The 55,587-nt window shown below is 70.6% G+C and carries 54 protein-coding genes and 2 tRNA genes (2 of these 56 cut by a window edge); 20 read left to right on the top strand and 36 right to left on the bottom strand.

The window, feature by feature from the left end:
• Positions 1 to 394, top strand: the 3' portion of a protein-coding gene (locus tag E4F25_RS02890; RefSeq protein ID WP_140908744.1) for a nuclear transport factor 2 family protein. Its footprint begins 50 nt before the window's first position; 394 of the gene's 444 nt are visible here — the last part of the coding sequence; its start codon lies off the left edge, out of view; it ends in the stop codon at positions 392 to 394.
• 43 nt (positions 395 to 437) lie between these two features.
• On the opposite strand, the gene acnA is transcribed toward E4F25_RS02890, so the two are convergent.
• The 4 genes from acnA to E4F25_RS02870 form a co-directional block, all read right to left on the bottom strand.
• Positions 438 to 3,194, bottom strand: a complete 2,757-nt coding sequence (gene acnA, locus E4F25_RS02885; protein ID WP_140908743.1) for an aconitate hydratase AcnA — start codon at positions 3,192 to 3,194, stop codon at positions 438 to 440.
• Between the two features lie 76 nt (positions 3,195 to 3,270).
• The gene (gene hflD / locus E4F25_RS02880; RefSeq protein ID WP_140908742.1) at positions 3,271 to 3,873 is read right to left on the bottom strand and encodes a high frequency lysogenization protein HflD; all 603 of its coding nucleotides are present in this window, start codon (positions 3,871 to 3,873) and stop codon (positions 3,271 to 3,273) included.
• A complete protein-coding gene (gene mnmA, locus E4F25_RS02875; protein WP_407062822.1) occupies positions 3,870 to 4,961 on the bottom strand; it encodes a tRNA 2-thiouridine(34) synthase MnmA in 1,092 nt (363 codons plus the stop codon). The genes hflD and mnmA overlap by 4 nt, the downstream gene beginning before the upstream one ends.
• Before the next feature lie 23 nt (positions 4,962 to 4,984).
• Complete coding sequence (locus tag E4F25_RS02870; protein WP_140908740.1) at positions 4,985 to 5,464, bottom strand: NUDIX hydrolase; 480 nt, start codon at positions 5,462 to 5,464, stop codon at positions 4,985 to 4,987.
• Between the two features lie 25 nt (positions 5,465 to 5,489).
• Here E4F25_RS02870 and clpS point away from each other — a divergent pair, with 25 nt between their 5' ends.
• Together clpS and clpA are read left to right on the top strand one after the other, a co-directional pair.
• The gene (gene clpS / locus E4F25_RS02865) at positions 5,490 to 5,825 is read left to right on the top strand and encodes an ATP-dependent Clp protease adapter ClpS (RefSeq protein ID WP_140908739.1); all 336 of its coding nucleotides are present in this window, start codon (positions 5,490 to 5,492) and stop codon (positions 5,823 to 5,825) included.
• 57 nt (positions 5,826 to 5,882) lie between these two features.
• A complete protein-coding gene (gene clpA, locus E4F25_RS02860) occupies positions 5,883 to 8,156 on the top strand; it encodes an ATP-dependent Clp protease ATP-binding subunit ClpA (protein WP_140908738.1) in 2,274 nt (757 codons plus the stop codon).
• A gap of 77 nt (positions 8,157 to 8,233) precedes the next feature.
• On the opposite strand, the gene infA is transcribed toward clpA, so the two are convergent.
• The 4 genes from infA to trxB are packed head-to-tail and all read right to left on the bottom strand — an operon-like array spanning position 8,234 to position 11,375.
• On the bottom strand, positions 8,234 to 8,452 hold the full coding sequence (gene infA, locus E4F25_RS02855; RefSeq protein ID WP_027083105.1) for a translation initiation factor IF-1: 219 nt from the start codon (positions 8,450 to 8,452) through the stop codon (positions 8,234 to 8,236).
• Between the two features lie 45 nt (positions 8,453 to 8,497).
• Entirely contained in the window at positions 8,498 to 9,280 is a 783-nt protein-coding gene (gene aat / locus E4F25_RS02850; RefSeq protein WP_140908737.1) for a leucyl/phenylalanyl-tRNA--protein transferase, read from the bottom strand.
• A 14-nt stretch (positions 9,281 to 9,294) separates the two neighbouring features.
• Positions 9,295 to 10,422 carry a GNAT family N-acetyltransferase gene (locus E4F25_RS02845; protein WP_140908736.1) on the bottom strand — a complete coding sequence of 376 codons (1,128 nt, stop codon included), beginning with the start codon at positions 10,420 to 10,422 and terminating at the stop codon, positions 9,295 to 9,297.
• Complete coding sequence (gene trxB / locus E4F25_RS02840) at positions 10,422 to 11,375, bottom strand: thioredoxin-disulfide reductase (protein ID WP_140908735.1); 954 nt, start codon at positions 11,373 to 11,375, stop codon at positions 10,422 to 10,424. The genes E4F25_RS02845 and trxB overlap by 1 nt, the downstream gene beginning before the upstream one ends.
• Positions 11,376 to 11,455: 80 nt before the next feature.
• Between trxB and ald the strand changes: the two genes are divergently transcribed.
• The 10 genes from ald to E4F25_RS02790 all read left to right on the top strand — a co-directional run bounded on the left by ald (position 11,456) and on the right by E4F25_RS02790 (position 23,452).
• A complete protein-coding gene (gene ald / locus E4F25_RS02835; RefSeq protein ID WP_140908734.1) occupies positions 11,456 to 12,526 on the top strand; it encodes an alanine dehydrogenase in 1,071 nt (356 codons plus the stop codon).
• A 72-nt stretch (positions 12,527 to 12,598) separates the two neighbouring features.
• On the top strand, positions 12,599 to 14,956 hold the full coding sequence (locus E4F25_RS02830; RefSeq protein ID WP_246069718.1) for a DNA translocase FtsK: 2,358 nt from the start codon (positions 12,599 to 12,601) through the stop codon (positions 14,954 to 14,956).
• A gap of 76 nt (positions 14,957 to 15,032) precedes the next feature.
• Entirely contained in the window at positions 15,033 to 15,653 is a 621-nt protein-coding gene (lolA, locus tag E4F25_RS02825; protein ID WP_140908732.1) for an outer membrane lipoprotein periplasmic chaperone LolA, read from the top strand.
• A 97-nt stretch (positions 15,654 to 15,750) separates the two neighbouring features.
• A complete protein-coding gene (locus E4F25_RS02820) occupies positions 15,751 to 16,404 on the top strand; it encodes a hypothetical protein (RefSeq protein ID WP_140908731.1) in 654 nt (217 codons plus the stop codon).
• A gap of 47 nt (positions 16,405 to 16,451) precedes the next feature.
• The gene (locus tag E4F25_RS02815) at positions 16,452 to 17,834 is read left to right on the top strand and encodes a replication-associated recombination protein A (RefSeq protein WP_140908730.1); all 1,383 of its coding nucleotides are present in this window, start codon (positions 16,452 to 16,454) and stop codon (positions 17,832 to 17,834) included.
• A 72-nt stretch (positions 17,835 to 17,906) separates the two neighbouring features.
• Positions 17,907 to 18,842, top strand: a complete 936-nt coding sequence (coxB, locus tag E4F25_RS02810) for a cytochrome c oxidase subunit II (RefSeq protein WP_220433179.1) — start codon at positions 17,907 to 17,909, stop codon at positions 18,840 to 18,842.
• On the top strand, positions 18,839 to 21,346 hold the full coding sequence (gene ctaD / locus E4F25_RS02805; RefSeq protein WP_220433178.1) for a cytochrome c oxidase subunit I: 2,508 nt from the start codon (positions 18,839 to 18,841) through the stop codon (positions 21,344 to 21,346). Before coxB ends, ctaD begins: the two co-directional genes overlap by 4 nt.
• Entirely contained in the window at positions 21,343 to 21,780 is a 438-nt protein-coding gene (locus tag E4F25_RS02800; RefSeq protein ID WP_220433177.1) for a hypothetical protein, read from the top strand. Before ctaD ends, E4F25_RS02800 begins: the two co-directional genes overlap by 4 nt.
• Complete coding sequence (locus E4F25_RS02795; protein ID WP_140908729.1) at positions 21,777 to 22,403, top strand: cytochrome c oxidase assembly protein; 627 nt, start codon at positions 21,777 to 21,779, stop codon at positions 22,401 to 22,403. Before E4F25_RS02800 ends, E4F25_RS02795 begins: the two co-directional genes overlap by 4 nt.
• Positions 22,400 to 23,452, top strand: coding sequence for a c-type cytochrome (locus E4F25_RS02790; protein WP_140908728.1), 1,053 nt, complete (start codon positions 22,400 to 22,402; stop codon positions 23,450 to 23,452). Before E4F25_RS02795 ends, E4F25_RS02790 begins: the two co-directional genes overlap by 4 nt.
• A gap of 16 nt (positions 23,453 to 23,468) precedes the next feature.
• On the opposite strand, the gene E4F25_RS11425 is transcribed toward E4F25_RS02790, so the two are convergent.
• The 5 genes from E4F25_RS11425 to E4F25_RS02770 form a co-directional block, all read right to left on the bottom strand.
• On the bottom strand, positions 23,469 to 23,612 hold the full coding sequence (locus E4F25_RS11425; RefSeq protein ID WP_181168184.1) for a hypothetical protein: 144 nt from the start codon (positions 23,610 to 23,612) through the stop codon (positions 23,469 to 23,471).
• 92 nt (positions 23,613 to 23,704) lie between these two features.
• On the bottom strand, positions 23,705 to 24,613 hold the full coding sequence (locus E4F25_RS02785) for a L,D-transpeptidase family protein (protein WP_181168183.1): 909 nt from the start codon (positions 24,611 to 24,613) through the stop codon (positions 23,705 to 23,707).
• 44 nt (positions 24,614 to 24,657) lie between these two features.
• Entirely contained in the window at positions 24,658 to 25,080 is a 423-nt protein-coding gene (locus E4F25_RS02780; protein ID WP_181168182.1) for a universal stress protein, read from the bottom strand.
• A gap of 121 nt (positions 25,081 to 25,201) precedes the next feature.
• Positions 25,202 to 25,534, bottom strand: a complete 333-nt coding sequence (locus E4F25_RS02775) for a DUF3653 domain-containing protein (protein ID WP_140908725.1) — start codon at positions 25,532 to 25,534, stop codon at positions 25,202 to 25,204.
• Between the two features lie 79 nt (positions 25,535 to 25,613).
• Positions 25,614 to 26,090 carry a cupin domain-containing protein gene (locus tag E4F25_RS02770; protein ID WP_140908724.1) on the bottom strand — a complete coding sequence of 159 codons (477 nt, stop codon included), beginning with the start codon at positions 26,088 to 26,090 and terminating at the stop codon, positions 25,614 to 25,616.
• A gap of 72 nt (positions 26,091 to 26,162) precedes the next feature.
• Between E4F25_RS02770 and E4F25_RS02765 the strand changes: the two genes are divergently transcribed.
• Positions 26,163 to 26,238: transfer RNA gene (locus tag E4F25_RS02765), tRNA-Ala, on the top strand.
• A gap of 26 nt (positions 26,239 to 26,264) precedes the next feature.
• A tRNA-Glu gene (locus tag E4F25_RS02760) sits at positions 26,265 to 26,340 on the top strand.
• A gap of 10 nt (positions 26,341 to 26,350) precedes the next feature.
• Here the strand turns inward: E4F25_RS02760 and E4F25_RS02755 are convergent.
• Complete coding sequence (locus E4F25_RS02755) at positions 26,351 to 26,833, bottom strand: DUF1249 domain-containing protein (protein ID WP_140908723.1); 483 nt, start codon at positions 26,831 to 26,833, stop codon at positions 26,351 to 26,353.
• A 17-nt stretch (positions 26,834 to 26,850) separates the two neighbouring features.
• A complete protein-coding gene (gene ppsR / locus E4F25_RS02750) occupies positions 26,851 to 27,672 on the bottom strand; it encodes a posphoenolpyruvate synthetase regulatory kinase/phosphorylase PpsR (RefSeq protein ID WP_140908722.1) in 822 nt (273 codons plus the stop codon).
• An 86-nt stretch (positions 27,673 to 27,758) separates the two neighbouring features.
• Between ppsR and ppsA the strand changes: the two genes are divergently transcribed.
• The gene (gene ppsA / locus E4F25_RS02745; protein ID WP_140910285.1) at positions 27,759 to 30,125 is read left to right on the top strand and encodes a phosphoenolpyruvate synthase; all 2,367 of its coding nucleotides are present in this window, start codon (positions 27,759 to 27,761) and stop codon (positions 30,123 to 30,125) included.
• A gap of 139 nt (positions 30,126 to 30,264) precedes the next feature.
• Here ppsA and orn read toward each other — a convergent pair whose 3' ends face one another.
• From orn to folD, 5 genes are all read right to left on the bottom strand, one after another.
• Positions 30,265 to 30,822 (bottom strand): oligoribonuclease, encoded by a 558-nt coding sequence (orn, locus tag E4F25_RS02740; protein ID WP_140908721.1) that lies wholly within the window; start codon positions 30,820 to 30,822, stop codon positions 30,265 to 30,267.
• Positions 30,823 to 30,886: 64 nt separating this feature from the next.
• Entirely contained in the window at positions 30,887 to 31,366 is a 480-nt protein-coding gene (gene tadA, locus E4F25_RS02735) for a tRNA adenosine(34) deaminase TadA (RefSeq protein WP_140908720.1), read from the bottom strand.
• A complete protein-coding gene (gene guaA / locus E4F25_RS02730) occupies positions 31,357 to 32,925 on the bottom strand; it encodes a glutamine-hydrolyzing GMP synthase (protein ID WP_140908719.1) in 1,569 nt (522 codons plus the stop codon). Before guaA ends, tadA begins: the two co-directional genes overlap by 10 nt.
• 8 nt (positions 32,926 to 32,933) lie before the next feature.
• The gene (guaB, locus tag E4F25_RS02725) at positions 32,934 to 34,394 is read right to left on the bottom strand and encodes an IMP dehydrogenase (RefSeq protein ID WP_140908718.1); all 1,461 of its coding nucleotides are present in this window, start codon (positions 34,392 to 34,394) and stop codon (positions 32,934 to 32,936) included.
• A gap of 56 nt (positions 34,395 to 34,450) precedes the next feature.
• Positions 34,451 to 35,326 (bottom strand): bifunctional methylenetetrahydrofolate dehydrogenase/methenyltetrahydrofolate cyclohydrolase FolD, encoded by an 876-nt coding sequence (folD, locus tag E4F25_RS02720; RefSeq protein ID WP_140908717.1) that lies wholly within the window; start codon positions 35,324 to 35,326, stop codon positions 34,451 to 34,453.
• Between the two features lie 59 nt (positions 35,327 to 35,385).
• Here folD and E4F25_RS02715 point away from each other — a divergent pair, with 59 nt between their 5' ends.
• Positions 35,386 to 35,586, top strand: coding sequence for a hypothetical protein (locus E4F25_RS02715; RefSeq protein ID WP_140908716.1), 201 nt, complete (start codon positions 35,386 to 35,388; stop codon positions 35,584 to 35,586).
• A gap of 2 nt (positions 35,587 to 35,588) precedes the next feature.
• On the opposite strand, the gene moeB is transcribed toward E4F25_RS02715, so the two are convergent.
• From moeB to ndk, 8 genes are all read right to left on the bottom strand, one after another.
• Positions 35,589 to 36,710, bottom strand: a complete 1,122-nt coding sequence (gene moeB, locus E4F25_RS02710) for a molybdopterin-synthase adenylyltransferase MoeB (RefSeq protein ID WP_140908715.1) — start codon at positions 36,708 to 36,710, stop codon at positions 35,589 to 35,591.
• Between the two features lie 2 nt (positions 36,711 to 36,712).
• Entirely contained in the window at positions 36,713 to 38,110 is a 1,398-nt protein-coding gene (gene der, locus E4F25_RS02705; RefSeq protein ID WP_140908714.1) for a ribosome biogenesis GTPase Der, read from the bottom strand.
• A gap of 30 nt (positions 38,111 to 38,140) precedes the next feature.
• The gene (gene bamB, locus E4F25_RS02700; RefSeq protein WP_140910284.1) at positions 38,141 to 39,331 is read right to left on the bottom strand and encodes an outer membrane protein assembly factor BamB; all 1,191 of its coding nucleotides are present in this window, start codon (positions 39,329 to 39,331) and stop codon (positions 38,141 to 38,143) included.
• A gap of 2 nt (positions 39,332 to 39,333) precedes the next feature.
• Positions 39,334 to 39,963, bottom strand: a complete 630-nt coding sequence (locus E4F25_RS02695) for a YfgM family protein (protein WP_140908713.1) — start codon at positions 39,961 to 39,963, stop codon at positions 39,334 to 39,336.
• Positions 39,964 to 40,041: 78 nt separating this feature from the next.
• Positions 40,042 to 40,848, bottom strand: coding sequence for a RodZ domain-containing protein (locus E4F25_RS02690; RefSeq protein ID WP_140908712.1), 807 nt, complete (start codon positions 40,846 to 40,848; stop codon positions 40,042 to 40,044).
• Entirely contained in the window at positions 40,845 to 41,660 is an 816-nt protein-coding gene (gene pilW, locus E4F25_RS02685) for a type IV pilus biogenesis/stability protein PilW (protein ID WP_140910283.1), read from the bottom strand. The genes E4F25_RS02690 and pilW overlap by 4 nt, the downstream gene beginning before the upstream one ends.
• Entirely contained in the window at positions 41,647 to 42,858 is a 1,212-nt protein-coding gene (gene rlmN / locus E4F25_RS02680) for a dual-specificity RNA methyltransferase RlmN (RefSeq protein WP_140908711.1), read from the bottom strand. Before rlmN ends, pilW begins: the two co-directional genes overlap by 14 nt.
• Before the next feature lie 8 nt (positions 42,859 to 42,866).
• Positions 42,867 to 43,292: a nucleoside-diphosphate kinase gene (ndk, locus tag E4F25_RS02675; protein ID WP_140908710.1), complete on the bottom strand. Its 426-nt coding sequence runs from the start codon at positions 43,290 to 43,292 to the stop codon at positions 42,867 to 42,869.
• A 176-nt stretch (positions 43,293 to 43,468) separates the two neighbouring features.
• Between ndk and E4F25_RS02670 the strand changes: the two genes are divergently transcribed.
• The 3 genes from E4F25_RS02670 to E4F25_RS02660 are packed head-to-tail and all read left to right on the top strand — an operon-like array spanning position 43,469 to position 47,693.
• On the top strand, positions 43,469 to 44,086 hold the full coding sequence (locus tag E4F25_RS02670; RefSeq protein WP_140908709.1) for a TetR/AcrR family transcriptional regulator: 618 nt from the start codon (positions 43,469 to 43,471) through the stop codon (positions 44,084 to 44,086).
• Positions 44,087 to 44,104: 18 nt separating this feature from the next.
• On the top strand, positions 44,105 to 46,477 hold the full coding sequence (locus E4F25_RS02665; protein WP_140910282.1) for a 3-hydroxyacyl-CoA dehydrogenase/enoyl-CoA hydratase family protein: 2,373 nt from the start codon (positions 44,105 to 44,107) through the stop codon (positions 46,475 to 46,477).
• 4 nt (positions 46,478 to 46,481) lie between these two features.
• Positions 46,482 to 47,693 carry an acetyl-CoA C-acyltransferase gene (locus E4F25_RS02660; protein WP_140908708.1) on the top strand — a complete coding sequence of 404 codons (1,212 nt, stop codon included), beginning with the start codon at positions 46,482 to 46,484 and terminating at the stop codon, positions 47,691 to 47,693.
• A 3-nt stretch (positions 47,694 to 47,696) separates the two neighbouring features.
• Here the strand turns inward: E4F25_RS02660 and galU are convergent, their stop codons facing one another.
• From galU to cmk, 8 genes are all read right to left on the bottom strand, one after another.
• The gene (gene galU, locus E4F25_RS02655) at positions 47,697 to 48,602 is read right to left on the bottom strand and encodes a UTP--glucose-1-phosphate uridylyltransferase GalU (RefSeq protein WP_246069716.1); all 906 of its coding nucleotides are present in this window, start codon (positions 48,600 to 48,602) and stop codon (positions 47,697 to 47,699) included.
• Between the two features lie 13 nt (positions 48,603 to 48,615).
• Positions 48,616 to 50,532: a polysaccharide biosynthesis protein gene (locus E4F25_RS02650; protein ID WP_246069714.1), complete on the bottom strand. Its 1,917-nt coding sequence runs from the start codon at positions 50,530 to 50,532 to the stop codon at positions 48,616 to 48,618.
• Positions 50,529 to 51,539, bottom strand: coding sequence for an MraY family glycosyltransferase (locus E4F25_RS02645; RefSeq protein WP_140910279.1), 1,011 nt, complete (start codon positions 51,537 to 51,539; stop codon positions 50,529 to 50,531). Before E4F25_RS02645 ends, E4F25_RS02650 begins: the two co-directional genes overlap by 4 nt.
• Positions 51,540 to 51,546: 7 nt before the next feature.
• Positions 51,547 to 52,725, bottom strand: coding sequence for a lipopolysaccharide assembly protein LapB (lapB, locus tag E4F25_RS02640; RefSeq protein WP_140910278.1), 1,179 nt, complete (start codon positions 52,723 to 52,725; stop codon positions 51,547 to 51,549).
• Positions 52,725 to 52,952 (bottom strand): LapA family protein, encoded by a 228-nt coding sequence (locus tag E4F25_RS02635; RefSeq protein ID WP_140908706.1) that lies wholly within the window; start codon positions 52,950 to 52,952, stop codon positions 52,725 to 52,727. Before E4F25_RS02635 ends, lapB begins: the two co-directional genes overlap by 1 nt.
• 55 nt (positions 52,953 to 53,007) lie before the next feature.
• Positions 53,008 to 53,304: an integration host factor subunit beta gene (locus E4F25_RS02630; RefSeq protein ID WP_140908705.1), complete on the bottom strand. Its 297-nt coding sequence runs from the start codon at positions 53,302 to 53,304 to the stop codon at positions 53,008 to 53,010.
• 75 nt (positions 53,305 to 53,379) lie between these two features.
• On the bottom strand, positions 53,380 to 55,080 hold the full coding sequence (gene rpsA, locus E4F25_RS02625) for a 30S ribosomal protein S1 (protein ID WP_140908704.1): 1,701 nt from the start codon (positions 55,078 to 55,080) through the stop codon (positions 53,380 to 53,382).
• Between the two features lie 112 nt (positions 55,081 to 55,192).
• On the bottom strand, positions 55,193 to 55,587 hold the 3' portion of the coding sequence (cmk, locus tag E4F25_RS02620; RefSeq protein ID WP_140908703.1) for a (d)CMP kinase. The gene runs 289 nt beyond the window's last position; only the last 395 of its 684 coding nucleotides appear in the window; the start codon falls outside the window, past its right edge; it ends in the stop codon at positions 55,193 to 55,195.

The raw sequence follows: 55,587 nt of genomic DNA, 5'->3' as shown, positions 1-55,587 counted from the left end.
GCTGCTGGCGGCATGCTCGCGGACGCCGCCGGAAACGGCCTTGCGCGGGCAGGTGGCGGCGTTGCAGGAGGCGGTCGAGGCGCGCGAGCCGGGGGCGATCCGGCGGCTCCTGTCCGAGGACTTCATCGGGCCCGGCGGCATGGATCGCGAGCGCGCCGTGCGCACCGCCCGGCTCGCCTTCCTGCGCCATCGCCAGGTCGGCGCCACCGTGGCCGGCCCGCTGCAGGTCGCGCTGCGCGAACGCGACGCCACGGTGTCGTTCGAGGTTGCGCTCACCGGCGGCTCCGGGGGCCTGCTGCCGGAGGTTGCGCGCCTGTACTCGGTGGAGACCGGCTGGCGCCTGGAGGACGGCGACTGGCGCCTGCTCAGCGCCAGCTGGGAGCCGCGCCTGTAGGAGGCGCCTGCAGGGGCCGGGCAGGCCCCGGCCCCGCAGGTAGTCAGGCCTTCTTCGCGGCGAGCTGCCGCAGCACGTAGTGCAGGATGCCGCCGTTGCGGAAGTACTCGACTTCCTTGGGCGTCAGCAGCAGCACGCGCACGTCGAAACGGGTCTCGCTGCCATCGGCCTTGCGCGCGACCACCGTGGCGGTGCGGCTGTCGCCGTCCTGCAGGCCGCTGATGTCGATCGTCTCGCTGCCGTCCAGGCCGAGGGTGCGCGCGTTCTCGCCGTCCTTGAACTGCAGCGGCAGCACGCCCATGCCGACCAGGTTGGAGCGGTGGATGCGCTCGAAGCTCTCGGCGACGACCGCCTTGACCCCGAGCAGCAGGGTGCCCTTGGCCGCCCAGTCGCGCGAGGAACCGGTGCCGTACTCCTTGCCCGCGAACACCACCAGCGGCGTGCCCTGGGCCTTGTACTCCATGGCAGCGTCGTAGATGGACATCTTGCTGCCGGCGTTCGGGCCGCTGCCGTGGAACAGGGTGTTGCCGCCTTCCTCGCCGCCCAGCATCAGGTTCTTGATGCGGATGTTGGCGAAGGTGCCGCGGACCATGACGTCGTCGTTGCCGCGGCGCGAGCCGTAGCTGTTGAAGTCGGCCGGCTGCACGCCGCGCGACTGCAGGAAGCGGCCCGCCGGCGAATCCTTCTTGATGTTGCCGGCCGGCGAGATGTGGTCGGTGGTGATCGAGTCGCCGAACAGGCCGAGCACGCGCGCCCCGCGCAGGTCCTCGATGCGGCCGACCTCCATGGTCATGCCTTCGAAGTAGGGCGGGTTCTTGATGTAGGTCGAGGCCTCGTCCCAGGCGTAGCTCTCGCCCTCGGGCGAGTCGATCTGCGCCCAGCGGGCGTCGCCCTTGAACACGTCGGCGTAGTTCTGCGCGAACATCTCCGGGCCGACGGTCGCGGCGATCAGGTCGCCGATCTCCTTGTTAGACGGCCAGATGTCGCGCAGGTAGACGTCCTTGCCGTCGCGGTCCTTGCCCAGCGGCTGGGTGGTCAGGTCGATGTCCACGGTGCCGGCGATGGCGAAGGCGACCACCAGCGGCGGCGAGGCCAGGTAGTTCATCTTCACCTCGGGGTGCACGCGGCCCTCGAAGTTGCGGTTGCCCGACAGCACCGCGGCGACCGCCAGGTCGTTCTCGGCGATGCCCTGCGACACCGCCTGCGGCAGCGGGCCGGAGTTGCCGATGCAGGTGGTGCAGCCATAGCCGACCAGGAAGAAGCCGAGCTTCTCCAGGTCCTGGAGCACCCCCGCCTTCTGCAGGTAATCGGTGACCACCAGCGAACCGGGCGCGAGCGAGGTCTTGACCCACGGCGCGGCCTTCAGGCCCCTGGCCGCGGCATTGCGCGCCAGCAGCCCGGCGCCGAGCATCACCGCCGGGTTCGAGGTGTTGGTGCACGAGGTGATCGCGGCGATCACCACCGATCCGTCCGCCAGCGGGTGCTCGCGGTCCTCGAGGCGGATCATCGATACCGGCTTGGCGGCCAGGCGTTCGGCTTGCGGCTGGCTGCCGCCCTCGGCGTCCATCCGCGCGGCCTCGCCGTTGCGCGGCGCTCTGTTGGCGATCAGCGGCTGCACGTGGGTGCGGAAGTTGTCGCCCATCTTCTCGAGCAGCACGCGATCCTGCGGGCGCTTGGGGCCGGCCAGGGACGGCTTGACGTCGGCGAGGTCCAGTTCCAGCGTGGCGCTGTACTGCGCGTGCGGCGAATCCGGCTCGTGCCACAGGCCCTGGGCCTTGGCGTAGGCCTCGACCAGCGCGATCTGCGCTTCGTCGCGGCCGGACAGGCGCAGGTAGCGGATCGCCTCGGCGTCGACCGGGAAGATGCCGCAGGTGGCGCCGTACTCGGGCGCCATGTTGGCGATGGTCGCGCGGTCGGCCAGAGACAGGTGCTGCAGGCCGTCGCCGAAGAACTCGACGAACTTGCCGACCACCCCCAGCGCGCGCAGCATCTGGGTCACGGTCAGCACCAGGTCGGTGCCGGTCGCGCCCTCGGGCAGCTTGCCGGTGAGCCTGAAGCCGACCACCTGCGGGATCAGCATCGAGGAGGGCTGGCCGAGCATCGCGGCCTCGGCCTCGATGCCGCCGACGCCCCAGCCGAGCACGCCGATGCCGTTGATCATGGTGGTGTGCGAGTCGGTGCCGAACACCGTGTCCGGGAACGCCATCAGTTCGCCGTCCACCTCCCTCGCCATCACCACGCGCGCCAGGTGTTCCAGGTTCACCTGGTGCACGATGCCGGTGCTGGGCGGGACCACCTTGAAGTCCTCGAACGCCTTCTGGCCCCAGCGCAGGAAGCTGTAGCGCTCCTGGTTGCGCTTGAACTCGATCCGGCTGTTGATGTCGACCGCGTCCGGGCGGCCGAACACGTCCACCTGCACCGAGTGGTCGATCACCAGCTCGGACGGGATCTGCGGGTTGATCTGGCTCGGCTTGCCGCCGAGCTTCGCCACCGCGTCGCGCATCGCGGCCAGGTCCACCACGCAGGGCACGCCGGTGAAGTCCTGCAGCAGCACCCGCGCCGGCATGAACGCGATCTCGGTGTCCGGCTCCGCCTTCGGGTCCCATCCCGCCACCGCCTCGATGTGCGCCGGGAGCACCGACACGCCGTCCTCGTGGCGCAGCAGGTTCTCCAGCAGGATCTTCATCGAGTAGGGCAGGCGCGCCAGGTCGAAGCGCTCGCCCAGCCTGGGCAGGCTGCAGTAGGAGAACGATTTGCCGCCGACGTCGAGGCGGGCGCGGGTGGCGAAGGAGTCGGCCATGCGAATGCTCCGTGACAAGGTGGGGGAAGGCCGCAAAAACACGCCTTCGAGCCCATTTATTATGCCGCAAACGCCGTCAGGCCGCCCGTTCGATGGCCTCCAGCATCGCCTGCCGGCGCAACAGGAAGTCCCACAGGCTGCCGCCAAGCTGCCGCCACAGCACCGCCGAACGCAGCGCCGCGAGCAGGACCGCCCGGATCTCGGCCACCACTGCCTGCTGGCCGAGGTAGTGCGGGTTGCCCTGGACCATCACCCGCGGCCGCAACCGGCTGACGGTGTCGGCGTACAGCGCACCGAGCGCGGCCAGCACGTCCGGGTGGGTGCTGCCCTGGCGCGCGGCCTGGTCGGCCAGGGCCAGGATGCCCTGCTGCACGCGCGCCGCCATCGGATCGCGGCTGAAGCGCCGCTCGAGCTGGACCACGGCCAGCGCCAGCCGCGGCAGCATCTGGTCGCGCGGCTCGTTGCGCAGGTAGCCGCGCAGCAGGAGCAACCCGGGCCGCACTTCGCCTGCGCCGCCATAGACGGCGGCCGGGGTTTCCGCGTCGATGCGGAACACGCTGTCCAGCGCGGTGGCCACGACCGACGCCTCGGACTGGCCGGTGTCGGCGATGCGGCGCACCTGGGCCAGCGCCTGCGCCAGGCCGGCGAGCGCGAGCATGCGGTCGACCGGCACGCTCATGCCGCCTGCTCCCGCAGCCGGGTTTCGAGCGGCGCGTCGGTGGCCGCGATCACCGCGCCGCCGAGGCAGTGGTCGCCGTCGTACAGGACCACCGACTGGCCGGGGGCGACGGCGCGCTGGGCGCCGTCGAAACGCACCCGCAGGGTGCCGTCTTCCATGCTTTCGACCTCGCAGGGCTGGGGGGGCTGGCGGTGGCGCACCTGCGCGCTGCAGGCGAAGCGGCGCGCGGGCGGGTCGCCCTCGATCCAGTGCGCCGGCTCGCTCCACAGGGTGGTGGACTGCAGCCAGGGGCTGTCGTGCCCCTGGTCCACGTACAGCAGGTTGCGTCCGACGTCCTTGCCGACCACGTACCAGGGTGCCTGGTCGCGGCCGCGGATGCCGCCGAGCTGCAGGCCGCCGCGCTGGCCCAGGGTGAAATGGAACACGCCCGGGTGCTCGCCGAGCGTGCGTCCGCGCGGGTCGCGGATCTCGCCCGGGCGCGCGGGGATGTAGCGCGACAGGAACTCGCGGAAGTCGCGCTCGCCTATGAAGCAGATGCCGGTGGAGTCCTTCTTGGCCGCGGTCGGCAGCCCGGCCTCGGCGGCGATGCGGCGCACCTCGCCCTTGGCCAGCGCGCCGAGCGGGAAGTCGGTGGCGGCCAGCGGCTCCTGGCCGAGCAGGTGCAGGAAATAGCTCTGGTCCTTGTCGCGGTCGAGCGCGCGCAGCAGCCGGTAGCGCCCGCCGTTGCGCTCCACCCGCGCGTAGTGTCCGGTGGCGATGCGCTCGGCGCCGAGCGCCAGCGCCGCGTCGAGGAAATGACGGAACTTGACCTCGCGGTTGCACAGCACGTCCGGGTTGGGCGTGCGTCCGGCCGCGTACTCGGCGATGAAGTGCGCGAACACGCCGTCCCAGTACTCGCGCGAGAAGTCGCGCACGTGCAGGCGGATGCCGAGCATGCCGCAGACCGCGACCGCGTCGCGGCGGTCCTCCTCCGCGCGGCACTCGCCGCTGCCGTCGTCGGCCCAGTTGTCCATGAACAGCCCGGCGACCGGCTCGCCGGCGCGCTGCAGGAGCAGGGCGGCGACCGAGGAGTCGACCCCGCCGGACATGCCGACGATGGTGCGTGCCGCGCTCACGGCAGCTTCCGCAGTGCCGACAGCGGCTGCCTGCGTCCGCCAAGGTAGTCCTCGACCACCTGCCAGACCAGCGGGCTGCGGTGGCGGTCGCGCGCGTCGGACAGTTCTTCCGGGGTCAGCCACAGGGCGCGTTCGATGCCGGTGTCCAGCGCGCGCCCGGGGTGCTCGCGCACCGGCTCGGCCGCGAACGCGAAACGCAGGTAGTGGCGACCCTCGCTGCCGTCGGGACGGGCGGGGGCCTGCCACTGGTAGGCGCCGACGAACGCCGTCAGGCGCACGTCCCAGGCGGTTTCCTCCAGGGTCTCGCGCAGGGCGGCTTCGGCCAGGCTCTCGTCCGGTTCCAGGTGCCCGGCCGGCTGGTTGATCACCAGGTGGCCGTTGCTGCGTTCCTCGACGCACAACAGGCGCCCGTCGCGGACCACCACCGTGGCCACGGTCACGTCGGGTTGCCAGAAGCGTCCTTCGCGATAGCTCATGCGGTGGCCATTCTATAATCCTTGCATGGCCAATACGCCCGGAAAAAACGGACAGGACGATGGCCACGGGCACGGCACCGTGGTGGAGACGGCGCGGCCGCAGGTCGCGCGTCCGCCGCTGTATTCCGTCCTGTTGCTGAACGACGACTACACGCCCATGGACTTCGTGGTCGAGGTGCTGGTGCGGTTCTTCGCCATGAACATCGAGAAGGCCACCCAGGTGATGCTCCACGTCCATACCCGCGGGCGCGGCGTCTGCGGCGTCTTCACCCGCGAAGTGGCCGAATCCAAGGTGGCGCAGGTGAACGAATACGCAAGGCTGAACCAGCACCCGTTGCTGTGCACCATGGAGAAGGCGTAGAGATGGAATTCACCGGCATGCCCCCCATATAGGCATCAGCCCAAAACGGTGACCCCAATGTTCAGCAAGGACCTCGAGTACAGCATCGGCCAGTGCTACAAGCGCGCCAGGGAGGCCCGTCACGAGTACATGACGGTCGAGCACCTGCTGCTGGCGCTGCTCGACAACCCCTCCGCCGAGGCCGTCCTGAAGGCCACCGGCGCCGATTTCGATCGCCTGCGCAGCGAGCTCGAGGACGCGATCGGGAAGTCGGTCGTGCGCCTGGACCTGGAGGACGGCCGCGACACCCAGCCGACGCTCGGCTTCCAGCGCGTGCTCCAGCGCGCCGTCTACCACGTCCAGTCCTCCGGCAAGAAGGAGGTCACCGGCGCCAACGTGCTGGTGGCGATCTTCGGCGAGAAGGATTCGCACGCGGTGTACTTCCTCAACCAGCAGGACGTGACCCGGCTGGACGTCGTCAACTACCTGTCGCACGGCATCGCCCGCCACGGCGGCGAGGAGCCGGGCGCCGGCGAGGACGCGCCGCACGCCGAGGGCGCGGAGGGGGAGGGCAAGGGCGACGCCCTGTCCGAGTTCGCCACCGACCTCAACGCGCTGGCGCGCGAGGGCCGGATCGACCCGCTGGTCGGCCGCGCCGACGAGATCGAGCGCACCATCCAGGTGCTGTGCCGCCGGCGCAAGAACAACCCGCTTTACGTGGGCGAGGCCGGGGTCGGCAAGACCGCGCTGGCCGAGGGCCTGGCCAAGCGCATCGTCGACGGCGAGGTGCCCGAGGTGCTGGCCGACGCGACCATCTACTCGCTCGACCTCGGCGCCCTGGTGGCCGGCACCAAGTACCGCGGCGACTTCGAGAAGCGCCTCAAGGGCGTGCTCGCGGCGCTGAAGAAGGTGCCGGGCGCGGTGCTGTTCATCGACGAGATCCACACCATCATCGGCGCCGGTTCGGCCTCGGGCGGGACCATGGACGCGTCCAACCTGATCAAGCCGATGCTCGCCTCGGGCGAGCTGCGCTGCATCGGTTCGACCACGTTCCAGGAATACCGCGGCATCTTCGAGAAGGATCGTGCGCTGGCGCGCCGCTTCCAGAAGATCGACATCGTCGAGCCGACCGTCGGCGAGGCGGTCGAGATCCTGCACGGCCTGAAGCCGAAGTACGAGTCGCACCACGGCGTGACCTACGCCGACGATGCGCTGCAGGCGGCGGTGGACCTGTCGGTCAAGCACATCGGCGACCGGCTGCTCCCGGACAAGGCGATCGACGTGATCGACGAGGCCGGCGCGCGCCAGCGGCTGCTGCCGGCCGAGACCCGCAAGCAGCTGATCGACGTCGAGGAGATCGAGGCGATCGTGGCCCGGATGGCGCGCATCCCGGCCAAGCAGGTCAGCGCCTCGGACCGCGACGTGCTGGCGCACCTGGAGCGCAACCTGAAGATGGTGATCTTCGGCCAGGACCCCGCGATCGAGACCCTGGCCAGCGCGATCAAGCTGTCGCGCTCCGGCCTGGCCAACCCGGACAAGCCGATCGGCAACTTCCTGTTCGCCGGCCCGACCGGCGTCGGCAAGACCGAGGTCACCCGCCAGCTCGCGCTGCAACTCGGCATCGAGCTGGTGCGCTTCGACATGTCCGAGTACATGGAGCCGCACTCGGTCTCGCGCCTGATCGGCGCGCCCCCGGGCTACGTCGGCTTCGACCAGGGCGGCCTGCTGACCGAGAAGATCGTCAAGACCCCGCACTGCGTGCTGCTGCTGGACGAGGTCGAGAAGGCGCACCCGGACATCTTCAATATCCTGCTGCAGGTGATGGACCGTGGCGTGCTGACCGACACCAACGGGCGCGAGGCGAACTTCCGCAACGTGATCCTGGTGATGACCACCAACGCCGGCGCGGCGCAGGCGGCGCGGCGCTCGATCGGCTTCACCCGGCAGGACCATTCGACCGACGCCATGGAAGTGATCCGGCGCAGCTTCAGCCCGGAATTCCGCAACCGTCTGGACGCGATCGTGCAGTTCCAGCCACTGGGCATGGACCACATCCTGCGCGTGGTGGACAAGTTCCTGATCGAGCTGGAGACCCAGCTGCACGAGAAGGACGTGACCCTCTCGGCGACCCCGGAGGCGCGCGAGTGGCTGGCCCGCCATGGCTTCGACCCGCTGATGGGCGCGCGGCCGATGGCGCGCGTGATCCAGGACCGGATCAAGCGCCCGCTGGCGGACGAACTCCTGTTCGGCAAGCTGTCGAAGGGCGGCCGGGTCAGCGTCGACGTGCGCGACGGCGAACTGGTCATCGAGACCCGCGCCGAACCGGAGAAGCTGCTGCCGGCGACGGTCTGACCCGTAGGAGCGGCGCTGGCGCCGGGACAGAAAAAGGCGGCCCTCGGGCCGCCTTTTTATTCAATCACTTACCGCGATTACTTCATGCGATACGTGATGCGCCCCTTGGTCAGGTCGTAGGGGGTCATTTCGACCTTGACCCGGTCGCCGGTCAGGATGCGGATGTAGTTCTTGCGCATCCGCCCGGAAATGTGGGCGATGATCTCGTGGCCGTTCTCCAGCCGCACCCGGAACATGGTGTTCGGGAGGGTTTCGGAGACCGTGCCTTCGAATTCGATGACGTCGTCTTTCGCCATGGGGTTCCTGTAGCGGGCGCCCGAATGGCCGGGCGCGAAAGTCCATCATTGTGGCACGCGCTTGCCCGGCGGCGCAAAACCGGCAGTGAATCCGGGGTCGGCGAGGGCGGAGGCGGGGAGGGTGCCGAAGCGTCCGCTCCAGGGGCCGCGCGGCTCGGCTTCGGCCACCAGTCCGGTCATCGCCGCGAGGAAGCGCGGGCGCGGCCACGGCTCGCCGCCGAGCGAGCGCAGGTGCGGGTTGTCGAGCTGGGCGTCGACCAGCGGCCAGCCCCACTGCCCGAGCCGCAGCGCCAGCGCGCCCAGCGCCACCTTGGAGCCGCCGCTGCGGGCGCTGAACATGCTCTCGGCGAAGAACATGCGCCCGACCGCGACGCCGTAAAGGCCGCCGACGAGGGCGTCGCCGTCCAGCACCTCGATTGAGTGGGCGTGGCCCAGGCGATGCAGCGCGGCATAGGCGTCGCGCATCGCCGTGACGATCCAGGTGCCGCCGTCCTGCCCGGGCCGGGGCGCGGCGCAGGCCTCGACCACCGCGTCGAACGCGGTGTCCGCGCGCACCACCCAGTCGCACCCGCGCAGGGCCCGCCGGAAGCGCCGCGCCAGGTGCACCGCTTCGGGGCGGAACACCATGCGCGTGGACGGCGACCACCACAGGATCGGCTGGCCCTCGGAGAACCACGGGAAGATGCCGTGCCGGTAGGCGTCGAGCAGGCGGGCGGGGGAGAGGTCGCCGCCGACCGCGAGCAGGCCGTCGGGCTCGCGCAGGGCCCGGGCCGGGTCGGGAAAGCCCGCGTCCGGGTCGTCGGACAGGACGGTCAGCTGCGCGCTCATCCGGGCATTCTCGGTCACTCGCGGAAGGGCGAGCGGTCGCGCAGCGCCGCCGCATACCGCCGCACCGCCTCCGCTTCCTCCGCGCACCAGGGCGCCAGCGCCGCGGCGAAGCCCGGATCTGCGACATGGTGCCGGCTGCGCACGAAGCAGGGCAGGAAGCCGCGCGCCAGCTTGTGCTCGCCCTGCGCCCCCGGCTCGAACGCGACCAGGCCCTCGCGCAGGCAGTAGTCGATGCCCTGGTAGTAGCAGGTCTCGAAGTGCAGGCCGGGCAGCGGCTCGTCCAGCGCGCTGCCCCAGTAGCGCCCGTACAAGGTGTCGCCGCCGCGCAGGCACAGCGCGCCGGCGACGTCGCGACCCTCGCGGCTGGCCAGCACCAGCACCAGCTGCCGCGGCATGGTGCGCGCGAGGTGGCGCAGGAAGTCCAGCGTGAGCGCCGGGGTGTTGCCGTAATCGGCAAAGGTGCGCAGGTAGAAGTCGTGCATCGCCGCCAGCTCGGCGTCGCTTGCCTCGTCGCCGTGCAGCACCCGGAACGACACCCCGGCGCGCGCGACCTTCGCCCGTTCCTGGCGGATGTTCTTGCGGTGCCGGTGGTCCATCGCCGCGAGGAATTCCGCGAAATCGCTCCAGCCGGCCTCGTTGCGCCAGTGGTACTGCACGTCCAGCCGCGGCAGCCACGTGGCGTCGAACAGATCGTCCTCGCCGGCCTCGTGGAAGTTGACGTGCGCCGAGGACAGCCCGGCCCGCGCCACCACCGCCTGCATGGCCTCGAGCAGCGCGCGCCGGGCGCCGTCGTCGCGCGCCAACAGCCGCGGCCCGGTCACCGGCGAGTAGGGCACCGCGCAGAGCAGCTTCGGGTAATAGTCGTGGCCGTGCTGCATCCACGCGTGCGCCCAGGCGTGGTCGAACACGAACTCGCCGTGCGAGTTGCCCTTCAGGTAGCAGGGCGCGGCGGCGACCAGCCGGCCGCCGTCCCACAACCCGAGGTGCCAGGGCGTCCAGCCAAGGCGCGGGTCGATGACGCCGGTGCGCTCCATGCCGTCGAGGAACGCGTGCGCGACGAACGGATTGCGCCCGTCGTGCAGCGCATCCCAGTCGTCGGCGGGGATGTCGGCGAGCGCGCGGTGGATCCGCGCGTCCGCCATCAGCCGTCCTTGTCGAGGAACTTCTCGGCGTCGAGCGCGGCCATGCAGCCGAAGCCGGCGGAAGTGATCGCCTGGCGGTAGTGCTGGTCGGTGACGTCGCCGGCCGCGAACACGCCCTTGACCGAGGTCTCGGTGGCGCCGCCCGCCAGGCCGGACTTGATCGAGATGTAGCCGTTGTCCATCGCCAGCTGGCCCTCGAACAGGCCGGTGTTCGGGGTGTGGCCGATGGCCACGAAGAAGCCGTGCGCGGCGATCTCGCGGGTGCTGCCGTCCTGCGTGGACTTGACCCGCAAGCCGGTCACGCCGCTGTCGTCGCCGAGCACCTCGTCCACCACGTGGTGCCAGACCGGCTCGATCTTCCCGGCCTGGACCTTGGCGAACAGCTTGTCCTGCATGATCTTCTCGGCGCGCAGGGTGTCGCGGCGGTGCACCAGGTAGACCTTCCGCGCGATGTTCGACAGATACAGCGCCTCCTCGACCGCGGTGTTGCCGCCGCCGACCACGACCACGTCCTGGTCCTTGTAGAAGAACCCGTCGCAGGTGGCGCAGGCGGACACGCCGCGGCCCTTGAACTTCTCCTCCGACTCCAGCCCCAGGTACTTGGCGGTGGCGCCGGTGGCGATGATCAGCGCGTCGCAGGTGTACTCGCCGCTGTCGCCGACCAGGCGGAACGGGCGCTGCGACAGGTCGGCGGTGTGCACGTGGTCGAACACCACCTCGGTGTCGAAGCGCTCGGCGTGCTTCTGCATGCGCGCCATCAGGTCCGGGCCCATCAGGCCTTCGACGTCGCCCGGCCAGTTGTCCACCTCGGTGGTGGTCATGAGCTGGCCGCCCATCTGCAGGCCGGTGACCACCACGGGCTTGAGGTTGGCGCGCGCGGCGTACACGGCGGCGGTCCAGCCGGCGGGGCCGGAACCGAGGATCAGCAGGCGGGAATGCTTCGTGGAGGTCATGTTCGGAGTGGTCTCGCGGGTATAATTCGTCGGTTCATTATCCCCCACACGGCATCCGCCTGGCACAGAGGTTCATCGACATGCGTATCGGCGTTCCCAAGGAAACCAAGACCCTCGAAGGGCGCGTCGCGCTCGTGCCGGCCGCGGCCGGCGACCTGGTCAAGCGCGGGCACGAGGTCTGGCTCGAGAAGGACGCCGGGCTCAAGAGCGGCTTCAGCGACGAGCAGTACACCCGCCTGGGGGTCAGGATCGCCCCGGATGCGGCCGGCCTGTACGAAAAGGGCGAACTGATCGTCAAGGTCAAGGAGCCGATCGCCGGCGACCTGCAGCACCTGCGCAAGGACCACCTGCTGTTCTGCTACCTGCACCTGGCGGCGGAGCCGGAGCTGACCCGCAAGCTGCTCGACATCGGCCTGACCGGCGTCGCCTTCGAGACCGTCGAGCTGCCCAACGGCGACCTGCCGCTGCTGGCGCCGATGTCGATCATCGCCGGGCGCATCGCCACCCAGGTCGGGACCACGCTGCTGCACCAGCCGCAGGGCGGCAAGGGCAAGCTGCTCGGCGGGCTGCCGTCCACCGAGCGCGGAAACGTCGTGGTGTTCGGCGCCGGCAAGGCCGGTGGCGGCGCCGCCGCCCTGGCCGCGGCCGCGGGCGCCAACGTCACCGTGTTCGAGATGCGCACCGACCGCATGGACGAGATGATGCGGCTGGGCCCGAACGTCACCGCGCTGTACCCGTACCACGACGTGGTCGCCAGCAAGGTCGCAGCGGCGGACCTCGTCGTCGGCGCGGTGCTGGTCACCGGCGCCAAGGCGCCCAAGGTGCTGACCCGCGAGATGCTCAAGGGCATGGAGCCCGGCAGCGTGCTGGTGGACATCGCGATCGACCAGGGCGGCTGCTTCGAGACCTCGCGCCCGACCACCTGGAAGGAGCCGACCTACGTGGAGGAGGGCGTGACCCACTTCTGCGTCACCAACATGCCGGGCGCGGTGCCGCAGACCTCGTCGCAGGCGATCTGCGCGGCGATCCTGCCGTGGGTCAACAAGATCGCGGCCGGCGGCGACTGGCGGAAAGACGAGGCACTGGCCCGCGGGATCAACGTCGAGGGCGGCCGGCTGGTCCATCCGGCGCTCCAGGACATGCTCTCCTGACGGGACTGGCCGAGGCGGGCTTCTCCTGTATATTCAAGCGCTAACGGGGATCAGCTGAGACAGCACATCACGGTGGCGCAGGCAGCAGCCAGTCGCAGGAAGAACACGACGCAGGGCACCCGGCGCGGCGGCACCCCGCCGACCGGGCGCCAGCGCCTGTGGCGCGACATCGCGCTGATCCTGGTCGCTCCGCTGCTGCTCTACCTGCTGGCCAGCCTGCTGACGTTCTCGCCGCAGGACCCGGGCTGGTCGCATTCGGGCAGCATCACCGCGCCGCTGCACAACGTCGGCGGCCGGGTCGGTGCCTGGCTGGCCGACGTCCTGCTGTACCTCACGGGCTACGTCGCGTTCACCCTGCCGCTGGTGCTTGGCCTGGTGGCCTGGATCGCGCTGTTCGGGATGGACGCCGACAACGAGGCCGAGCTCGGCCCGGCGCTGCGCCTGGTGGGCATCGTCGGCTTCATCGTCTCGGCGACCGGACTGCTGTACCTGCGCATCGGCGCGGTGCCGGATTTCCCGGGCGGCAGCGGCGGCATCCTCGGCGAGCAGGTCGGGCGGTCGCTGTTCCGCGCCTTCGGGCCGATGGGCGGCAACCTGTTCCTGCTGGCGCTGCTGCTGGTCTCGATCACGCTCGCGACCGGGCTGTCCTGGCTGGCGGTGATGGACCGGCTCGGGCAATGGACGCTGGCCTTGCCGGGGCTGCTGTCGAAGTTCGTGCGCACTTCGAGTCGAGAGGCGGACCAGTGGCAGCAGCGGCGCGCGCTGCGCGAGGAGCGCGAGGAGGTAAGGCGCACCGACAGCGAGCTGCGCGCCAAGCGCGCGCCGGTGAAGATCGAACCGCCGGCGCCGCCGCAGGTGGAGAAGAGCGACCGCGCCAAGCGCGAGCAGCAGATCCCGCTGTTCCACGGCGTCGGCGACGCTTCCGGGATCCCGCCGCTGGCGCTGCTGGACGATCCCAAGCCGCAGGCCAAGGGCTACGACGAGCAGACCCTGGAGACGCTGTCGCGGCAGATCGAGTTCAAGCTCAAGGACTTCCGCATCGACGCGCAGGTCGTCGGCGCGTACCCCGGCCCGGTGATCACCCGTTTCGAGATCGAGCCGGCGCCGGGCATCAAGGTCAGCCAGATCTCCTCGCTCGACAAGGACATCGCGCGCGGGCTGTCGGTGAAGGCGGTGCGCGTGGTGGACGTGATCCCGGGCAAGTCGGTGATCGGCCTGGAGATCCCGAACTCGCACCGGGAGATGATCTATCTCAGCGAGCTGCTGCGCTCGCGCGAGTACGACAAGTCCGCCAGCCCGCTGACCCTGGCGCTGGGCAAGGACATCGCCGGCCGGCCGACGGTCGCCGACCTGGCGCGGATGCCGCACCTGCTGGTCGCCGGCACCACCGGCTCGGGCAAGTCGGTCGCGGTCAACGCGATGGTGCTGTCGCTGCTGTACAAGGCCAGCGCGCAAGACGTGCGCATGCTGATGATCGACCCGAAGATGCTCGAGCTCAGCGTCTACCAGGGCATCCCGCACCTGCTGGCGCCGGTGGTCACCGACATGAAGGAGGCCGCCAACGGCCTGCGCTGGTGCGTGGCCGAGATGGAGCGCCGCTACAAGCTGATGTCCGCGGTCGGCGTGCGCAACCTGTCCGGCTTCAACAAGAAGGTGCGCGACGCGGCCGACGGCGGCCAGCCGATGCTCGACCCGCTGCACAAGCCCAACGCGGACGCCGGCGAGGCCCCGCGCACGCTCGAGCCGCTGCCGTTCATCGTGATCGTGATCGACGAGTTCGCCGACATGATGATGATCGTCGGCAAGAAGGTGGAGGAACTGATCGCGCGCCTGGCGCAGAAGTCGCGTGCCGCCGGCATCCACCTGATCCTGGCCACGCAGCGGCCGTCGGTGGACGTGATCACCGGCCTGATCAAGGCCAACATCCCGACCCGCATCGCGTTCCAGGTCTCGAGCAAGATCGACTCGCGCACCATCCTCGACCAGTCCGGCGCGGAAACGCTGCTCGGCCACGGCGACATGCTCTACCTGCCGCCGGGCACGGCCATGCCCGAGCGCATCCACGGTGCCTTCGTCAGCGACGAGGAGGTGCACCGCGTGGTCGAGCACCTCAAGCAGGGCAGCGACGGCCCCAACTACATGGACGGCGTGCTCGAGGACGTGCAGTCGCTCGGCGACGGCACCGTGGTCGGCGCCACCGGCCTGCCGGAGAGCGACGGCGGCGACGAATCCGACCCGCTGTACGACCAGGCGGTGCGCATCGTCACCGAGACCCGGCGCGCGTCCATCTCCGGCGTGCAACGGCGGCTGAAGATCGGCTACAACCGGGCCGCGCGGCTGATCGAGGCGATGGAGGCCGCGGGCATCGTCAGCCCGCCGGAGCACAACGGCGACCGCACGGTCATCGCGCCGCCGCCGCCAGCGCCCTAGGGGGGTTCCGGGGCCCTCAACCGCGCGTTCAGGTCGGCCTCCGCAGAATCGGATGCAGCCCCCAGGAGCCCCCACCATGATCCGATCCGTCCTTGCCATCGCCGCCGGCGTGCTGCTGCTCGCGGGCAACGCCTTCGCCGGCGCGCGCGACGACCTCGACGCCTTCACCAAGGGCCTGAAGGGCCTGCGCGCGGATTTCACGCAGCAGGTCTACGACCCCAACGGCAAGCTCAGGGAGACCTCGAGCGGGGCGGTGGCGCTTTCCGCGCCGCGCCTGTTCCGCTGGGAGTACAAGAAGCCGTACGAGCAGCTGATCGTCGCCGACGGCGAGCGCGTGTGGGTCTACGATCCCGACCTCGAGCAGGCCACCCGGCGCGCCCAGGGCGACGCCGAGCAGGGCAGCCCGCTGGCGGCGCTGATCGACCCGGGCCGCCTGGACCGCGACTACATCGTCGAGGAGGCCGGCAGCGAGGGCGGCCTCGACTGGCTGGTGGTCAAGCCGCGCCAGGCCGACGGTGCGGGCTTCAGCTCGGCGCGCCTGGGCTTCGGCGCGAACGGGCTGGAGCGGATGCAGTTCACCGACGCGCTCGGCCAGAAGAGCGTGATCCGCTTCGGCGAATGGCAGCGCAATCCCGCCTTCCCGGCGAACGCGTTCAAGTTCTCGCCGCCGTCCGGCGTGGACGTGATCGAAGGCTGAACGCGGACGCCCACGGCGCGCCGCGTCACGGGGCATCCACGCAGCAGCAGGCAAAGTCCGGCGCAACGCTCCTGGAGCCGGGAGCCGGGGAGTCCCGATGCGCAACGCCCTTCCTTCCGTCGCCGCCGTGTCCGCGTTGCTGCTCGCAGCCACGCTCGGTGCCGGGCTGCCCGTGACCGGGACCCTGGCGGCGGCTCCGGCACCGCGGGCCGAGTCAGGGCTGCCGTTCGACGCGGCCGTGGCCGCCGCCGTGCGCGACGCCTTCGACGGCACCGCCGTGCAGGTCGAACTGACGCGCGTGGACGTGGTCGGCGCGCACCCGGCGCAGCGCGAGCTGCTGGCGCACGGACGCATCGCCGTCGCCGGTTCCGGCTGGATCCCGGTCGAGGTCGCCGCGCTGTACGACGTCGCCAGCGCCACCGCGAGCGCGCAGCGCATTTCGCTGCCGGGCGCCGACGCGCCGCGCGCCGCGGATGGCGCGCTGGCGGACGGCCTGGCCGAAGAGGCCGCGCGCCGGCTGCGCGACGAGTTCGCCGGCCAGCCCGCGACGCTGCAGCTCTCCGGCGTGCGCGCCGCCAGCGTGGCCGACGGCCTGCTGGTGCTGGATGCAACCGGGCGCGCCGACTTCGGCGGCGAAGGCGTCGCCGCCGCAGCGGTGCACGCGCTCTACGATGCGCGCAACGGGCGCTGGCTGCGCGTGGACTACCAGCTCGGCGACGACGGCCTCGGCGATCCGGTCGCCGGCCTGTAGGAGCGGCGCTCGCGCCGCGACCCTCGCGGCTGCAGTATCGTTCCGGCATGCCGCGCCGTGCCGACCCCCCGACGACACCCGACCTGCTCGCTGGCGACAGCGATGCGCTGAGGCCGCTCGCGGAGCGCATGCGTCCGCGCTCGCTCGACGAGATGGTCGGGCAGCGCCGGCTGCTCGCGCCCGGCTCGGCGTTGCGCCGCGCGATCGAATCCGGCCGCGTGCACTCGATGATCCTGTGGGGCCCGCCGGGCTGCGGCAAGACCACGCTTGCGCTGCTGCTGGCGCAATACGCCGATGCGGAGTTCCGCGCGATCTCGGCGGTGCTGTCCGGCCTGCCGGACGTGCGCAAGGTCCTGGCCGAGGCCGAGTCGCGCTTCGCCGGGGGGCGGCGCACGGTGCTGTTCGTGGACGAGGTGCACCGCTTCAACAAGGCGCAGCAGGATGCGTTCCTGCCGCACATCGAACGCGGCACCATCCTGTTCGTCGGCGCCACCACCGAGAACCCTTCGTTCGAACTGAACTCGGCGCTGCTCTCGCGCTGCCGCGTGCACGTGATGGAGGCGCTGTCGGTCGACGACATCGTGCTGGCGCTGGAGCAGGCGCTCGCGGACGAGGACCGCGGGCTCGGCGGACGCGGGCTGCAGGTCGGCCGCGACCAACTCGCGCTCATCGCGCAGGCGGCCGACGGCGACGTCCGCCGCGCGCTGACGCTGCTGGAAATCGCCGCGGAAGTCGCCGACGAAGGCGGGGCGGGGAAGGGCGGCAGCATCACCGACGCCACCCTCGCGCAGGTCCTGGCCGACCGCACGCGCCGCTTCGACAAGGGCGGCGAGCAGTTCTACGACCAGATCTCGGCCCTGCACAAGTCGGTGCGCAGCTCCAATCCCGACGCGGCGCTGTACTGGTTCGCGCGCATGCTCGACGGCGGCGTCGACCCGTCCTACCTGGCGCGGCGCCTGACCCGGATGGCGGTGGAGGACATCGGCCTGGCCGATCCGCGCGCCCTGCAGATGTCGATCGACGCCTGGGACGCCTACGAGCGCCTCGGCAGCCCGGAGGGCGACCTCGCGCTGGCGCAGGTGGTGATTTACCTCGCGGCCACCGCCAAGTCGAACGCCGGCTATGCCGCGTACAACGCCGCCCGCCGCGACGTCTCCGAATACGGCACGCTCGAGGTGCCGCTGCACATCCGCAACGCGCCGACGAAGCTGATGAAGCAGCTCGGCTACGGCAAGGGCTACCAGTACGACCACGATGCCGAGGGCGGCATCGCGCTCGACCAGACCGGCTTCCCCGACGCGATGGGCGAGCGCGTGTACTACGACCCGGTGCCGCGGGGCCTGGAACTGAAGCTCAAGGAGAAACTCGACGCCTTGCGCGCGGCTCGCGAGCAGGCTCGCGGAGGACAGTCGCGCGACGGCGACTCCTAGACGACGTCCTCTTCACGACGCGGTCCAGTCCTGAATGGCAGGGTGGGGCGACCCCTGCCGACGGATCGCTGCTTGGTCGACCCCGCCGCCAACGCCGTGCTCTCCGCCTTCGCGCCGGCCGGCGCCGAGGCCGCGGTGGTCCTGCGCCTGTTCTGGGTGATGCTGGCGGGCAGCGTGCTGGTCTGGCTGGCGGTGCTCGCGATCGCCTGGCATGCGTTGCGACGCCGTCGCCCCGCGGATGCGCGCCGCGCGCACTGGTTGATCCTGGCCGGCGGCGTGGCCACACCCACGGTCGTGCTCGGCGCCTTGCTCGCCTGGGGCCTGGTGCTGATGCCGCGGCTGCGCGCGGCGGTGCCGGCGGACGCGCTGCACGTCGCCGTCTCGGGCGAGCAGTGGTGGTGGCGCGTGCGCTACGACGACGCCGGCGTGGAGACCGCGAACGAGATCCGCATCCCGGTCGGGCGGCCGGTGGCGCTGTCGCTCACCAGCCCCGACGTGATCCATTCGTTCTGGGTGCCGGCACTCGCGGGCAAGGTGGACATGATTCCCGGGCGCAGCAACACGCTGGTGCTGCAGGCCGACCGGCCCGGCACGTTCCGCGGCGTGTGCGCGGAGTTCTGCGGCGCCTCGCACGCGCAGATGCGGCTGCTGGTGGTGGCGATGCCGCCGGATGCGTTCGCGCGCTGGCTGGAGGCGCAGGCCGCGCCCGCGGCTGCCGCGCCAGACGGCCCGGCGGCGCAGGGCAGGGCGGCGTTCCTGCGCAACGGCTGCGGCGCCTGCCACGCCGTGCGCGGCACCGCCGCCACCGGCAGCGTCGGCCCCGACCTGACCCACGTCGGCAGCCGGCTCGAACTCGCGGCCGGCGCGTTGCCCAACGACGCCGAGTCGCTGCGGCGCTGGATCGAACGCCCGCACGCGGCCAAGCCCGAGGCCTTGATGCCGCGCTTCGACATGCTGTCGCCGGCCGAGGTGCGGGCGATCGCGACCTGGCTCGAGGGACTGCGGTGAGCACGCCCGCGCACCCGCACCACGATCCCGCGGCCGGACGCCTGCACCGCGCGTGGCAGGCGCCCACGGGCTGGCGCTACTGGTCCGCGGTCAACAACTCGATCGTCGGCCGCTGGTACACCGCCGCGGCGATCGCGTTCTTCCTCTTCGCCGGCGTGCTCGCGCTGTTGATGCGGGTGCAGCTCGCGTTCCCGGGCAACGCCTTCCTCGACGCCGACACCTACAACCAGCTGTTCACGCTGCACGGCTCGGTGATGATGTTCCTGTTCGCGGTGCCGATCTTCGAGGCGTTCTCGATCCTGGTGCTGCCCTCGGTGCTGGGCGCGCGCGACCTGCCGTTCCCGCGGCTGTCCGCGTTCGGTTTCTGGTGCTTCCTGATCGGCGGCGTGTTCGTGTGCGGCTCGGTGTTCTTCGACGCCGCGCCCAAGGACGGCTGGTTCATGTACCCGCCGCTGTCCACCCAGTACACCGAAGGCTACGGCGCCGACGTCTGGCTGCTGGGCCTGAGCTTCATCGAGGTGGCCTCGATCGCGGCCGCGGTGGAGCTGATCGTCGGCGTGCTCAAGACCCGGCCGCCGGGCATGCGCATCAACCTGATGCCTCTGTACGCGTGGTACATCCTGGTGGTCGGAGCGATGATCCTGTTCGCGTTCCCGCCGCTGATCGCCGGCGACATCATGTTCGAACTGCAGCGGCTCGCCGGCTGGCCGTTCTTCGACCCGGCCAAGGGTGGCGACCCGGTGCTGTGGCAGCACCTGTTCTGGATCTTCGGCCACCCCGAGGTCTACATCATCTTCCTGCCGGCGATCGCGCTGGTGGCGATGATCGTGCCGACCTTCGCGCGGCGGCCTATCGTGGGCTACAGCTGGATCGTGCTGGCGGCGGTGGGAACCGGCTTCCTCAGCTTCGGGCTGTGGGTGCACCACATGTTCACCACCGGCCTGCCGAACCTGTCGCTGGCGTTCTTCTCGGCGGCATCGGAGGCGGTGGCGCTGCCGACCGGGGTGCAGATCTTCGCCTTGCTGGCCACGGTGCTGGCGGGGCGCCTGGTGCGCTCGGTGCCGATGCTGTTCGTGCTCGGGGCGCTGGCGATCTTCGTGCTCGGCGGCCTCACCGGGGTGATGGTGGCGCTGGCACCGTTCGACTTCCAGGCGCACGACACCTACTTCGTGGTCGCGCACCTGCACTACGTGCTGATCGGCGGCATGGTGTTCCCGGTCATCGCCGGCACCTACTACTACTACCCGTTGGTGATCGGGCGGAAGCTCTCGGACCGCCTGGGCAAGTGGGCGTTCTGGCTGATGTTCGCCGGCTTCAACATCGCCTTCCTGCCGATGCACGCAAGCGGCCTGATGGGCATGCCGCGGCGCATCTACACCTACCACGCGGGGCAGGGCTTCGAGCTGCCGAACCTGGTGTCCACGCTCGGTGCGTTCGTGCTCGCCGCGGGGTTCGCGGTGCTGCTGTACGACGCCGTGCGAACCGCCCTGCGCAAGGGGCATTCGGAACGCGACCCGTGGCGCGGCGGCACGCTGGAGTGGCTGGGCGAGATCCCGAGCCAGTCCTGGAACCTGCGCTCGATCCCGGTGGTGCACAGCCGCTATCCGCTGTGGGAACAGCCGGGGCTGATGGCGGACGTGGACGCGGGCCGCTACTACCTGCCGGACGCGGAGGAGGGCAGGCGCGAAACCCTCATCACCTCGACCATCGACGCCGCGCCCGAGCAGTGCCTGCGGGTGCCGGGACCGACCTTCCTGACCCTGCTGGCGGCGCTGTTCACCGGCGGCGCCTTCATCTTCCCGGTGTTCCACCAGTACGCCGCCGCGGCGGTGAGCGGCGCGCTCGCGGTCGCGGTGATCCTGGCCTGGCTGTGGACCGGCACCGCCGAGATCCCCGAGAAGCCGGAGAAGGCGGTCGGGCTCGACACCACGCTGCCGCTGTACGCGTCCGGTTCGAAGTCGGTCGGGTGGTGGGCGATGTTCATCACCATGATCGGCGACATGGCAGCCTACGCCAGCATCGTCTTCGGCTACTTCTACTTCTGGACCATCCACGACGACTTCCCGCCGGCAGGCGCCACCGGGCCGGGGCTGGCGTGGCCGTTGCTCGCGTTGTTGCTCGGCCTGGGCGCCTGGGCCGCGGGCCTGTTCGCCCGCCGCTCGAACTCGCGCGACCGCGGCGGCGCCTTCCACGCCGCAGCCGCCGCCGCGGTGGTGCTCTCAACCGCCGCGGCCGCCGCCTTGCTGCTGGCGCCGGCGACGACCGGCCTGGTGGCGACGGCGCACGTGTACCCGGCGGTGGTGTGGCTGCTGTGCGGATGGACCGCCGCGCACGTGGCGGTCGGGGTGCTGATGCTGCTGTACTGCATCGCGCGCCGCCTGGCGGGACGGATGACCGCGCGCCACGACATCGACATCCACAACGTCGTGCTGTACTGGCACTTCGTCGCGATCAAGCTGGTGGTCACGGTCGCGACCATCGCGGGGTTCCCGCTGCTGGCATGAACACGAACGGCCGCCAGCACGGAGCGCACCCGCCGCGCCGCCGCACCTCGGCCGAGGACCGGCTGCTGCCGGAGCGTCGCGCCAGCCTGTGGCTGCTGGCGGCGGGGCCGGCGACCTGGGCGCTGCACTTCCTGCTCTGCTACGTCACCGCCGCGATCTGGTGCGCGAAGGCGGCGTTCCCGGCGGCCACCGGCTCGCTGCACGCGCTGCTGTGGAGCTACACGGCGGTGGCGCTGGTGGTGATCGCGTGGTTCGGCTGGCGCGGCCTGCGCGGGCACCGGTGGGGCGAGGCCGCGCTGCCGCACGACGACGCCAGCGCCGGCGACCGCCACCGCTTCCTCGGTTTCGCCACCTTGTTGCTGTGCGGGCTGTCGTTCGTGGCGGTGCTGTACTCGGCGCTGGCGATCGTCCTGGTCCGGGGGTGCGTCGGATGAGGCCGTGGCTGCTGCTCGCGGGAGTGATCGTGCTCGGCGTGTTGTGGCTCGCGCCATGGCCCGAACGCTTCCCGTTCGCCACGCACATGGCGGTGCACATGGGCCTGGTCGCCGTCGTCGCCCCGTTGCTGGCGGCCGCGATCGCCGACGGTCCGTTCGATCCGGCCCGGCGCCGGCCGCGCGGCTGGACGGCGGCGGCCTGGTGGCCCCTGCTGGCCTCCGCGCTGGAGTTCGTGGTGGTGTGGGGCTGGCACGTGCCCGGGCTGCACCTGCTGGCGCGGCACGCGCCGGTCGCGCTCGTGCTGGAACAGGCCAGCTTCCTCGTCGCCGGCGTGCTGCTGTGGCTGGCCGCGCTGGGGCAGGGCGGCGGCAGGGCGCGCGAGCGCGCCGGTGCCGGCGCGCTCGCGTTGTTGCTGACCGCGACCCACATGACCCTGCTCGGCGTGCTGCTGGCCACCGCCGGCCGCGTGCTCTACGCGCACGGCGAACCGTTGCCGGGCGCACTGTGGGACCAGCAGCTCGGCGGCGTGCTGATGCTGGTGGTGGGCGGGGTCGCCTACCTGGCGGGCGCGCTGGCGCTGCTGCTGCGCCTGCTCGGGCACGGGCGCGAGGTGTCGGCATGAAGCGCTTCCTGTGGCACGCGGCCATCACCCTGGCGCTGCTCGGCGTGGGCGCGCTGGTGTTCATCACCGCCGGTTTCGCGCCCATCTCGGCCGCGGCCGGGCACTGGCCGGTGACCCGCGAACTGCTGCACTTCGCGATGGAGCGGGGCGTGTCCACGCGCTCGCTCGGCATCGAGGCCCCCGCGCTCGATGAGCCGTGGCTCGCACGCAAGGGCGCGGGGCACTATGCCGCCGCCTGCATGCCCTGCCACGGCGCGCCGGGCGTGGCGCAGCCGCTCGTGCCGCGGCGGATGACGCCGAAGCCGCCGTTCCTGCCGCGCACGCTCGCCGCCGGCGAGATGTCGCGCGAGGAACTGTTCTGGGTGGTCAAGCACGGCATCAAATACACCGCGATGCCGGCCTGGACCAGCGAACGCAGGGACGACGAGGTGTGGGCGATGGTGGCGTTCCTGGAGCGCCTGCCGGAGCTGTCGCCTTCGGAATACCGGTGGCTTGCATTCGGCGGAACGGACGCGGGTCCGGGCGACTGCGCGGGTTGCCACGGCGAGCGCGGCGAGGGCAACGCGGCGTACCCGCGGATCGCGGGACTCGATGCCGCCTACCTGGCGGCAACGCTGGATGCGTTCGCCAGCGGGCGGCGGCAGAGCGGGATCATGCAGCCGGTGGCAGCGGCCCTCGGCGAAGGTGAGCGGCAGCGCCTGGCGTCGCATTTCGCCGCGCTGGATGCCACCGCGCCGGTGGCGGATGCCGAAGTGGACGCGGGATCGGTCGAGCGGGGCAGGCGCCTTGCATTCCAGGGCGCGGGGATGCGCAGGATTCCGGCCTGCGTCGAGTGCCACGGGCCCGACCGCAGCGAGCGCAACCGCATGTACCCCGACATCGCGGGACAGCATCCTGACTACCTGGCGCTGCAGTTGCGGCTGTTCGCACGGGGAGGGCGCGGCGGCACCCGCTACGCGCACCTGATGGAACGGGCCGCCGCCGGGCTGGAGCCCGGCGAGATACGCGACCTGGCGGCGTACTACGCGTCGCTGCCGCCAGGTTCCTGAGCCTGCGGGCAGGGGCTCAGAACGGAATCGACATCGTCGCGCCCTGCTGCTGCGGGGCCTGGTCCACCGACGCCGTGGCGTACGGCAGGCCGGCGAAGCTGGCCGCCAGGGCAACGAAAGCGATGGCAATAATGGGAGCGCTGCGACGGATCTTCTTCATGGCGTTTCCTGCCTGCATCGAATGGGTTGGATCTTCGAGATGCAGTGTGGTCCCGCGCGGAATGCGCGGCCATGACCTGGATCAACCGGGCGTCATTCCAGCCGCTGGTCGGTAACCACCAGGGTCGTCCCGGGCACGAGCGCGTCGTAGACAGCGCGCGCAAACGGCGCCGGGATCGCCAGCTTTCCCTCGGCGATCGCGCCGCGAAGGTCGGGCTGCATCCCCGGATCGCCCTCGACCACGACCATGTCCCAGGGGCGGGCAGGGCGATCGCGGAACACCGCCGGGGTGCCTTCCAGACTGCCTTCGCGCAACGTGTAGACGAAGGTGCCGACCGGTAGGCCCGAGGCGGTGACGGCGACGCGTCCGATCTCGATGCCGCCGCGCAAAGCGACCAGCAGGCCGTCGCGGGTGCCCAGCAACAGCGTCAGCGGGCCCTCCGCCGCGCGTTCCGGATGCCAACCCGCGACGGGGGTCGCCGGGTCGACATGGGACGCACCGGGCTTGGCGGCGGCGCCCGCGAACGGCCCCGGCACCAGTAGCGGCGCCTGCTCCGCGACGTCGCTGACGACTACCGTGGTGTCCGCGTCGGTGGTCGCGAACAGGCGCTCGGCAAAGGCGAGCGGAAGGCGGATGCAACCGTGCGAAGCCGGATACCCCGGCAGGTGGCCGGCGTGCAGCGCGATCCCGTCCCAGGTGAGCCGTTGCATGAACGGCATCGGCGCGTTGTCGTACAGGTTGGAGTAATGTTCGCGCCGTTTCTGGAGGATGCTGTAGATCCCCGCCGGGGTTTCGTGGCCCGGGCGCCCGGTGCTGACGGTGGAGGTCCCGATGCGCACGCCGTTGCGGTACACCCAGGCGCGTTGCGCGGGGAGGCTGACCACCACCAGCACCGGGCCGGCCGGGGCTAGCCCCGGCGTCCACGCATACTCGCCGGGGTGCAGTTCGTCGCGAACCTGCGCCGAGGCCGCCAGTGCGAGCACGCACGCGACGACTGCCACCAACAGTCGGGGGATCCGGCCCCGGTCGTGCGCGTGCGGACGCATCAGCGAACGAGCGTGACCGGTACCTTGCTGGTCGCGAGCACCTTGAGCGCCACCGAGCCGAGCAAAGCGCTGGCGACCGCGCCGCGGCCGCGCGAGCCCATCACCAGAAGGTCGCACCTGCGCGGCCCGCAGGCGCGCACGATCTCCACGTGCGGGTCGCCGACGACCAGGCTCTCCTCGAACTCGAGGCCGGCACGCTGCAGGATGGCGCGCGCCTCGCGGAAGGCGTACTCGGCGTTCTCCTGGTGGTAGCGGCGCAGGGCCGCGGCACCGAGCTTGCGTTCGACGCCAGGCATCATCGAAGGGTCCGCAGTCAGCAGCAGGATCTTCGGCGGGACCGAGAGCTGCTTGGCCAGCTTGGCAACGTGGCGTGCGCAACGGGCCGACACCGAGCTGCCGTCGACCGCAAGGACGAGCTTCATGGGACGCATGAGGGGGCTCCAGGGGAAATGAGCAACAAGATAGCCCGGCAGGGGCGGCCCGGGCGATGATCGGCATCAAGGCAACCACAGCTGTGCGATGCCGGCCGGGGACGTCGTCGCGCTAGCCGGCGAACTGTCCGTGCACTCGCAGTTCGGCGAGCTCGACCACGATGACCTTGACGGGTTGGCGCTGGCGGCGCAGTTGCTCGGCGGCCCGACGGCCAGCCGCGCGTTCGATCCGCTGTTCGTGTTCCTGGCGCCACAAGAGGCCGCGCAGGCGTTCCGGGGTGATCCTGTCGCCATCCGGTGCGACCAGCTCACGGCCAGCCAGGCGCCAGCCCGCCCAGCGGCCGTGCAGTGGCGTCAGGTTGTGGACGGTGCGCTCGTAGAGCTGGTGCGCACACTCGTTCGGGCAGGGCCGGGACTCAGGCCAGCAGGGCGGTCTGGTTTGCATCAGGTCACCAGAGGCAAAGTTGAGGTAATACAGAACTTCGCATAATGCCTATTATGTTCAATTACTGGCAGAACGCCCCTCAACCGTGGCGGTCCGGGGCCGAGTCGGACGGCTGCACGCTCCACTCCGGCGGCTCGTCGTTGCCGGATTCCTCGTCCTCCTGCGCAGCCGCGGCGTCCTCGTGGACCTTGCCCGCGGCGTGGTGCACCGGCGCGTAGATCGCGTACAGGCGCATTGGCTCGTCGCCGGTGTTGATCACGTCGTGCCACATGCCGGCGGGCACCAGCACGCACCAACCGTCGGAAACGTCTCGCTCGAACTCGAGGCGATCCTTCGCCGGGCCGATGCGGGCCTTGCCGCGGCCGGCGTCCAGGCGCAGGAACTGGTCGGTTTCGGCGTGCATCTCCAGCCCGATCGATCCGCCGACCGGGATCGACATCAGCGTGACCTGCAGGTAGCGGCCGCTCCAGGCGACCGTGCGGTAGTTGCGGTTTTCGGTGGTGGCGGTCTCCAGGTCGAAGCTGTCCGGCCGGGGACCGATATCTGCGATCTTCATGTCCACTTTCCTCCGTGTTCCGTCTTGACGGTCGCGCGACGTGACCAGTACACTTGCGCGCTTTCCAGCAGTGGGGCCATAGCTCAGCTGGGAGAGCGCCTGCATGGCATGCAGGAGGTCGGCGGTTCGATCCCGCCTGGCTCCACCAATCTACAACGCTGGTCCGGTTTTCGCGTCCCCATCGTCTAGAGGCCTAGGACACAACCCTTTCACGGTTGCGACCGGGGTTCGAATCCCCGTGGGGACGCCACTTTCTCCTCTCAGGCCGCGTCGCGCGCGCCCGTCGACGGCGCCAGCGTGGCGACGCCGTGCCCGCGCTCGGCGAGGTAGTGCAGCCACTTGCCGAGGAAGGTGTTCATGCGCAGGCGGTGGTCCACCAGGGTGGCGGCCGGCGGGTTCATGCCGAGCACGTCCTGCCAGCGGCGGCCGACGTAGCAATGGGTCGCCTCCGCCTGGCGCGCGTCGTGGTAGAGGCGCACGTAGGCGGACGGATCCGGTTGCCCGGTGAGCGGGTCCTGCATCGCGTAGGTGAGGCGCAGCTCGCTGGTGTACGCGTGCTGCTCGAGCACGTCCAGGCACACGTCCAGGCCGTCGCCGATCCGCGAGACCCAGCTGCCCTGCCCCAGGCCGGCCGGCTCGAACAGGCGCGTCAGCAGCGCATGGTTTTCGGCATACAGCCCCATCAGCCAGCCGAAGCGGCCGATGCGGGGAATGCGTTCGATGCGGGTCAGGACATGGGCCATGGCCCGATCCTACACGCTCAGAACATTTCCCGGTTGAGTCCCAGCACCTCGAGCACGCGGCTGGAAATCTCCTCGATCGAGGCGTGCGTGGTGCTGAGTGTCTGGATGCCCTGCGTCTGCAGGAGGGCCTCGGCGGCCGCCACTTCGCGCTTGCAGGTCTCCAGTTGCGCGTAACGCGAATCCGGGCGCCGCTCCTGCCGGATCTGGTGCAGGCGCACCGGATCGATGGTGAGCCCGAACAGCTTATGGCGGTACGGCCGCAGCCGCGGCGGCAGGTCCACCGTCTCGAGGTCCTCCTCGGTGAGCGGATAGTTGGCCGCGCGCACGCCGTGGTGCAGCGCCAGGTAGACGCAGGTCGGGGTCTTGCCGGCGCGCGACACGCCGACCAGCACCAGGTCGGCGTCGGCGTAGTCGGTGGCGACGCCGTCGTCGTGGGCCAGCGCGTAGTTCATCGCGTTGATCCGGCGGTGGTAGGTCTCGAAGTCCACCATGCCGTGCGCGCGGCCGACGTGCAGTTCGCGCTGCTGGCCCAGCAGTTCCTCCAGCGGCGCGATGAACGGGGCGAACACGTCGAGCATCAGCGCCCCGCTCTCCGCCAGCAGCGCGTTGAGCTGCGGATCCACGCAGGAATTGACGACCACCGGGCGCAGGCCGTGCGCCTCGCCGGCGCTACGGATCGTGGCCGCGGCCTGGCGGGCCTTTTCGGGGGTGTCCACGAACGGCAGGCGGTCGGTGGTGAAGCGCAACCCGCTGAATTGCGTCAGCAGGCTGTGGCCGATGGTTTCGGCGGTGATGCCGGTTCCGTCGGAAACGTAGAAGACCGGGCGGATTCCGGGCATGCGGGCGACTCCAGGGCTGTTCACGTTGCTAAAATAGCGGAAACCCTCCGGAGCCCCACGCCTTGACCGCCCAAATCCCCGCCAGCATGGTCCTTTGGCTGCGCGACCTGCGCCTGACCGATCTCGCCCAGGTGGGCGGCAAGAATTCCTCGCTCGGCGAGATGATCGGCCAGCTGGCCGGCCTGGGGGTGTCGGTGCCCGGGGGCTTCGCCACCACTGCCGACGCGTTCAAGGCGTTCATCGCGCACAACGACCTCGAGCAGCGCATCTACGACCGCCTCGCGTCGCTGGACGTCGAGGACGTCGCTGCCCTCACCCGCGCCGGCGCCGAGATCCGCGGCTGGGTCATCGAGGCCCCGCTGCAGCCGGAACTCGACCGCGAAATCCGCGAGGCCTACGCGAAGCTGTGCGCGGAGAGCGGTGCGCAGGACGTCGCCGTCGCGGTGCGGTCCTCGGCCACCGCCGAGGACCTGCCGGACGCGTCCTTTGCCGGCCAGCAGGAGACCTTCCTCAACGTCACCGGTGCCGACGACGTCGTGCGCAAGGTCAAGGAAGTGTTCGCGTCGCTGTACAACGACCGCGCCATCGCCTACCGCGTGCACCACGGCTTCAGGCACGAGGACGTGTTCCTGTCCGCCGGCGTGCAGCTCATGGTGCGCTCGGACGTGGGCGCTTCGGGCGTGCTGTTCACCCTCGACACGGAGTCCGGCTTCCGCGACGTGGTGTTCATTACCGCCAGCTACGGCCTCGGCGAGATGGTGGTCCAGGGCGCGGTGAACCCGGACGAGTTCTACGTCTACAAGCCGACCCTGCGCGATGGCCGCAAGGCCATCCTGCGCCGCTCGCTCGGCGCCAAGCAGCTGCGCATGGTGTACTCCGACAAGCCGGGCGAGCGCGTGCGCACCGAGGACACGCCTGCCGAGCTGCGCAACCAGTTCTCGATCTCCGACGAGGACGTGCAGGAGCTCGCGAAGCAGGCGCTGGTGATCGAAGGGCACTACGGCCGCCCGATGGACATCGAGTGGGGCAAGGACGGCACCACCGGCAAGCTCTACATCCTGCAGGCGCGGCCGGAAACGGTGAAGTCGCGCGGCCATGCCACCCAGATCGAACGCTACGCGCTGTCCCGGCGCGGCGAGGTCGTGTGCGAGGGCCGCGCCATCGGCCAGAAGATCGGCAGCGGCGTCGCCCGCGTGGTCCGCTCCCTCGACGACATGAACGCGGTGCAGCCCGGCGACGTGCTGGTCGCCGACATGACCGACCCCGATTGGGAGCCGGTGATGAAGCGCGCCTCGGCCATCGTCACCAACCGCGGCGGTCGCACCTGCCACGCCGCGATCATCGCGCGCGAGCTCGGCGTGCCGGCCGTGGTCGGCACCGGCAACGCGCTGGACGCGATCCCGGACGGCAAGGAAGTGACGGTCAGCTGCGCCGAAGGCGACACCGGCTACATCTACGCCGGTACCCTGCCCTTCGAGCGCACCACCACCGATCTCGGCAACATGCCGCCGGCGCCGCTCAAGATCATGATGAACGTGGCCAACCCGGACCGCGCGTTCGACTTCGGCATGCTGCCCAACGCGGGCATCGGCCTGGCGCGCCTGGAGATGATCATCGCCAGCCACATCGGCGTGCATCCGAAGGCGCTGCTCGAGTACGACCGCCAGGACGCCGCGACGAAGCAGAAGATCGACGCGCGCATCGCCGGTTATGCCGGCCCGGTCGAGTTCTACGTGGACCGCCTGGCCGAGGGCATCGCCACCATCACCGCCTCGGTCGCGCCGAAGCCGGTGATCGTGCGCCTGTCGGACTTCAAGTCCAACGAATACGCCAACCTGCTGGGCGGGTCGAAGTACGAACCGCACGAGGAGAACCCGATGATCGGCTTCCGCGGCGCCAGCCGCTATGTCGACCCCTCGTTCAAGGACGCGTTCGCGCTGGAGTGCCAGGCGGTCAAGCGCGTGCGCGAGGACATGGGCCTGGACAACCTGTGGGTGATGATTCCGTTCGTGCGCACCCTGGACGAGGGCCGCAAGGTGCTCGAGGTGCTGCGCGAGAACGGGCTCGAGCAGGGCAAGGACGGCTTGAAGGTGATCATGATGTGCGAGATCCCGTCGAACGCGCTGCTCGCCGACGAGTTCCTGGACCTGTTCGACGGCTTCTCGATCGGCTCCAACGACATGACCCAGCTGACCCTGGGCCTGGACCGCGACTCGGGCATCGTCGCCAGCCTGTTCGACGAGCGCGACCCGGCGGTCAAGAAGATGCTGTCCATGGCGATCTCGACCGCGCGCGCCAAGGGCAAGTACATCGGCATCTGCGGCCAGGGCCCGAGCGACCATCCCGACCTCGCCCAGTGGCTGATGGACCAGGGCATCGAGTCCGTCTCCCTCAACCCCGACACCGTCGTAGACACCTGGCTCGCCCTCGCCAAGTCCAAGGCCGCCGGCTGACGGGCGGGCTCTTTTTGCCACAGATCACACAGATTCAAAAGGATTTATCACCTGAGTGCGAAGGGCGTGCCCGAGCCGAGCAACTTCGCAGTCCAGTTCCAAATCTTTTTCAATCTGTGTGATCTGTGGCTAAAGAATGTCACAAGCCGCCGAGGGGGCCCATGTGCTGGCGGTAGTGGCGGAGTTCGGCGATGGAATCGCGGACGTCGCTGAGGGCGGTGTGCGCGGCTTCCTTGTGGATCGCGGAGAGCACCTGGGGGGCCCAGCGGCGCGCGAGTTCCTTGAGCGTGCTGACGTCCAGGTTGCGGTAATGGAAGTACCGCTCCAGCGCCGGCATCTGCCGGTGCAGGAAGCGGCGGTCCTGGCAGATCGAGTTGCCGCACATCGGCGACGCGTTCGCCGGCACCCACTGCTCGAGGAAGTCCAGCGTGCGCGACTCGGCCTCGCCGAGCGACACGCCCTCCTCCAGCACCCGCCGCCACAGCCCGGAATTGCCGTGCTGGCGCCGGTTCCAGTCGTCCATTGCTTCCAGGGTGGACAGCGGATGCGCGATCGCCAGCTCCGGGCCTTCGGCCAGCACGTTGAGGTTGGCGTCGGTGACCACCGTGGCGATCTCCAGGATCGAATCGTTGACCGTGTCCAGCCCGGTCATCTCGAGGTCGATCCAGATCAGGCGTCCTTCGCTGGCCGGGATCATGCGCCGGTGCGTCCTTCTGTCCTTGGATGGGCCCGATGATAGCGCGCGGCGGGTCGCGGCCCGCTCAAGGCGCGGCCTTGCCGCGCTTGCGCCGGAAGTAGTCGGTGAGCCGGCGCCCCGCCTCTTCCGCGAGCACGCCGCCGAGGACCTCGACGCGGTGGTTGTGGCGCGGATCGGCGAGCAGGTCGAACACGCTGCCCGCGGCCCCGGTCTTCGGGTCGGCGGCGCCGTAGACCACGCGTCCCAGCCGTGCGTGCACCGCGGCCATCGCGCACATCGCGCAGGGCTCCAAGGTCACGTACAACGTGCAGCCGAGCAGCCGGTGGTTGCCGAGCGCCCTGCCCGCCGCGCGCATGGCCACGATCTCGGCGTGCGCGCTCGGGTCGCTTTCGCTGATGTTGCGGTTCCAGCCTTCGCCGAGCAGCGTCCCGTCCGGGCCGACCACCACCGCCCCGACCGGGATCTCGTCGTCCTCGCGCTCCGCCCGTTCCGCCAGCTCCAGCGCCCGCCGCATCCACTGTTCGTCGGACACGGCTACTCCCATTCGATGGTCGCCGGCGGCTTGCCGCTGATGTCATAAACAACGCGAGAAATTCCGCGCAACTCGTTGATTATTCTATTCGAAACGCGGCCCAGGAACTCATAAGGCAGGTGCGCCCAGTGGGCGGTCATGAAGTCGATGGTCTCGACCGCGCGCAGCGCGACCACCCACTCGTAGGCGCGCGCGTCGCCCACCACGCCGACCGATTTCACCGGCAGGAACACCGCGAAGGCCTGGCTGACCTTGTCGTAGAGGTCGGCCTTGCGCAGTTCCTCGATGAAGATGTGGTCGGCCTTCGCCAGCAGTTCGGCGTACTCGCGCTTGACCTCGCCGAGGATGCGCACGCCCAGGCCCGGGCCCGGGAACGGATGCCGGTAGACCATCGCCGGCGGCAGCCCCAGCTCGACGCCGATGCGCCGGACCTCGTCCTTGAACAGCTCGCGCAGCGGCTCGACCAGGCCGAGCTTCATGTCCGCCGGCAGGCCGCCGACGTTGTGGTGGCTCTTGATGACGTGGGCCTTTCCGGTCTTGCTGCCGGCCGACTCGATCACGTCCGGGTAGATCGTGCCCTGCGCCAGCCACCTCGCGTTCTTGAGCTTGCCGGCCTCCTCGTCGAAGATCTCGACGAACAGGTTGCCGATGACCTTGCGCTTGGCCTCGGGGTCGCTGATGCCCTCGAGCGCCTTGAAGTAGCGGTCGGCGGCGTCCACCCGGATCACGCGCACGCCCAAATGCTCGGCGAAGGTCGCCATCACCTGGTCGCCTTCCTGCCAGCGCAGCAGGCCGGTGTCCACGAACACGCAGGTGAGCTGGTCGCCGATCGCCTTGTGCAGCAGCGCGGCGACCACCGAGGAGTCCACGCCGCCGGACAGGCCTAGGACGACCTCGTCGTCGCCGACGGTTTCGCGGACGCGCGCTACCTGGTCCTCGATGATGTGCTCCGGCGTCCACAGCGTGGCGCAGCCGCAGATGTCCACCACGAACCGGCGCAGCAGCGCCTGGCCGGACTTGGTATGGGTGACCTCGGGGTGGAACTGCACGCCGTACCAGCGCCGCGTGTCGTCGGCCATCGCGGCCACCGGGATCCGGTCGGTGCGCGCGGTCACGGTGAAGCCCGGCGGCGCCACGGTGACGTGGTCGCCGTGGCTCATCCACACCGCGAGCCGCGGCGGCGAACCCGGCAGGTCCTTGAGGCCGTCGAGCAGCGCGTCCTGCGCCACCAGCTCGACCTCGGCGTGGCCGTACTCGCGCTGGTCGGCCGCCTCGGTGGCGCCGCCGAGCTGCGCGGCCATGGTCTGCATGCCGTAGCAGATGCCCAGGATCGGCACCCCGGAATCGAACACTGCCTGCGGCGCGCGCGGCGCCCCCGGCACCGTGGTGGACTCCGGGCCGCCGGAGAGCACGATGCCCTTCGGCGCGAACGCCGCGATCTCGGCCGGGTCGTGGTCCCAGGCCCAGATCTCGCAGTAGACGCCGAGTTCGCGGATGCGGCGCGCGATCAGCTGGGTGTACTGGGCCCCGAAGTCGAGGACCAGGATGCGGTCGCTGTGCAGGTCGGTCATGTGCGGCGTCAGCCCATCCGGTAGTTCGGCGGTTCCTTGGTGATCTGCACGTCGTGCACGTGGCTCTCGCGGCTGCCGGCCGCGGTCACCTTCACGAAGCTCGGCTTGCTACGCATCTCGTCGATGGTGGCGCAGCCGACGTAGCCCATGGTCGCGCGCAGGCCGCCGGCGAGCTGGTGGACCACGCCGCCGAGCGGGCCGCGGTACGGGACCCGGCCCTCGATGCCCTCGGGCACCAGCTTGTCGGCATCGGAGGCGTCCTGGAAGTAGCGGTCCTTGGAGCCCTTCTCCATCGCGCCGATCGAGCCCATGCCGCGGTAGCTCTTGTAGCTGCGGCCCTGGAACAGCTCGCTCTCGCCGGGCGACTCCTCGGTGCCGGCGAACAGGCCGCCGACCATCACCGTGGACGCGCCGGCGGCGATCGCCTTGCCGATGTCGCCGGAATAGCGGATGCCGCCGTCCGCGATCAGCGGGATGCGGTCCTGCAGCGCCTCGGCGACCATCGCCACCGCGGTGACCTGCGGCACGCCGACGCCGGCGACGATCCGCGTGGTGCAGATCGAGCCCGGGCCGACGCCGACCTTGACCGCGTCCGCGCCCGCATCCATCAGCGCCAGCGCGGCGTCGCCGGTGACGATGTTGCCGCCGATCACCTGCAGCGACGGGAAGCGTTTCTTGACCCAGGCGACGCGCTCGATCACGCCTTGTGAGTGGCCGTGCGCGGTATCCACCACCACCACGTCCACGCCCGCGGCGACCAGCGCCTCCACGCGCTGCTCGGTGTCGCCGCCCACGCCTACCGCGGCGCCACACAGCAATCGCTCGTGCACGTCGTAGGCGGCGTTCGGGTTGTCCTGCTTCTTCTGGAAGTCCTTGACCGTGATCAGCCCGCGCAGCTCGAAGCCGTCGTTGACTACCAGCACCTTCTCGATGCGGTGCTTGTGCAGCAGGCCCAGCACTTCGTCATCGGAGGCCCCCTCCTTCACCGTGACCAGCTTGTCGCGCTTGGTCATGATGTGGCGCACCGGATCGTCCAGCTTCTTCTCGAAGCGCATGTCGCGGCCGGTGACGATGCCGACCAGGTGGCCGTCGTCGTCCACCACCGGCACGCCGGAGATGTTGCGCGCGCGGGTGAGCTTGAGCACCTCGCCGATCGTGGTTTCCGGGCCGACGGTGAACGGCTCCTTGATCACCCCGGCCTCGAAGTTCTTGACCCGCGCCACCTCCGCGGCCTGGCGCTCCACGCTCATGCTCTTGTGCACGATGCCGATGCCGCCAAGCTGCGCCATCGCGATCGCCAGGCGCGCTTCGGTGACCGTGTCCATCGCCGCCGAGACGATCGGCAGGTTCAGGCGCAGGTCGCGGGTCAGGCGGGTGGCGAGCGAGACGTCCTTGGGCAGGACCGTGGAGTGCGCGGGGACGAGGGAGACATCGTCGTAGGTGAGCGCTTCAGCCTGGATGCGGAGCATGGCCGATTCCGGAGGGAGTGAAGCACGACATTGTAACCCGCCCGGTGGCCGGGGAATCAGGGGTCGAACGACTCGGCCGCCTCGAGGGTGTTCTGCATCAGCGTGGCCACGGTCATCGGGCCCACGCCGCCGGGCACCGGGGTGATCCAGCTGGCCCGCTTCGCCGCCTCCTCGAAGCCGACGTCGCCGACCAGGCGGCCGTCGTCCAGGCGGTTGATGCCGACGTCGATGACCACCGCGCCGGGCTTGACCCATTCCCCCGGGATCAACCGCGGCTTGCCGGCGGCGACCACCAGGATGTCGGCCCCGCGCACCGCCGCCTCGAGCACCGCCGGCGGGGTGAACTTGTGGCAGCTGGTGGTGGTGCAGCCGGCGATCAGCAGTTCCAGCGCCATCGGCCGGCCGACGTGGTTGCTGACCCCGACGATGGTCGCGCTCTGCCCGCGCACCGGGCGGTCGGTCCAGGCCAGCAGCGTGGTGATCCCGCGCGGGGTGCAGGGGCGCAGGCCGAACTGGCGCAGCGCGAGGTGGCCGACGTTCTCCGGATGGAATCCGTCCACGTCCTTGCGCGGGTCGATGCGGTGGATCAGGCGGCTGGCATCCGGGATGCCGGGCAACGGTAGTTGCACCAGGATGCCGTGGACCGACGGGTCGGCGTTGAGCCGGTCGATGAGCGCCAGCAGCTCGGACTCGCTGGTGCCGGCCGGGAGGTCGTGGTCGAGGGCGTGGATACCCACCTTCTCGGCCGCGCGGCGCTTGTTGCGCACGTACACGGACGAGGCCGGATCGTCGCCCACCAGGACCACCGCCAGCCCGGGGCGCGGCTTCCCCGCCGCGACCCGCGCGTCCACGCGGGCCTTGAGCGAATCGAGCAGTTCCCCGGCGATGCGCCTGCCGTCGAGGATGCGTGCGGTTTGCGGGGAGTGCGCCATGCGCTGTGGGCGGGCCTGCGCTACAGTCGGTCCCACATTATCCGCAACGGGGACGCAGCATGTCGATCCTGGGGCAATGCCCGAAGTGCGGGCACCGCTTGTTGCACGTCAACGTCGAGCAGGTGGTGGGCGTGGTCGAGGGCGAGAGCAAGGCGCGCTGCCTGAGCTACAGCTGCATCCACTGCAATGCCGTGGTCGGCGTGCAGATCGACCCGCGCTCGAAGCCGCGTCCGCGCAGACGGGCCGATCAGCCCGCGTAACGTCAGCCTGCGCAGAACGCCTCGTAGTCCACGTAGCCCGGGAACGGGCGCCCCGGCGCACAGACGACGCAGCCCGGGTCGGGCGGCAGCCGCGTTTGCCGGAAGCGCATCGCCAGGGCGTCGAAGTGCAGCATCCGCCCCGCGAGCGGTTCGCCGATGCCGAGCACCAGCTTGATCGCCTCGGTCGCCTGCAACAGGCCGATGACGCCGGGCAGCACGCCCAGGACCCCGGCCTCGCTGCAGTTGGGCGCGTCCGCGGCTGCGGGCGGTTCCGGGAACAGGCAGCGGTAGCAGGGCCGCGCGCCGCGGTGGCGACCGGCGTCGAACACCGAGACCTGGCCCTGGAAGCGCAGCACCGCGCCGTACACGAGCGGCTTGCCGAGCTTCACGCAGGCGTCGTTGAGCAGGTAGCGCACCGGGAAGTTGTCGGCGCCGTCGATGACCACGTCCACGCCCTCGAGCAGGCGCTCGACGTTGTCGCTGGTGACGCGCTCGGCCACGGGCTCGATCCGCGTGCGCGGATTGAGCGCCGAGAGCGCGCGTGCCGCGGACTCCACCTTGCGGTCGCCGATGTCCGCCTCGGTGTGCAGGATCTGGCGCTGCAGGTTGCTGCGCTCGACGCGGTCGTCGTCGGCGATGCGCAGGTGGCCGACGCCCGCCGCGGCGAGGTAATAGGCGGCCGGCGAGCCGAGCCCCCCTGCCCCCAGCAGCAGCATGCGCGCCCCTTGCAAGGCCTGCTGGCCGGCCAGGCCGACCTCGGGCAGGCGCAGCTGGCGCGAGTAGCGCTCGGCGAAGTCGGCGTCCACCCCGTCGCGCGCGATTGGCAGGCCGGCGGCTTCCCAGGCCGCAGTGCCGCCCGCGACCGACACCACGCGCGCGTACCCGAGGCCCTCCAGCGTCTCCGCGGCCAGCGCCGAGCGCCGCCCGGACTGGCAGATCAGCAGCACCTCGGCGGCGCGGTCCGGCAGGTGCGCCGCGGGATCGCGCTCCAGCGCTTCGCGCTCCACGCCCAGCGCGCCCGCGGCCATGCCCAGCGCGCGTTCGTCGGCACCACGCACGTCCACCAGCACCGCCCCGGCACGTTGCCGGGCCAGCGCGTCGGCTGGGGCGATCTCGCGCGCCACGGCTACTTCCGCTTGACGTGCCGCAACAGCCGGCGGCGCCGCTCCACCTGGCGCTCGGAGAGCACGTTCTTGCGGTCCTTGTACGGGTTCTCGCCTTCCTTGAACACGAAGCGCACCGGCGTGCCGACGAGCTTGAAACGCTTGCGGAAGAAGTTCTCCAGGTACCGGCGGTAGCTTTCCGGGAGCGTGCGCAGGCGGTTGCCGTGGACCACGAAGGTCGGCGGGTTCTCGCCGCCGGGATGGGCGAAGCGCAGCTTGGGCGCGTGCCCGCGCGAGGCCGGCGGCGGATGCGCCTCGACCGCGCTTTCGAGCGCACGGGTCACCTCGGAAGTGCCGAACTGGCGCGTGGCCGAGGCGTGCGCGCGGTGGATCGCGCGGAACAGCTCGCGCAGGCCGGAGCCGTGCAGCGCGGAGATGCGCACCGCCTCGGCCCAGTCCACGAACGCCAGCTTGCGCGACAGCAGCGCCTCGGTCTGCTTGCGCTGGTAGTCGCTCTGGTTGTCCCACTTGTTGATCGCGATGACCAGCGCGCGCCCGGCGTCGAGCACCGCGCCGAGCACGCTGGCGTCCTGCTCGGTGACGCCTTCGCCGGCGTCGAGCAGGATCACCGCGACCTCGCAATGCTCGATCGCCTGCAGCGTCTTCACGATCGAGAACTTCTCGACCGCCTCCTCGACCTTCGACTTCCGGCGCAGGCCGGCGGTGTCCACCAGCCGGTACTTGCGGCCGTCGCGCTCCAGGTCCACCGCGATCGCGTCGCGGGTGGTGCCGGGCACGTCGGAGGCGATCATCCGCTCCTCGCCGAGGATGCGGTTGACCAGGGTGGACTTGCCGACGTTGGGGCGGCCGACGAAGGCGATGCGGATGCGGTCAGGATCCTCGTCGAGCACTTCCGCGTCGCCGTCGGCGGGCAGCTTCGCCAACACCGCCTGCAGCAGGCCGTCGAGACCCTGGCGATGTGCGGAGGACACCGCGAACACGTCGGCGAAGCCGTAGCGCGAGAACTCGTTGCGCGCGGCCTGCGCGTCGATGCCGTCGACCTTGTTGACCACCAGGTGGACCGGGGTGTCCACCTTGCGCAGCCAGGCCAGGATGCCGTCGTCCAGCGCCGACGGGCCTTCGCGGCCGTCGACGACGAACAGCACCAGGTCGGCTTCGCTGGCGGCCGCCCGCGACTGGCGCGCGGTGGCGCCGGCCAGCCCGCTCTCGTCGCCGGCGATGCCGCCGGTGTCGACCAGCACGAAGGGACGCTCGGGATCGTGGCGGCAGACGCCGTAGTTGCGGTCCCGGGTCACGCCCGGGGCGTCGTGCACGAGGGCGTCGCGGGTCCGCGTCAGGGCATTGAACAGGGTCGACTTGCCGACGTTCGGCCGGCCGACGATGGCGACGAGGGGAAGCATGCGGGACTGCCTGGCCGGGACACCCGTGGCTCAGGGCGTCGCCCCGATGCGCCAGGCGCTCAGCTCGCCGCCGGTGCTCTGCGCCAGCACGATGCCGTCGGCGACGACCGGGGTCGCGATGATCGGATCGCCGGCTGCGTCCACGCGCGCGGCGAAGGCACCGTCGCCCAGGCGCAGCCAGTGCAGGTAGCCCTCGAAGTCGCCGACGACCACGTGGTCGCCCTGGACCGCCGGCGCGCTGACGTTGCGCCGCGCCAGGCCTGCCTGCTGCCACATCGCTGTGCCGGTGGCCTTGTCGAGGCCCCAGACCGTGCCCTGGGGGTCGGTGACCACGACCTTGTCCAGCCCGATCGCGACCGCGCCCGGGCCGCCGGCGCCGTGCGCCCACAGCGGGCGGCCGCTCGGGCCGTCGATGGCCATGGTGCGGCCCTTGTAGCTGGTGGCGAAGATGGTGGTGCCCTCGAGCGCCGGCTGGCCGTCGATGTCGGCCATGCGGTCGAGCTCGGTGCGGCCTTCCGGCGCGGCGATGGTCTGCTCCCACAGCAGCCGGCCCTCGGCCAGCGAGACCGCGGACAGGGTGCCGTCGGCGCTGCCGACGAACACCAGGCCCGGGCCGAGCAGCGGCGAACCGCTGCCGCGCACCGACAGCGCCGGCGTCTCGCGCTGCCAGAACCACATGCGGCTGCCGTCGTCGGCGTCGAACGCAGTGACCCGGCCGTCGATCGAACGCACCAGCACCACGCCCTGCCCGATCACCGGCGCCGCGAGCACTTCATTGCCGACCTTCGCGGTCCAGCGTTGCGCGCCGGTTGCGGCGTCCAGCGCGACCACGTCGCCCTCGAGGCTGCCGACGACGACGAGGCCTTCGCCCACGCCAGGGCCGCCGGACAGCGGCAGTTCGCTCTCGTGGTGCCAGGCGCGCTGCCCCGTCTGCAGGTCGAGCGCGGTGACCCCGCCCTCGAGCGCGGCGGCGTACACGCGGCCGCCCTCGACCGCCGGCGCCTGGCGCGCGCCGACGCGGCCTTCGCCCTTGCCGACCTTGGCCGACCACAGCCGCTGCGGCGTGGCGGTGGCGGTGAACGTGGTCAGCTCGGCCGGCTTCAGGGCCTCCTGGTCCTTGCTGCCGAACCAGCCCTTGAGGGTGCTGCAGCCGCCCAGCAGGACGAGCACGCAGGCGGCCGCGGACACCAGCGCCGCGCGGGATCGGAAGGGGGTTGCCATCATCAGCTGCCTGCCTCGGTCTGCGCCGGCGTGCCGCCGACTTCGGAGAGTTTGAGTTCCACCAGGTTGCGCAGCGGCGAGCCGACCTCCAGCCCGACCAGCGCCTTCGCGTACGCCTCGCGTGCCTTGTCCCGCTCACCGCTCGCGGCGAGCGCATCGCCGCGGACGCTCAGGGTGGCCGGCGCATCGCCCTGCAGCAGGGCCAGCGCGTCGGCGGGCTGGCCGGCGTCGAGCAGCAGGCGCGCAAGGCGCCGCGACACGATCTCGGCCAGTCGCGGATCCGACGTCGCCGCACCGCGCAGGGTGGCGATGGCGTCGTCGCGCTTGCCCGCCTCCACCTGGGCCTGCGCCAGCTCGAGCGCGGCCAGGGTGGCATAGGTGCCGTCGGGCAGCGCCGCCACCATCGGCGCGGCTTCGGCCAGCTTGCCGGCGTCGAGCTGGTCGACCGCGGCCTGGTAGTTGTTGCTGGCGGCCATGCGCTGGGAGAGCTGCTGGTCCTGCCACCAGCGGAAGCCCCAGATCAGGGCCAGCCCGAGGATGACGCCGCCGATGATGCCGGCGCCGTTGCTGCGCAACCAGGCGCGAACGCGTTCGCCCTGCTCGTGTTCGTCGAGTAGATCGTCGATTGCCATGCGACTGCCTGTTGTCCCGGCGCGGGTCGCCGCGGCCGGTGGGGGTTGACCAGGTCTCGCGGCCGTTGCGGCCGAAGGTCAGTCGGCGGCGGGCGCGAGGGAACCGTCAGAGGATACCGTAAAGCGCGCTACGTTCGCGCGCATGTACGGCGACAGGTCGCGTGCCTTGCCCTGGGTGCGGACCTCGACGGCGGCACCGTTGCCGAGCACCACCGAAGCGGCTTCGTCCGCATCGTAGCTGCGCTTCTCGCCGGCTTTCACCAGCGCCTGCTCGAGCACCTTGCCGTCCGCATCGAACACCTGCAGCCAGCTATCCCCCTCGAAGCGCAGCGACAGCGCCGGCGCGGCGCGCTGCGGCATCGGGGCCAGCGAGGCAACAAGCGGGCGCGGCTCGGCCGCCCCGCGGTCGCGCGGTTCCGAGGCCGGCTGGCGGTCGCTGGCCGCCGGCGCATCGAGCGGCGCGGCGTCGTAGGCGACCTGCTCCTGGTGCTGGCGGCCGGAGAGCCCCAGCCACACCGGGATCGCGATCGCCACGGTCATCACCACGTACACCAGGCGGCGCGCCGCCTGCTCGGCGAAGCGCTGCAGGGGCGGAGTGAAGGTGCGCGGCGTGAGCTGGGGCGGCGCCACCGGCGCCACTTCGGCGGCATCGATCACCGGTTCGGCGTCGATGCCCAGCAGTCGCGCGTAGCTGCGCAACTGCCCGCGGACGAAGACCGGCGCCCCCAGCCGGCTCCAGTCCTCTTCCTCGAGCGAGCGGACGACGCGCACCGGCATCTTCAGCCGGGTGGCGACATCCGCCAGTTCCAGGCCCGCGGCCTCGCGCGCGGAGCGCAGCTGTTCGCCGGCGTGCAGCCGGGATACGTCCGGATTCACCTGGTTCATTGCTGACTCTCGTCCCCCCGGGGAGTCTGCGTGTCTGGAAATTCCGCCCTGAGCCTTTGAACATAACCAGCCATGGCGGCGCTGTCGCCGAGTTTCTGCTCGATTTGTGACGCCAGTTGCAACACTTGCGCGCTGGCCGGGGCGGCCGCCAGCCGGCGCTGCGAGAACGCGCGCGCCTGCAGGTAGTCGCCCTGCCGGAACGACAGCCGGGCCATCGTGGCCAGCGCCACCGGGTTCTCCGGATCCAGTTCCAGCGCCCGGCGCAGGTCGCGCTCGGCCTCGACGGGCCGCCCGGCCTCGAGCGCGCAGGCGCCGGCGTTGGCCAGCGCCACTGCCGGGGTGTCGTAGCCCGGGTCGCGCAAGGCCTGCGCGAACAGGGGCAGCGACTCGGCCTGGCGGCCGTTGCTGCACAGCCACACGGCGTAGTTGTTGAGGGTGGAGCCACGGCGCGGCGCCAGTTCCGCCGCGCGGGCGTACTCGCGTCCCGCCCCGGCGGTATCGCCGCGGCGGTCGGCGACCAGCGCCAGCACCGTATGCGCCCCGGCCACCGTGGCGTCGGCCTGGATGGCGGCGCGGGCCTGGGCCTCGGCAGCGTCGAGGTCGCCCGCACGCAGGCGGTCCTCGGCCAGTGCGACGCGGTCGAGCGCGGCCAGGCGCTTGCGGGCCTGTGGATCCTCGCGGACGGTGTATTCGGGGGCGACGCGGGTGTAGTCGCCGCGCTCGAGCTTGGGCTTGACGAAGGTCAGCCGCGAGCAGCCCGCCGCGACCAGGCAGAGGGTCCCCAGCAGGAGCAGGAGTTCACGCGACCGCATCTCGCGCATCCCCCTGCGCCTTTGCGGCCTGCCCTGCCTGGGCCTTGCCGGCTTGCTCCAGCGTGCGCCGGAACGTCGCCTGCCGGCGCGTCCGGTCCATGACCTGCCCCTTGAGCTGGCCGCAGGCGGCGTCGATGTCGTCGCCGCGCGTGCGCCGCACCGGCGCGATCATGCCGGCGTTGTTGAGCTGCTTCTGGAACGCGCGGATCGCGCCCTCGTCGGGGCGTTCGAAGCGCGTGCCCGGGAACGGGTTGAACGGAATCAGGTTGACCTTGGCCGCGTCCTTCATCTGCACGCGGCGGTCGAAGTCGCGCATCAGCGCGACCAGCGCGCGCGCGTGCTCCGGCTGGTCGTTGACGCCCTTCATCAGGGTGTACTCGAAGGTCACCGAGGTGCCCTTGCGGCGCAGCGCGTAGCGCACGCAGGCATCCATCAGTTGCGCGATCGGGTACTTGCGGTTGATCGGCATCAGCTCGCTGCGCAGCTCGTCGAACGGCGCGTGCAGCGAGACCGCGAGCGAGACGTCGCTCACCTCGCCGAGCTTGTCGATCCACGGCACCATGCCCGCGGTGGACAGGGTGACGCGCTTGTTGGCGAGGCCGTAACCGAGGTCGTCGCGCATGATGCTCATCGCGCGCACGACGTTGTCGAAGTTCGCCAGCGGCTCGCCCATGCCCATCATCACCACGTTGGTGAGCTTGCGCTGCTGGTGCGGGACGTTGCCGAGGTGGCGGGCCGCGACCCACACCTGGCCGATGATCTCGGCGGTGGACAGGTTGCGGTTGAAGCCCTGGGTGGCGGTGGAGCAGAAGCCGCAGTTGAGCGCGCAGCCCACCTGCGAGGACACGCACAGCGTGCCGCGGCCCTTGTCGGGGATGTAGACCGTCTCGATGGCGTTCCGCGGATCCATGCCGAGCAGCCACTTGTGGGTGCCGTCGGCGGAGGCCTTGTCGAACATCACCGTCGGCGCCTGGATCGTGGCGCGCTCCTCGAGCCGCGCGCGCAGCGCCTTGCCGAGGTCGGTCATCTCCTCGAAGGAGGTGGCGTGGCGATGGTGGATCCACTTCATCACCTGGTGCGCGCGGAACTTCTTCTCGCTCAGCTCCTCCTCGAAGAAACGCTCGAGCGACGCACGGTCGAAGTCGAAGACATTGGTCCTCGAATCCGTCGTCACCGTGTTGTCGCCCGGGCGGTCCATGGTTTTCCTCAGCGCGCGTAGACGTCGGTCGCCGGGAAGAAGTACGCGATCTCGATCGCGGCGTTCTCCAGCGAGTCGGAACCGTGCACGGCGTTGGCGTCGATCGAGTCGGCGAAGTCGGCGCGGATCGTGCCCGCCGCGGCTTCCTTCGGATTGGTGGCGCCCATCAGTTCGCGGTTCTTCGCCACCGCGCCCTCGCCTTCGAGCACCTGGATCATCACCGGACCGGAGACCATGAACTCCACCAGCGCCTTGAAGAACGGACGCTCGCGGTGCACCGCGTAGAAGCCCTCGGCTTCCTGGCGCGAGAGATGCTTCATCTTCGCGGCCACGACCTTGAGGCCGGCCTTCTCGAAGCGGGAATAGATTTCGCCGATGACGTTCTTGGCGACGGCATCGGGCTTGATGATCGACAGGGTGCGCTCCAGCGCCATACTCGTTCTTCTCCGGGATGAAAAACCCGCGGCGGGACGCGGGTTTAGCCGACATGGCTGCGGAAATACTAACGCACCGGGGCGGTGAAATGCACGGCCTTCGCGCCGCGGATTGACCCGGGTTCATGCCCCGGCGTAGAGTCCAAACAATCGTTTGATTCACGGCCGTCCCCCGCATGCCCTCCTCCGCCTTCTCCACCAAGGACCGGATCCTCGGCGCCGCCGAGGAGCTGTTCGCGCAGTTCGGCTTCGCCGGCACCTCGCTGCGCCAGGTCACCAGCCGGGCCGACGTCAACATCGCCGCGGTCAACTACCACTTCGGCAGCAAGGAAAACCTGGTCAACGAGGTGTTCCGCCGGCGCATGGACGGGATGAGCGCGCGCCGCCTGGAGATGCTGGAGGCGGCGAAGCGCGAGCGTCCCGGCGAGCTCGAGCCGGTGCTGGCGGCCTTCGTCGAGCCTGCGCTGGCGCTGGCGCAGGACCGCCACGGCGGCGCCGCCTTCATCCGCGTGATCGCGCGGGCCTACGCCGAGAAGAACGACAGCCTGCGCAAGTTCCTGTCGGACCAGTACGGGCACGTGCCGCGCGAGTTCGCCAAGGCGATCGCGAAATGCCTGCCCGACCTGCCCAAGGAACAGCTGTACTGGCGGCTGGACTTCCTGTCCGGGGCGTTGACCTACGCCATGGCCGACTTCGGGATGATCAAGCGCCCGGCCGGCAGCACCGAGGCCAGCCACCGCGAACGTGCCGCGCGCGAGCTCATCCGCTTTGCGGCTGCCGGTTTCACTTCTTGAATCAAAGAGATGCAAGACATGCCTGAGAAGTTGCTTGTAAGGCGCGCCGCGGTCCTCGGGGCCGGCGTGATGGGCGCCCAGATCGCGGCCCACCTCACCAATGCCGGCGTGGACACGGTGCTGTTCGACCTGGCCGGCAAGGACCAGGCCCCCAACGCCATCGTGGACAAGGCGATCGCCAACCTCGGCAAGCTCTCGCCCGCGCCGCTGGCGGCCAAGGGGCTGGCGGCGGCCATCGTCCCGGCCAACTACGCCGACGACCTGGCGCTGCTCGAGGGCTGCGACCTGGTGATCGAGGCCATCGCCGAGCGCATGGACTGGAAGCAGGACCTGTACAAGCGGATCGCGCCGCACGTGGCGCCGCACGCGGTGCTCGCGAGCAACACCTCGGGCCTGGGCATCGACGCGTTGTCCGCCGTCCTTCCGGAGGACCTGCGCCCCCGCTTCTGCGGCGTGCACTTCTTCAATCCGCCGCGCTACATGCACCTGGCCGAACTGATCCCGTCCCGGGCGACGGAGGCCTGGGTGCTGGACGCGCTGGAGGCCTTCCTGACCACCGCCTTGGGCAAGGGCGTGGTCCGCGCCAAGGACACACCGAACTTCATCGGCAACCGCATCGGCGTGTTCTCGATCCTGGCGACGATGCACCACACCACGGCCTGCGGGCTCGGCTTCGACACCGCCGACGCGCTCACCGGCCCGGCGATCGGGCGGCCGAAGTCGGCGACCTACCGCACCGCCGACGTGGTCGGCCTGGACACCATGGTGCACGTCATCAACACCATGGCCGGCACCCTGCCCGAAGACCCGTGGTACGCCCACTTCAAGGCACCCGCGTGGCTGCAGGCGCTGGTGGACAAGGGCGCCCTGGGGCAGAAGGCCGGCGCCGGCATCTACCGCAAGCAGGGCAAGGACATCCTGGTGCTCGACCTCGCGCAGCAGGACTACCGCGCGAGCGCTGCCGAGGTGGATCCGGGCGTGGCCGCGATCCTGAAGGAGCGCGACCCGGCGAAGCAGTTCGCCGCGCTGCGCGCCAGCGAGCATCCGCAGGCCCGGTTCCTGTGGGCGGTGTTCCGCGACCTGTTCCATTACAGCGCCTTCCACCTGGCCGACATCGCGCAGACCGCGCGCGACGTGGACCTCGCGCTGCGCTGGGGCTACGGCTGGAAGCTGGGCCCGTTCGAGAGCTGGCAGGCGGCCGGCTGGAAGCAGGTCGCCGACTGGATCGCCGAGGACATCGTCGCCGGCAAGGCCATGAGCGACGCGCCGCTGCCGGACTGGGTGTTCGACGGCCGCGAGGGCGTGCACGGCGCCGAGGGCAGCTACAGCCCCGGCCAGGACGCGCGCCTGCCGCGCCCCGCCCTGCCCGTCTACCAGCGCCAGCGCTTCCCCGACCCGTTGCTGGGCGAGCGCTTCGATCCCGGCGAGACCGTGTTCGAGAACGACGGCATCCGCGCCTGGACCGACGGCGACGGCGTGCTCGTGGCCTCGTTCAAGACCAAGCTGCACACGGTCAACGACCAGGTGCTCGACGGCCTGCAGCAGGCGATCGGGATCGCCGAGCGCGACTTCCGCGCGCTGGTGCTGTGGCAAAAGGGCGAGCCGTTCTCCGCCGGCGCCGACCTGGCCGGCGCGCTCGGCCTGCTGCAGGCGGGCGACCTCGCCGGCTTCGAGGCCATGGTCGCCAACTTCCAGGCCACCAGCCAGCGCATCAAGTACGCGCTGGTGCCGGTGGTCGCCGCGGTGCGCGGGCTGGCGCTCGGCGGCGGCTGCGAGTTCCAGATGCACGCGGCACGCACGGTCGCGCACCTGGAGAGCTACATCGGACTGGTCGAGGCCGGTGTCGGGCTGCTGCCCGCCGGCGGCGGCCTGAAGGAACTGGCGGTGCGCGGCTCCGCGGCCGCGGGGCCGTCGGGGGACGTGTTCGCCGAACTGAAGCAGGCGTTCGAGACCGTGGCGATGGCCAAGGTCTCGGGGTCGGCGCTGGAAGCCAAGGAGCTCGGCCTGCTGCGGCCGTCCGACACCGTCGTCTTCCACGCCCACGAGTTGCTGCACGTGGCCCGCCGGCAGGCGCTGGCGCTGGCCGAGGCCGGCTACCGCCCGCCCCTGCCCGCGCGTCGCATCCGGGTCGCCGGCGACGTCGGCATCGCCACCTTCCGCATGCAGCTGGTGAACATGCGCGAAGGCCGCTTCATCTCCGCGCACGACGACGAGATCGCCACGCGCATCGCCACGGTGCTGTCCGGCGGCGAGGTGGATCGCGGATCGGTGGTGGACGAGGACTGGCTGCTGCGGCTGGAGCGCGAGCATTTCGTGGCGCTGGCGCAAATGCCGAAGACCCAGGAGCGCATCGCGCACATGCTGAAGACCGGCAAGCCGCTGAGGAACTGATCGAATGAGCAGCAGGACCATCCAGGACGCCTACATCGTCGCCGCCACCCGCACCCCGGTCGGCAAGGCCCCGCGCGGCGTGTTCCGCAACACCCGCCCCGACGAGATGCTGGCGCACGTGCTGCGCAGCGTGGTCGCGCAGGCGCCGGGCATCGACGTTTCCCGCATCGAGGACGCGATCATCGGCTGCGCCATGCCCGAGGGCGAGCAAGGCATGAACGTGGCGCGCATCGGCGCCCTGCTCGCCGGGCTGCCGAACACGATGGCGGCGCAGACCATCAACCGCTTCTGCTCCTCCGGCCTGCAGGCGGTGGCGCTGGCGGCCGACCAGGTGCGGCTGGGCAACGCCGACCTGGTGCTCGCCGGCGGCACCGAGTCCATGTCCATGGTGCCGATGATGGGCAACAAGGTGGCGCTGAGCCCGCAGGTGTTCGCGCGCGATGAGAACGTCGCGATCGCCTACGGCATGGGCATCACCGCGGAGAAGGTCGCCGAGGAATGGAAGGTGTCGCGCGAGGACCAGGACGCGTTCGCGCTGGAATCGCACCGCAAGGCGCTGGCCGCGATCGACAAGGGCGAGTTCCGCGACGAGATCACGCCGCTCGAGGTCGTGGCCCGGGTCCCGGACCTGGCCGGCAACGCCATCCGGGTGAGGAAGACCCTGGTCGAGGTCGACGAGGGCCCGCGCCCGGACACCTCGCAGGAAGGGTTGGCGAAACTGCGCCCGGTGTTCCGCAACGGCCAGGCCGGGGGCACCGTCACCGCGGGCAACAGTTCGCAGATGAGCGACGGCGCGGCCGCGGTGCTGGTCGCCTCGGAGCAGGCGATCAAGGACTACGGGCTGGTGCCGCTGGCGCGCTTCGTCTCGTTCTCGGTCGCCGGCGTGCGCCCGGAAGTGATGGGCATCGGCCCGATCGCGGCGATCCCGAAGGCGCTCAGGCAGGCCGGCCTGTCGAAGGACCAGCTCGACTGGATCGAGCTCAACGAGGCCTTCGCCGCGCAGGCGCTGGCGGTGATCCGCGACAGCGAACTGGATCCGGCAAAGGTGAACCCGCTGGGCGGCGCGATCGCGCTCGGCCATCCTCTGGGCGCGACCGGCGCGGTGCGCACCGCGACCATCGTGCACGGCATGCGCCGCCACGGACTGAAGTACGGCATGGTCACGATGTGCATCGGCACCGGCATGGGCGCCGCCGGCATCTTCGAGGCGCTGTAGCCCCTACTCCGAGTCGATGACGCCCATCTCGACGAGGGCGTCGGTCATCATCCGACGCGCCGGCTCGCTCAGCTTCTCGTTGTCGAGCGCGTAGCGGATGGTGGCCTCGATCAGCCCGATGTGGGTGCCGCAGTCGAAGCGCGTGCCCTTGAAGCGGTAGGCCAGCGCCGTCTCTTCGGCCAGCAACGCCGAGATCGCGTCGGTCAGCTGGATCTCGCCGCCGGCGCCGGGGCGCGTGGCTTCGAGCAGGTCGAACACGCGCGGCGACAGCACGTAGCGGCCGACCACGGCGAGCGTGCTCGGCGCCTCCTCCGGGCTGGGCTTCTCGACGATGCCGGTGATCCGGCCGCTGCGCCCGCTGAACCCCTCGGTGGCCACGATGCCGTAGCTGCCGGTCTGCTCGCGCGGCACTTCCTGGGTGGCGATGACGCTGGCACCGCTGCTCGCGGCGAGGTCAGTCATCTGCTTGAGCGCGCCGTCGCCGCCGCGGTTCCAGATCAGGTCGTCGGGCAGCAGCACCGCGAACGGCTCGTCGCCCACCACCGGCTTCGCGCACAGCACCGCGTGGCCCAGGCCGAGCGCCTCGGCCTGGGTGACGAAGACCGCGCGCACGCCTTCCGGAAGCACGTGCCGCACCAGGTCCAGCTGCTCCTGCTTGCCGCTGCGCTCCAGCTTCTGCTCGAGCTCGTAGGCCTTGTCGAAATAGTCGGCGACGGCGTGCTTGTAGCGGTTGGTGACGAACACCAGGGTGTCGCAACCGGCCTGGATCGCCTCGTCCACGGCGTACTGGATCAGCGGCCGGTCGACGATCGGCAGCATTTCCTTGGGCACCGTCTTGGTCGCGGGGAGGAAACGGGTGCCGAGGCCGGCAACGGGGAACACGGCCTTGCGGACCGTTCGATTGTTCAAGGGCATGACCTGCTCAGGAGATGCGCAACTGGCGCTTCGGGAATGCTACGACAGTTCCCGCTTCGGACTCCACCGGGGCCGCTGCGGCGTTGTCCGGCGCGAAGTCGAGCACGGCCTCGCGCAACGCACTGGACAACGCGTCGAGGTCGTAGCGCTGCACGGCATCCCTGAGCCGGGCCACCGCGCTTTCGATGCGCGCCGCCTCGATCCCGCGCGCCTCCGCGCGCAGGATCTTCGGATGCGCGGTCGGGTGGTAGCGCTCGTCGGCATGGAACAGCGTCTCGTGCAGCTTCTCGCCGGGGCGCAGGCCGGTGTAGACGATGGCGATGTCACGCTCGGGCTTCTTGCCGGCCAGCCGGATCATCTGTTCGGCGAGCAGCCTGATCGGCACCGGTTCGCCCATGTCGAGCGTGTACACGGTGTTGTCCGAACCCATCGCCGCGGACTGCAGGATCAACTGGCAGGCTTCGGGGATGGTCATGAAGTAGCGGGTCACGCGCGCGTCGGTCACGGTGACCGGTCCGCCGCCGCGGATCTGCTCCCGGAACAGCGGCACGACGCTGCCCGCGGAATCGAGCACGTTGCCGAAGCGCACGATGACCGAACGCATGGCGCCCGGCGGCTCCGCCGAGGGCTGGCAGATCATCTCGGCGAGGCGCTTGGTCGCGCCGAGCACGTTGACCGGGTCCACCGCCTTGTCGGTGGAGATCAGCACGAAGCAACCGACCCCGCTGGCGCGGCTTTCGTGGATGACGTTGGCGGTGGCCAGGACATTGTTGCGCACGGCCTCGCGCAACTGGGTCTGCAGCAGCGGCACCTGCTTGTAGGCGGCGGCATGGAAGACCGCTTCCGGGGCGCTGCGCAAGGCGTGGCGCATCACCGCCGGATCGCCGCAATCGCCCAGCACGGGCACGCGCTTCACGTGCGGGAAGTCGCGACGGAGCTCCGCGTCCATCGTCGCCAGCGCAAGTTCGTCCACCTCGACCAGGACGATCCTGGCGGCGCCCTGCCGCGCGCACTGGCGGCACAGCTCCGAGCCGATCGATCCGCCGGCACCGGTCACCAGCACGCTGCGGCCGCCGAGCCAGGTCCGGATCGCCTTCCAGTCCGGGGTCACCGGGTCGCGCCCGAGCAGGTCCTCGATCGCGACTTCCTTCAGCTCGCCCGGGAGCGAGCGCCCCTCCAGCAGGTCGTCCAGGCGCGGGACCCGCCGGAACGGGAGGCCTGTCCGCTCGCAGGCGGCGACCACGCGGCGCATGGCGGGGGCGTCGAGCGATGGCATCGCGATCACCAGCAGCCCGGCGGCGGTCTCCGGCGCGATCCGCTCGACCTCGTCCACGCGACCGAGCACGGGCAGGCCCTGCAGGACGCTGCCGCGCAACTTGCCGGCGTCGTCGAGGAAGCCGACCGGCTGGTAGGTGCCCATCCGGCGCAGGTCGCGCACCAGGGCTTCACCGGCCTGGCCGGCGCCCAGGATCAGCACGCGCGTGCCGGTCTGCTCGGACCGCCTGCGCTGGTGGTCCTTCCACGCACGGTAGAGCAGCCGCGGCATGCCCAGCAGGGCGGTCAGCACCACCGGGTACATCAACAGCACCGAGCGGGGCACGTGCTCGAGGCGGTTGTACAGGAACAGGCCGACGGAGATGCCGACCAGGCCGAACAGGCTGGCCTTGAGGATGTTGATCAGGTCGGGGACGCTGGCGAAGCGCCAGATGCCGCGATACAGGCCGACCTTCCAGAACACCAGGCCCTGGGCCAGGAGGACCAGCACGACCTCGGTGGACAGTGGCAGCAGGGGCGACGGCTCGGAACGGATCGCATAGCGGAAGACGTGCAGGCCGATCCAGGCCAGCCAGACCATGAACAGGTCGTGCGCCACCACCGCGACGCGGGGGAGCGCGATGCCCTTCGGGGGAAACCACTGCTTCATCCGTTGCCTTCCCTGCCCTGGTTTCCCTGTTTGTTTCCCTTGGTCCTCGCCATCCACCACGCGCCGGCGCCACACAGGACGAATCCGGCCGCGGCCGCCAGGCTCCACCCGCTCCCGGCCGGCAGCCACAACATCAGCGCCACGCCCGCCAGCGTCCACGCCGCGTAGGCCAGGGCGACCGTGCCGTGCCCGGCCCGGCGCGCCCATCGCTGGTAGGCATGCGTGGCGTGGGGCTCCCACCAGCGCTCGCCGTTAAGGATGCGCGATGCCAATGTCAATCCCGCGTCAATTCCGAAAGGCGCAAGCGGCAGCAGGGCCAACAAGGCCCATTCATCAAATCGGGTTCGGACGCATGATAGTGCCACCACGCATGCAAGCGCGAATCCGAGCGCACCGCTGCCGATGTCGCCGAGGAACACGCGTGCCCTCGGCAGGTTGAACGGCAGGAAGGCGACACAACCGGCCACGAGCGCCGCGGCGAGCCAGGCGACGGGACCGTGGCCGGCCAGCAGCAGGTACCCGGCGCCAGCGATCCCGGCCTGGCTGGCGGCCAGTGCATCGATGCCGTCCATGAAGTTCCAGACGTTGACGAGCACCAGCGCCAGCAGTGCTGCGAGCACCCCGAACCACGCCGGTGCGCCCAGGAAAAGCCACAGGCCCGTCCCGAGCAGGGCGCCCGCCAGCGCGTGCACCAGCAACCGCACGATGGCGGGCAGCGGTCTGTGGTCGTCGGCCCAGCCGATCCCGGCCACCAGCGCCAGTCCCGTTGCCGCGGCGAGCAGCACCGGGCGCAACGCCGGCCGGGACCAGGCCAGCCAGGCCAGGGCCAGCAGCAGGGCCGCGACGATCCCCGCGCCCCCGCCCCGCGGCGTTGGCAACTGGTGGCTGCGGCGCTCGCCGGGGTGGTCGATCAGCGCGCGCCGGATCGCATAGCGGCGGGCCAGCCAGGTGCCGGCCGCCGCGACCGCCAGGTGCACGGCCAGCCACCATGCCGGGACGCCCCCCAGGTCCACCTCACACCACCGCGTAGTTGAGCAGCGGCTTGACCGTGCCCCACTCCTTGCAGCTCGGGCATTGCCAATGGTGGCTGCGCGCGCCGAAGCCGCAGCGGCTGCAGCGGTAGCTGGGGTTGCGCACCAGCAGCTGGTCGGTGATGTGCTTGAGGTCGTGCAGGGTCGCCAGCGGATCGGCGCTCTCGGCCAGGGTCAGGTCGATCAGCGCGGCCTCGCCGCGCACTGAGGGCCGGTCCTTGAGCTGCTGCGCCAGGTAGGCGCGCGCCGGGCCCACGCCCTGCTCCGCCTCTACCAGCCGGGTCAGCGCGAGCACCGGCGAGATCCCGCGGTAGTGCTCGGCCATCTCGCCCAGGAAGGCGCGCGCACCGGTGCTGTCGCCGGTGCGGGCGTAGCTGGCGAGCAACGCCGGCAGCAGCTCGGGCAGGTAGTCGGGGTCGTGGCGGGCGGCGCGTTCGAAGGCGCGGATCGCGGCACGGTCGTTGCCGGCCTCGACCTCGATCCGGCCCTCGAGCATGCCCGCGCGCACCGAGGTCGAGTCGGCGGCATAGGCGCGCGCGATCGCGGCGCGCGCGGCCTCGACCTCGCCCGCCGCGCGGTGGCGGTCGGCCAACTCGCATTCGAACTGCGCGACCAGCTTGCCCATCGGCTCGCCGGTGACCGCCTCGTAGCGGGTGGCGTTCTCGATCGCCTTGGCCCAGTCGCGCTCGGCCTGGTAGATGGCGATCAGGTGGCGCAGCGCCTGCGGCGCGCGCTGGTCGATCCGGGCCAGGTCGGTGAACACGGTCTCGGCGCGGTCGAGCAGCCCGGACTTCATGTAGTCCTCGCCCAGCGCCAGCAGTGCCTGCACCTTCTGCTGGTCGCTCAGGTCCGGGCGCTGCACCAGCGCCTGGTGCAGGCGGATCGCGCGGTCGACCTCTCCCCTGCGGCGGAACAGGTGGCCGAGCGCGACCTGGGTCTCGAAGGTGTCCTTGTCCAGCTCGGCGATGTGCAGGAACAGCTCGATCGCCTTGTCCGGCTGTTCGTTGAGCAGGTAGTTCAGGCCGCGGAAGTAAGTGGTGGACAGCTTGCTGACCTGGCTGTCGCTGTGGCGCTCGCCGCCGCGGCGCCCGATCACCCAGCCGCTGATCGCCGCCAGCGGCAGCAACAGGACATACCAGATCCACTGGTCGAGGAAGGCGATCACGGGCGCTTGCGCAACTTCTGCTGCAGCGGAAGGACCACGCTGGCGACCAGCACCAGGCCGCCGGCGACGACGCCGGCGAGCAGCGCGAGGATCAGGGCGACGCCAAGGCTGGCGCGCAGCACCGTGAAGCCGAGGTCGATCGAGACCGGCTGCGGGTTGAGCGCACCGACGGCGACGCCGGCGAGCAGGAAGGCGATTGCGAGCAGCAGGCGGAACAGGCGCATCGGGGCCTCCGGGGTGGACGCCAAGCTTACCCCGTGGGCGCGTGGCCGTTCAGCCTCAGTCGTCGACCGGCATGGCGTTGCTGACGCGCTCGCGCAGTTCCTTGCCGGGCTTGAAGTGGGGCACGTGCTTGCCGGGAAGCGCGACGGCCTCGCCGGTCTTGGGATTGCGGCCGGTACGCGGCGGCCGGTAATGCAGGGAGAAGCTGCCGAAGCCGCGGACCTCGATCCGCTCGCCGCGCGCGAGCGCGGCCCCCATCATTTCCAGAAGCGACTTCACCGCGAGGTCCACGTCGTCCGCCTTCAGGTGCGACTGGCGTGCTGCGAGGATCTCGATCAGTTCGGATTTGGTCATCTTGCTGTCGGCGGCTGTGCTGCGCAGCAGATGGCCCGGCGTCGCCGCCGGGCCATCGTGCGTGGGCGCAGTCGGTTACTCGGACTTGCCCTCGAGCTGCTCGCGCAGGAGCGCGCCGAGCTTGGTCGTGCCGCTGGAAGCTTCGGCGGCGGCCTTGTTGTACTCGGCCATCGCCTCGCGGCTCTCGGCCTCGTCCTTGGCCTTGATCGAAAGCTGCATCTGGCGGCTCTTGCGGTCGGTGCCGACGATCTTGGCCTCGACTCTGTCGCCCACCTTCAGCTTGTGGGTGGCGTCCTCGACGCGCTCGTGCGAGATGTCGCGCACCGAGAGGTAGCCCTCGACGCCGTCGCCCAGGTCAACGATCGCGCCGCGCGCGTCCACTTCCTTGACGGTGCCGGTGACGATCGAGCCGCGCGAGTTGCTGGCCACGAAGGTGCCCATCGGGTCCTGCTCGAGCTGCTTGACGCCCAGGCTGATGCGCTCGCGCTCCGGATCCACCGCCAGCACCACGGCCTCGACGGTGTCGCCCTTCTTGTAGTTGCGGACGATCTCCTCGGGGTTGGCGTTCCAGCTGATGTCGGACAGGTGCACGAGGCCGTCGATGCCGCCCTCCAGGCCGATGAAGATGCCGAAGTCGGTGATCGACTTGATCTGGCCCTCGACCTTGTCGCCCTTCTTGTGGATCGCGGCGAAGGTCTCCCACGGGTTGGAGGTGACCTGCTTGATGCCCAGCGAGATGCGGCGGCGCTCCTCGTCCACGTCCAGGACCATGACCTCGACCTCGTCGCCGACCTGCACGACCTTGGACGGGTTGACGTTCTTGTTGGTCCAGTCCATCTCGGACACGTGCACCAGGCCCTCGACGCCCGGCTCGATCTCGACGAACGCGCCGTAGTCGGTGACGTTGGAGACCTTGCCGAACACGCGGGTGTTGGCCGGGTAGCGGCGGCCGATGTTGTCCCACGGATCCTCGCCCAGCTGCTTCAGGCCGAGGCTGACGCGGTTGCGCTCGCGGTCGTACTTGAGCACGCGGACGTCGAGCTCCTGGCCGACTTCCACCACCTCGGACGGATGGCGCACGCGCTTCCAGGCCATGTCGGTGATGTGCAGCAGGCCGTCGATGCCGCCCAGGTCCACGAACGCGCCGTAGTCGGTGAGGTTCTTGACCACGCCCTTGAGCACGGCACCCTCGACCAGCTTCTCGAGCAGCGCCTCGCGCTCCTCGGAGTGCTCGCTCTCGACCACCGCGCGACGGGACACGACCACGTTGTTGCGCTTGCGGTCGAGCTTGATGAGCTTGAACTCCAGCTCCTTGCCTTCCAGGTACACCGGGTCGCGGACCGGGCGCACGTCGACCAGCGAGCCGGGCAGGAACGCGCGGACGTCCTTGATGTCGACGGTGAAGCCGCCCTTGACCTTGCCGCTGATGCGGCCGGTGACGGTCTCGTTCTTCTCGAGGGCTTCCTCGAGCTCGTCCCACACCATGGCGCGCTTGGCCTTCTCGCGCGACAGCACGGTCTCGCCGAAGCCGTTCTCGAGCGCGTCCAGCGCCACCTTGACGGTGTCGCCCACGCCCACGTCGATCTCGCCGTCCTCGTTGCGGAACTGCTCGATCGGGACGATGCCTTCGGACTTCAGGCCGGCATTGATGACGACCACGTCGGAACGCACGTCGACGACGGTACCGGTGACGATGGCACCGGGCTTGAGCTTGGCGATGTGGGCCTGGCTCTGTTCGAACAGTTCTGCGAAGGATTCGGTTGCAGCTGGAGTCATGTTGGTCTCTGTCGGCGCGCACGGGATTGTGCTTGCCGGGGGGTTGGGTGGATTGCCCGGGTTTTCCGGGGCCTGTCTGTTGCCTGGGAACCAGCCGGGCACCGCCCGGCCGCTACTGACTGGTGAGTTCCAGTACGCGCGCGACGACCGCGTCGATCGGCATCCCCGTGGTGTCGATGCGGACGGCGTCCTCGGCCGGCCGCAACGGCGCAACCGGGCGGCTGGCGTCGCGCGCGTCACGGGCCAGGATCTCCCGCAGCAGACCGTCCAATGTAACGGAAACCCCCTTGTCCTTCAACTGCTTATAGCGCCTTTCCGCACGCTCCTCGGCGCTGGCGGTCAGGAACACCTTCCAGCGGGCGTCCGGGAAGATGACCGTGCCCATGTCGCGGCCGTCCGCGACCAGCCCCGGCGGCTGGCGGAAGGCCCGCTGGCGGTCGCGCAGCGCGGCCCGGACCTCGGGGATCGCGGCGATCGCGGAGGCAGCGGCGCCGGCGGTCTCGGTGC

The organism is Cognatiluteimonas lumbrici (assembly GCF_006476065.1).
Classification (GTDB): Bacteria; Pseudomonadota; Gammaproteobacteria; order Xanthomonadales; family Xanthomonadaceae; genus Cognatiluteimonas; species Cognatiluteimonas lumbrici.
The sequence above is the reverse complement of the archived record's forward strand: the minus strand, read 5'-3'. Positions and strand labels throughout refer to the sequence as shown.

Bases quoted from the DNA above. Each gene is read 5' to 3' on its own strand.
- ppsR (WP_140908722.1), bottom strand. From the start codon at position 27,672: ATGCCCGGAATCCGCCCGGTCTTCTACGTTTCCGACGGAACCGGCATC.
- E4F25_RS02690 (WP_140908712.1), bottom strand. From the start codon at position 40,848: ATGAACCAGGTGAATCCGGACGTATCCCGGCTGCACGCCGGCGAACAG.
- E4F25_RS02775 (WP_140908725.1), bottom strand. From the start codon at position 25,534: ATGCAAACCAGACCGCCCTGCTGGCCTGAGTCCCGGCCCTGCCCGAAC.
- E4F25_RS02650 (WP_246069714.1), bottom strand. From the start codon at position 50,532: ATGAAGCAGTGGTTTCCCCCGAAGGGCATCGCGCTCCCCCGCGTCGCG.
- rpsA (WP_140908704.1), bottom strand. From the start codon at position 55,080: ATGACTCCAGCTGCAACCGAATCCTTCGCAGAACTGTTCGAACAGAGC.
- ald (WP_140908734.1), top strand. From the start codon at position 11,456: ATGCGTATCGGCGTTCCCAAGGAAACCAAGACCCTCGAAGGGCGCGTC.
- ppsA (WP_140910285.1), top strand. From the start codon at position 27,759: ATGGTCCTTTGGCTGCGCGACCTGCGCCTGACCGATCTCGCCCAGGTG.
- guaB (WP_140908718.1), bottom strand. From the start codon at position 34,394: ATGCTCCGCATCCAGGCTGAAGCGCTCACCTACGACGATGTCTCCCTC.
- E4F25_RS02820 (WP_140908731.1), top strand. From the start codon at position 15,751: ATGCGCAACGCCCTTCCTTCCGTCGCCGCCGTGTCCGCGTTGCTGCTC.
- orn (WP_140908721.1), bottom strand. From the start codon at position 30,822: ATGATCCCGGCCAGCGAAGGACGCCTGATCTGGATCGACCTCGAGATG.
- E4F25_RS02870 (WP_140908740.1), bottom strand. From the start codon at position 5,464: ATGAGCTATCGCGAAGGACGCTTCTGGCAACCCGACGTGACCGTGGCC.
- mnmA (WP_407062822.1), bottom strand. From the start codon at position 4,961: ATGTCCGGCGGGGTCGACTCCTCGGTCGCCGCCCTGCTCCTGCAGCGC.
- E4F25_RS02795 (WP_140908729.1), top strand. From the start codon at position 21,777: ATGAGGCCGTGGCTGCTGCTCGCGGGAGTGATCGTGCTCGGCGTGTTG.
- pilW (WP_140910283.1), bottom strand. From the start codon at position 41,660: ATGCGGTCGCGTGAACTCCTGCTCCTGCTGGGGACCCTCTGCCTGGTC.
- guaA (WP_140908719.1), bottom strand. From the start codon at position 32,925: ATGACCGACCTGCACAGCGACCGCATCCTGGTCCTCGACTTCGGGGCC.
- E4F25_RS02715 (WP_140908716.1), top strand. From the start codon at position 35,386: ATGTCGATCCTGGGGCAATGCCCGAAGTGCGGGCACCGCTTGTTGCAC.
- E4F25_RS02800 (WP_220433177.1), top strand. From the start codon at position 21,343: ATGAACACGAACGGCCGCCAGCACGGAGCGCACCCGCCGCGCCGCCGC.
- der (WP_140908714.1), bottom strand. From the start codon at position 38,110: ATGCTTCCCCTCGTCGCCATCGTCGGCCGGCCGAACGTCGGCAAGTCG.
- E4F25_RS02755 (WP_140908723.1), bottom strand. From the start codon at position 26,833: ATGGCCCATGTCCTGACCCGCATCGAACGCATTCCCCGCATCGGCCGC.
- E4F25_RS02695 (WP_140908713.1), bottom strand. From the start codon at position 39,963: ATGGCAATCGACGATCTACTCGACGAACACGAGCAGGGCGAACGCGTT.
- trxB (WP_140908735.1), bottom strand. From the start codon at position 11,375: ATGACCTCCACGAAGCATTCCCGCCTGCTGATCCTCGGTTCCGGCCCC.
- folD (WP_140908717.1), bottom strand. From the start codon at position 35,326: ATGGCGCACTCCCCGCAAACCGCACGCATCCTCGACGGCAGGCGCATC.
- E4F25_RS02665 (WP_140910282.1), top strand. From the start codon at position 44,105: ATGCCTGAGAAGTTGCTTGTAAGGCGCGCCGCGGTCCTCGGGGCCGGC.
- tadA (WP_140908720.1), bottom strand. From the start codon at position 31,366: ATGGGAGTAGCCGTGTCCGACGAACAGTGGATGCGGCGGGCGCTGGAG.
- E4F25_RS02660 (WP_140908708.1), top strand. From the start codon at position 46,482: ATGAGCAGCAGGACCATCCAGGACGCCTACATCGTCGCCGCCACCCGC.
- E4F25_RS02845 (WP_140908736.1), bottom strand. From the start codon at position 10,422: ATGGCGGACGCGCGGATCCACCGCGCGCTCGCCGACATCCCCGCCGAC.
- E4F25_RS02815 (WP_140908730.1), top strand. From the start codon at position 16,452: ATGCCGCGCCGTGCCGACCCCCCGACGACACCCGACCTGCTCGCTGGC.
- ndk (WP_140908710.1), bottom strand. From the start codon at position 43,292: ATGGCGCTGGAGCGCACCCTGTCGATCATCAAGCCCGATGCCGTCGCC.
- bamB (WP_140910284.1), bottom strand. From the start codon at position 39,331: ATGGCAACCCCCTTCCGATCCCGCGCGGCGCTGGTGTCCGCGGCCGCC.
- E4F25_RS11425 (WP_181168184.1), bottom strand. From the start codon at position 23,612: ATGAAGAAGATCCGTCGCAGCGCTCCCATTATTGCCATCGCTTTCGTT.
- infA (WP_027083105.1), bottom strand. From the start codon at position 8,452: ATGGCGAAAGACGACGTCATCGAATTCGAAGGCACGGTCTCCGAAACC.
- rlmN (WP_140908711.1), bottom strand. From the start codon at position 42,858: ATGGACCGCCCGGGCGACAACACGGTGACGACGGATTCGAGGACCAAT.
- E4F25_RS02770 (WP_140908724.1), bottom strand. From the start codon at position 26,090: ATGAAGATCGCAGATATCGGTCCCCGGCCGGACAGCTTCGACCTGGAG.
- acnA (WP_140908743.1), bottom strand. From the start codon at position 3,194: ATGGCCGACTCCTTCGCCACCCGCGCCCGCCTCGACGTCGGCGGCAAA.
- E4F25_RS02670 (WP_140908709.1), top strand. From the start codon at position 43,469: ATGCCCTCCTCCGCCTTCTCCACCAAGGACCGGATCCTCGGCGCCGCC.
- hflD (WP_140908742.1), bottom strand. From the start codon at position 3,873: ATGAGCGTGCCGGTCGACCGCATGCTCGCGCTCGCCGGCCTGGCGCAG.
- E4F25_RS02635 (WP_140908706.1), bottom strand. From the start codon at position 52,952: ATGCGCCTGTTCCGCCTGCTGCTCGCAATCGCCTTCCTGCTCGCCGGC.
- lolA (WP_140908732.1), top strand. From the start codon at position 15,033: ATGATCCGATCCGTCCTTGCCATCGCCGCCGGCGTGCTGCTGCTCGCG.
- E4F25_RS02630 (WP_140908705.1), bottom strand. From the start codon at position 53,304: ATGACCAAATCCGAACTGATCGAGATCCTCGCAGCACGCCAGTCGCAC.
- E4F25_RS02780 (WP_181168182.1), bottom strand. From the start codon at position 25,080: ATGAAGCTCGTCCTTGCGGTCGACGGCAGCTCGGTGTCGGCCCGTTGC.
- E4F25_RS02790 (WP_140908728.1), top strand. From the start codon at position 22,400: ATGAAGCGCTTCCTGTGGCACGCGGCCATCACCCTGGCGCTGCTCGGC.
- aat (WP_140908737.1), bottom strand. From the start codon at position 9,280: ATGAGCGCGCAGCTGACCGTCCTGTCCGACGACCCGGACGCGGGCTTT.
- clpA (WP_140908738.1), top strand. From the start codon at position 5,883: ATGTTCAGCAAGGACCTCGAGTACAGCATCGGCCAGTGCTACAAGCGC.
- clpS (WP_140908739.1), top strand. From the start codon at position 5,490: ATGGCCAATACGCCCGGAAAAAACGGACAGGACGATGGCCACGGGCAC.